Here is a 57671-nt window from a genome sequence, read left to right as displayed (position 1 = left end):
GTTAAAGACTTTATTAGTTTTCAAAACAATAAAAATGATAGTCAAGGTGACAGGTATTATGGTAACTGTAATGTAGTTGTTGATCAATACTTATATAAAGATGTTAACGTATATATATATTATCAAACAGCCTATATGGATTATAGAATCGAAATCACATGGGAAGAAGACCCAACACAACCTACATACGATAGTATTAATCTTCATGGTTATTATTCAACCAATTTTCAGACTTTTGTTTTTGATGAAGGTTCAAATAATCTGTCATTTATGGATGGAGAACACAATATTTCGATTCATCCGTTATGATTATAAAAAAAAATGGAGTGACAAATGAATATACTTATCACAGGAGCAAAGGGCTTCACTGGAAAGAATCTTGTCGAGAACCTAAAAAATATCCGTGATGGAAAGAACCGCACTCGTCCGAACATCAAGATCGACGAAATATTTGAGTTTGATATCGACACGGACAAGTCCCTGCTCGATGAATACTGCGCTAAAGCTGATCTTGTTTTCAACCTTGCCGGCGTGAATCGTCCAAAGGACAACAGCGAGTTTATGGCAGGAAATTTCGGATTTGCGAGCGAACTGCTTGATACGCTGAAAAAGCATGGCAACAAATGTCCTGTTATGATTTCTTCTTCATTGCAGGCTACACTGATCGGTCGCTATGACGGCGAGTATGGACGCAGTAAGCTGGCAGGCGAGAACCTGTTCTTTGATTACGCTAAAGAGACTGGTGCAAAGGTGTTTGTTTACCGTTTTCCGAATCTGTTCGGCAAGTGGTGCAGACCGAACTACAACAGCGCGGTTGCGACCTTCTGCAATAACATTGCAAACGACCTACCGATTCAGGTCAATGACAGAAGCACTCAACTTGAGCTATTGTACATTGATGATCTGATCGAAGAAATGCTCGACGCTATCGAGGGCAATCCGCACCGCTGCGACTATGAAGGACTTACTCCCTTAGCAGGGGAGCATGGCAAGTTCTGTTATGTGCCGACTACTCACAAAGTCACACTCGGCGAGATCGTTGATCTGCTGGAGTCTTTCAAGACTCAGCCCGAGACACTTGTAATGCCTGAAATCCCGAACAACAGCTTTGCGAAGAAGCTGTATTCGACATATCTCAGCTATCTGCCGAAGGAAAAGACTATCTTTGATTTGAAGATGAACTGTGATGATAGGGGGAGCTTCACCGAGCTTTTGAAAACTGCAAATTGCGGTCAGTTCAGCGTGAACATATCGAAGCCCGGCATTACTAAGGGGCAGCATTGGCACAATACCAAGTGGGAGTTTTTCATCGTTGTGGCGGGTCATGGACTTATTCAGGAACGCAAGATCGGCACCGATGAGGTCATTGAGTTTGAGGTGACCGGTGATAAGATCCAGGCAATTCATATGCTGCCCGGTTACACTCACAACATAATCAATCTGAGTGATACTGAAAACCTTGTGACAGTGATGTGGGCGAACGAGCAATTTGATCCTCAGCACCCTGATACATTTGGTGAAAAAATATGAAAAATACAAATCAATTTAGTGATACTGCACAAAATCGGGGGGGGGTACAGACTTACTGATTCACAGATTAGTTTAACTATCTATGCTATTCGCAGTATCGCAATTTTGTCTGTGATAACTGCCCATTTAAATGTTATTGATAATAGCAACTTATTGTCAAGTATTATTACCCATATTTGGGCAATTATAGCAAGATTTGGAGTACCGTGTTTTTTAATTACTGGAGGATATTACTACCATAGGGAGCAAAAAGATACTATATCGTTTTGGCGGAAAAAGTTTTTTTCTGTACTGCTTCCTTGGATAATTGCCTCTTTCGTCACATACACTATATCTTCTGTTTTTCATAAATCGGAATCAATTATAGGCTATCTAAAATGGTTTATTGGTTCAAATAGCTTATACTATTATATGACCGTTTATGTGATAATGCTTATATTATTTAAGTTTGTTACCAAGACTCCACATCTTATAATTATGATCTTCTTAACATTTGGCTCTTTGGTATTGGAACAAATGAAGATTTACAATGACTATGGACATACATTTATGACAAGATATCTTAATCCGTTGAATTGGGTCGGATTCTTTGCTTTTGGTATTCTTATCAGAAGATTTGGTTTAGAAAAAAAAGTGGATAAGCCTATTTTAATTATTTCCTTTATGGTGTTAATCAGTTTTTCCGCTATAGAGTTTTATCTTGATGAATTAACCTACTTCAGTATCTTTAACCCTATAACACAAATGGCATTATTAATTATATTGTTTGGCGTGTTTAATAAAATACAATTCAAAGATAACTCAATTCACAAGAAATTTATATTATTTATTGGTATCAACACATTGATTATATACTTATATCATATCCAGATAGTACAATTTAGTCTGAATCAATTACCAAATGTCTGGTTTATCTACTTGATCAGACCATTTTTAGGACTATTCATTATGGTCGTTTTGATTTATGTTGGATACACTGTTTTAAAAATACTTCCTTTTGGAAAAAGCATTATGAAATATATTGGCTTACAGAAGCCAAAATAAGGTGATAATTATGATAAAAACAGATTATTCGGATATAAAGTGGCAGGATAACGGCAAGCTGAAACTGCTGATAATCGTGGGAACGCGCCCCGAGATCATCAGACTTGCGGCTGTCATCAACAAGTGCAGGCAGTATTTTGACTGCATTCTGGCGCACACGGGTCAGAATTACGATTATAACCTCAACGGCGTGTTCTTCAAGGACTTGAAACTCGCTGATCCCGAGGTTTACATGGACGCTGTTGGCGATGACCTTGGCGCAACTGTGGGCAATATCATCAATTGTTCCTACAAGCTGATGAGCCAGATCAAGCCTGATGCTATGCTTATCCTCGGTGATACTAACTCGTGTCTGTCGGCAATTGCAGCGAAGCGTCTGCATATTCCGATATTCCACATGGAAGCCGGAAATCGCTGCAAGGACGAGTGTCTGCCCGAAGAAACTAACAGAAGGATCGTTGACATTATCAGCGACGTCAACCTCGCATACAGTGAACACGCAAGACGTTACCTTGCTGACTGCGGTCTGCCAAAGGAGCGCACCTACGTTACCGGCAGTCCTATGGCAGAAGTGCTTCATCAGAACCTTGCCGAGATCGAAGCAAGCGACATTCACAGCAGGCTCGGTCTTGAAAAGGGCAAGTACATTCTGCTTTCGGCTCACCGTGAGGAGAATATCGACACCGAAAAGAACTTCATGAGCCTGTTCACAGCGATCAACAAGATGGCTGAAAAGTACGATATGCCGATACTTTATAGCTGTCACCCGCGCTCTAAGAAGCGCCTTGAAGCGAGTGGGTTCAAGCTCGACAAGCGTGTTATTCAGCACGAGCCTCTTGGTTTTCATGACTACAACTGCCTGCAGATGAACGCTTTTGCTGTCGTTTCCGACAGCGGCACGCTTCCCGAGGAGAGCAGTTTCTTCACAAGCGTTGGGCACCCGTTCCCGGCTATCTGTATCAGAACAAGCACTGAGCGCCCTGAAGCACTGGACAAGGCTTGCTTTGTACTTGCGGGTATCGACGAGAAGTCACTGCTACAGGCGGTTGACACTGCTGTCACAATGAATCTCAACAGTGATTATGGTATCCCTGTTCCTGATTATGTGGAGGAGAATGTTTCTTCCAAGGTCGTGAAGATCATTCAGAGTTACACGGGGGTTGTGGATAAGATGGTTTGGAGAAAATTCTGATAACTCGGAGGTAAATATGTGCGGCATAGTAGGCTTCACCGGAACAAAACAAGCAGCCCCCATTCTTCTTGACGGGCTTGCAAAGCTCGAATACAGAGGCTACGACTCGGCGGGTATCGCTGTTCGTGACGGTGCGAATGAAACTGAGATCATAAAGGAAAAGGGCAAGCTGCGTGTGCTTTCGGAGATGACCGACAACGGTCACGCTGTTAAGGGCTGCTGCGGTATAGGTCACACCCGCTGGGCAACTCACGGAGAGCCATCTGCGCTCAACGCTCACCCTCACGCTTCTGATGATGAGAATGTCATTGCCGTGCATAACGGTATCATTGAGAATTTTCAGGAACTGCGTGAAAAACTCTCGAAGAAGGGTTATTCTTTTAATTCGCAGACAGATACCGAAGTCGCTGTCAAGCTGATCGACTACTATTACAAGAAGTACGACGAGGGTCCTGTGGATTCCATCGTTCGTGCTATGCTGCGTATTCGCGGTTCCTATGCGCTGTGCGTGATGTTCAAGGAGTTTCCCGACGAGATATACACCGCACGCAAGGACAGCCCGATGATTATCGGTGTTGCTGATGGCGAGACTTATGTTGCTTCGGACGTTCCCGCTATTCTGAAATACACCCGCAACGTTTACTATATCGGCAACAACGAGATTGCAAAGCTCGAAAAGGGCAAGGCAACTTTCTACAATATCGATCAGGAAGAGATCACCAAGCCGCTGACCGAGATCGAGTGGGATGCCGAGTCTGCTGAAAAGGGAGGCTACGAGCATTTTATGCTGAAAGAGATCCATGAGCAGCCGAAGGTTATTCGTGACACAATCAATTCCGTTGTCAAGGACGGCTTTATCAGCTTTGAAAGCGTTGGTCTGACCGACGAGGATATGCGTAATATCGAGCAGATTTACATTGTTGCCTGCGGTTCGGCTTATCATGTGGGCATGGCGGCGCAGTATGTTATCGAGGAACTGACAAGCCTTTCTGTTCGTGTCGAGCTTGCCAGCGAGTTCCGTTACAGAAAAATGAAGCTGAAAAAGAACAGCCTTGTTATCATCATCAGCCAATCGGGTGAAACTGCTGACAGCCTTGCGGCTCTGCGTTCTGCAAAGGAACAGGGTGTTAAAACGCTCGGTATCGTTAACGTTGTCGGCTCATCTATAGCAAGAGAAGCGGATAATGTTTTCTATACCCTCGCGGGTCCGGAAATATCCGTTGCAACAACAAAGGCGTACAGCACACAGCTTATTGCAGGTTATCTGCTCGCTCTCCAGTTTGCAAAGGCAAGAGAGGAGATCAGCGAAGATAAGTACGCAAGCCTTATCGCTGAGATAAACACTATCCCCGAAAAGATAGAGAAGATCCTTGAAGATAAAGAGCGCATACAGTGGTTCTCCACCAAGCTTGTTGGTATAAAGGATGCTTTCTTCATCGGCAGAGGTATCGACTATGCCATCAGTCTTGAAGGTAGCCTGAAAATGAAGGAGATCAGCTATATCCATTCCGAGGCGTATGCTGCGGGCGAGCTGAAACACGGTCCGATCAGCCTTATCGAGGACGGCACGGTCGTTATCAGCGTTGTGACTCAGCCAGAGCTTTATGAAAAGACCGTCAGCAATATGGTCGAGGTAAAGAGCAGAGGCGCACACGTTATGGGTCTGACCACATACGGCAATTATGCTATGGAAGACACCGCCGATTTCACGGTATATATCCCGAAGATGGATCCGCTGTTTGCAGGAAGTCTTTCGGTTATCCCGTTACAGCTTATGGGCTACTATGTTTCCGTAGGCAAGGGCTTTGATGTTGATAAGCCGAGAAATCTTGCGAAAAGCGTTACAGTTGAATAAGGAGATAACCATGTATACAATTTCTGATCTTTATGACTTAAACCACACCCTAGCTGCCGACTACTTAAAGCAGTTCACCTACCCCTGGGAAGCTCTCAAAGGAATAAAAGGCTTTATCCTCGAACTCGGCAAGACCCTCGACCCCAACGAGTACGAACAGCGCGAGGAAGGCGTTTGGGTACACAAGACCGCTAAGGTTTTCCCGACAGCATATCTTGGTGCGCCTTGCATAATCGGACCGAACACAGAAGTCCGTCATTGTGCTTTTATTCGCGGCTCTGCTCTTGTTGGTGCTGACTGCGTTGTCGGCAACAGCGTTGAGTTGAAGAACGTCATTCTATTCGACCATGTTCAGACTCCGCACTACAATTATGTGGGCGACAGCATTCTTGGCTATTTCAGCCACATGGGTGCTGGCTCGATCACATCAAATGTGAAGTCCGACAAGCAGAATGTTATCGTTCGTAACGGCACCGAGAAGATCGAGACAGGTATCAAAAAGTTTGGCGCCATGCTCGGAGACCATGTCGAGGTCGGCTGCAATGCTGTATGCAATCCTGGCACTGTTATCGGTAGAAATAGCAATGTTTATCCGACTTCCTGCGTAAGGGGAGTTGTGCCTGCTGATTCTATTTGGAAGGACAACGGGGAGATCATTCATAAGGAAGATAGAAGCTAAGAGGATTCTATGTCCAAACACGACTACAAGCAGAACGCATACTATCTGCTTTATCTTATCAGATGTGTATTGAATGATAAGATCCCTGCAAAAGAAAAGCTCGACAAGATGAATCTGTCGCAGCTTTATGAAGTTGCAAATGATCATTTCCTAACGGCAATTACTGCCTATGCTCCCGAACAGCAAAAATTGTTGACGATTATACAACAAAACTAAATGAAATATGCGGATCTGTTTCGCCGGAGAAAATGGGATTGATCGACAGCGAAAACTTGAATTTCAAGTTCGCGTTGTATTCTGATCTTATTTCTAAATATGATATTGGTGTGTGAAAACTTGATTCCGTTTACCTGCAACGCAGGATGTGTGAGTAAATAATATTAGTTTTTGCGATTAGTGCTATTGATGTTAATTTGACTTCAACCCAACATCACATACTCTAAAAAACAAAAAAAGAGCAGCCCTCCTTCAGAACTGCTCTCAACCCCCATCACGTCCTATAAAAAATCACACAAAAATCACACGATAGGTGCGGAAAGCCCGTAAATAAAGGCTTTTCGCACTTTGTTTATGGTTCGAATCCCTCCTTCTCCGCCAAAGCAAAGAGCCCGTAAATATGGCAGGAATGCCGTGTTTACGGGCTTTTTCGTTACATTTGAACTGCAATATCAGCAGTTCAAAATGCAGGTTTGCAGCCCGAAAATCACACGAAATCACACGAAAAATCACACGAGATCGTGGTACGATGAAAGGCTTTTTTCTGAAATATGGGTGAATCTGGCGCGAAAAGGCGCTATTTCAACTCGGATCTATGGATTTAAACAGGCAGATGACCGAACAAAGGTGTCTGCTTGTTTCTTTATTTTGGATTGCTTTATTGTATGTGGGCGGCAATATATAACCATTATTATTATGTTTTTAAGAGTGAAACCACCATAAGAAATGGCGAACGTTTGGTTTGATTTAGGCGTTCGTGTGATTTCGTGTGACAAAATCGGATAGATAATCTTGATTTATATAGTTTCAGACAGACTGATTTTTGAGAAGACGACAAACTATAACTAAAAACATTCGTGTGGTTTGATTACGACCGAATTGTTGAAGACACGTTTGATATGAAATAATGAATCCCGAAGTTGACTTTTGTGGTTGGCTTCGGGATTATTTTTGTAATATGCATGAAGGGTGGTATTCGGGGATATAGATCTACCTTTCGTTTCTATTTGCCTTAATCTTCCCCAGCGCATCAAACACCTTATGGAATTTTATACATCCGAATACTTGTCCGAAACCTTTTTCAGCTCCTCGGCGAACCCTTTTCTGATGTCCTTCGGCGAGACTATTTCCAGCCCGTCGCCATAGCGCATCACCCACAGATAGAATTGCCTGTTTATTCCGCAGCTTGCGCGGACTATCGCGTATTCGGGATCATCAAAATCCTCCCGGGAGCTGACGGTGTTTCCAAGCTGCTCGATCATTTTATCAAGCAGATATCGCCTTATCTTGAAGGTAACGATCTCGAATCTTTCGGGCGGGAATACATCGACTACAAAGCCCTGCGGTTTTTCGTCCGTCGGGGGCTTAACGCTGCTGACCTCGCCGCCCTTGATGTTCTTCATACGGTCTATGCGGTAGGTACGGAGCTGCCCTGTTTCCTCGTTAAAGCACCGAAGATAGAAAGGTGATATTATCTTAAAACAAAGTAAGATTAAATTATTTGAGTCAGATTATGATGATATCAAAGATGGAAAGCAATGCCCAGACTCTATGAAGATGAAACAGACCAAACACGATAAAGAACCACGGTTCCCACGCATATATTTTTTTCACTGTATCGTTGCTCCGTTCATATAGTTTTTCGTACCATACCATTATACCATAATCCTTCCATTTCATCAAGTCAAAACAGGTAAAAAATTACGGCTCACTTCAAGTGAGCCGCAGAAAGAAAGCACAAAACCGCATCGTTACGAACTAAAAGAAACATATTTCCGCGTTACACCACAACCTGATTCTTACCGTTGCTTTTACCGAAGTAAAGCTTCTCATCAGCTTTTGATATCCAGATATCATTTGTCTGGTTCTCATCATAGAGGCTGACACCGACCGTTACTGTGATCCTCATTTCGCAGCCTCCAAACCGGAACTTCTCGTCTGCGATCTTCTTTCGCAGTGTTTCAAGTATCTCTGTGCCGGAATTCTTCTGTGTGCTGAGAATAATAAATTCTTCTCCTCCCCAGCGGCATACGATGCAACCCTTACAGGTTTTCTGTGCAAGGATCGCGATCTCATGCAGGATATAGTCACCGCAGTTGTGACCATATGTGTCATTGACCTTTTTGAAATCATCTATATCGAGAAGTGCGATCCAGCGACCTTCTGTGTTTTCGGTACTCCATTCATTCTCGGTACTCTCAGAACTTTCAGTCTGCATAAGATCCAGTACAGAAAGAAGATAATGGCGGTTATACAATCCCGTGAGGTTGTCACGCAACGCCATTCGTTCCAGCTTTTCCTCGGAGCTGATCGCTATATTATGGAACAGATACACGAACATTATCACGATACTGAATGTGGCTACAGAATTGAAAATGATGTGTATATCAATGGCACTTTGCGGAACTTCATAGATCGGTTCATGAAATCTTGCATAGACGTATACGGCAATATAGCAAGCGACATGAACAGCGATCAAAGGCATAAATGTCAATTCGGTTTTCAGCATCCTCTTGTGAAGATAGCCGAAATAGCTGATACAGGGAAGCATTCCGACGGCATAAAGCTGGAACGCCGGCTTGATCCCCATGCAGACCACGCCTGTTATCATAAAACCAAGAATGACCGTGTAGATGATCATTGTCGAGATCAGATATCGCTTTTTCAGGATCAGGAAAATATTGGTGGTGTTGATGACGAGCTTTACATAGATCACATACCTGATGACAGGCATATCATAGATGATACCCATTATCAGAAAAAACACATCTGTAAAGAGTAAAAAGACGCCGAAAAACAGTGTCAGATTTCCGATCAGGGAAATATTTTTGTTTGATTCGTTCATATGTACACCTCCAGGTCTCAATACGACTGTATTGTATAAAGATATTTCCCGTTCTCCAGTTTTGAGATCCGGATATTTTTCAGCGCATAATCATCACCGATGCGGACCATGAACGGCTCCTGTATGAACTGAACAACTCTTTCCTTCAGTGTTGCAAGATCAAAGAATGTCAGGTACCTGTCACGATCATCCGGATGCACCTCATTGTCAGCAAATTCGGTAATCCCTTTGCGCAGGGAAACCTTACCGTAAACTTTGGAGAATCCGGCATTGGAGTATATCTGCATTGCATTGTCTTTATCCGGTGAGATCTCTGTTACAAGGTCATAGGTCGCATAAAGTGACTGGCTGTATTTGAGGATCAGATAATCGCTCCGCTCCGACTCGATCACATGGACCGTAGTTGCTATCAAATGCCTTTCACCGGCTGATGCCAACAGCTTTGTAGAGAACGCGTAAACGACTCCGTTCATGATGTTATCCGATCTCTGAACGCCGCTGCGATGGATAGTCGTCTTGATCTGTCGCATGAATTGATCACGGTATGCATACTGCTCGTCATTAACATCATGTTCGATCTGTTTTGCTGAATTATAGCCGATTTTTGATATCTCTTTAATATACGCCGCATTTACATACGGATAAGTTATCACGCCGTTATTATACTCAATTAATGCAAGCGGAGCTGTATTGAGCATCTCATTTGAATTTGCTGAATCGCCAGAACTCATAAGCGGATCACCGCTTAAAAAATTCACTTTTCCGGCATCGTTCCAAAAGTCACGCTCACTTGCGGATTCTGATGGATGTTGCGCAAGATAACCTAAAAAATCCGCTTCACACAACGGCTTTGAAAAATAATATCCCTGTACGATCTCACAGCCGATACTTCTCAGGTAAGTAAGCTGTTCTTTGGTCTCTACGCCTTCCGACAGCGTGTGGATCCCAAGTGCCTTAGCCATATTGATGATAGAAGATATTATTTTTCTTGAACACTCATCGAATTGCTGCAGCAGAGACATATCGATCTTCATCACATCGAACCGGTAATCCTTCAGAACGTTCAGAGATGAGTAGCCGCTTCCGAAATCATCAAGCCACACACTGAATCCGGCATCCTTGAGCTGTTTAAACAATCTGAGTGTGTTATCCCTGTTTATCAGCATCGTGCTTTCTGTAATTTCGAGGTTGATCGTATTGACGGGAACATCATACTTTGACAGTATCTTGGTGATCTCCTGTAACATATCTGCTTCAATGAAATCAATTCTTGAAAGGTTTATGGAAAACGTCATATCCTTGCAGTCGTTTTCCCGATAGAATCGACAGACATTTTCCAGCATTGCCAGATCAAGCTTGTGGATCAGCCTGTATTTCTCAAGCAGACCGATAAACTCACCTGGCGGTATCAGTCCTCGCTGCGGATCTTCCCATCTTGCTAATGCCTCAGCGCCGCAGACTTTTCCGGTGATAGTCCTTGTCAATGGCTGGAAGTATGTTTTTATATAACCTTTGTTGAGGGCGTCTTCAAATCTGTTCACAAAATCCATTCTATATCACCTCTTGATTATAAACTATATGCTATTACACCTTATATGCGCAGCACAGTGTGTGGTTATAACTCTATATCATCTTTTTCTTTTAGAAGTACTTTTGAGGGAAAAGATAATTGCCGAACTGTGTTAAATTTTTTGTCAATATGTTTACGACTCTTCTCTTATTCTTATGATTATTGATATTATATCACAAATTATCTTGTTTTTCAAGACTTTTCTGTTCGTTATCCACTTTTCCCCGGTAAATTTTTGATCCTAAACACGATCTATGTCTGCCTAATCACATCTCCACCACACGAAAAGTAAGTACACATCCCAAATCAACGACTGTGATTTATTATAGAATGCAGCTTTTGACTGCCTGTATACCGAGCATATGAGCGAGATGAAAAACGAGCAGTATAACAAAAGAGCGGCTCCGGGAAAGGATACTCTCCAAACTCGGAGCCGCTGTTTCTACGCTTGAAACTTTAGCAAATAAAGATATAATGGTGTGATCTGTAGCTGCAAAGCAGAATGTCCGAAAGAAATGCCCATTGTCGCTATCAGAACGTTTATGCTTTGTGGACATCTGTTATAATCTGTTCGATATTACCGCCAGAACGTGTCTATTATAACATGGTTGACGAAACAAGGCGCAGCAGAGATACCTTTAAGCAGTTTATAAGGCGTTTCGAGAAGATAGTATATCATTATATTTCAGACGGCGAGTATAAGAGTTACTCTATGCCTGCAAATGAGTACCGAGGTGCTGATGATATAATTGAACGTGCGGAGACCTTAGAGCGTTTACAGAAAGACTTTGGTGCGGTAGAAGTTGGACGATAGTTTTTACACTCGAGAAGCGTACAGTTATGTTTGTGAGGTGGTGTTATGACTAAAAACAAGAGTAAATCTAGTGGTTATAATACCGCTAGGCTGATTTGGGGTAATATACGAAGATTTCAGTATATCAACAGTCTGACAAATGCTCAACTCGCTGAAGCCTTAGATGTGACTGAGCGTACTTTGTATTCCTACGATAAAGACCCTTCAACACTTACTTTACAGAGAATACAGCGTTTCTTAGATTGTTCTGGGGTGTTAATGGAAGATTTGACGAAGATTTAAGATTTTAGTTATTTACAAATACTGAAAAATGGTGTATAATCATATCAGATATATGAGTATGCACCATTTTTAAGGAGTGTATACTATGTCAAAGAAAACTATGGCGAAGGCTGTTAAATTACCCTCGGGCAACTGGAACGTTAAAGTGTTTGTTGGGTATGATAAGAACGGCAAGAAGATCAGAAAGTCATTTACCGCTGCTACTCGTTGGGAGGTCGAGAGACAAGCTGCGGAATATTTGGAAAGCAGAAATGACAAGAAACTGACAATTACTGTCGGAGAAGCAATAGACAGCTACATAGCAAGCAAGGAGAATGTCTTAGCACCTTCAACTATCAGAGGATATAAAACGGTTCGCAGGAATCGTCTGCCGAGTATTATGCTGCTTGATATCACAGAGGTCAACAGTATCAATATGCAGTTCGCTATCAATGAGGACGCTCGTAATGTTGAATGGAAGTCTATCAACGAAGCAAAGAATCTCATAGTAGCCGCTTGCAGAATGTATGGTGTCAAATTGGATTTATCTGTCACGCTCCCCGCAAAGAAGCGTAAAATCAAAAAGCTGCCGACTGCTGAACAGGTCATCAAAGCTATAAAAGGTTCAGATGTCGAGTTGCCTTGTATGCTTTCAATATGGCTCTCGCTCCGTGTCAGTGAAGTCAGGGGCTTGCAGTTCAGAGATATTGACAACAATGTTGTTACCGTTTGCAGAAGCAGAATATGTCTCAACAGCAAAGACACAATCAGAGAGAATAACAAGACCTTCTATTCTACCCGACAGCTGACTATACCGTCATATATTCAAGGGCTGATAGGTAAGGTCAAGCATGATAATGACACCGATTTCATTGTAGATATGGACTATCAGACACTATGCAGACATTTTAAAAAGCAGCTTGCTCTTTATGGTTTGAGTATGAATTTTCATGACCTCAGACACTTGAACGCAAGCGTGATGTTAATGCTCGGTGTTCCCGATAAGTACGCTATGGAGCGTGGCGGTTGGGCTACAAATCATACTCTCAAATCTGTGTATCAACATACCTTCTCCGAAGAGCGAAAAGCGGTTGACACAAAAATCGATAACTATTTTAATAACTTACTTGGTTTATAAGTATTTATTCCACATATTATTCCACATGAAACTCGATTTGTGCGGAAAACAGGGCGTTTTTAAGCTGACAGAATGCTTCGAATCCCTCCTTCTCCGCCAGAAACGCCCCTCGGTTTATCGCTGAGGGGCGTCTTTTATAGCGAATAACAAACAAAGAAGAATGGATAATTATTATATGGGGGCGTTTCTGTATTATTCATTATTCATTATTCTTTATTCATTAAATAACTTTAACCGCTCCTCTTCCCGAAAAATCATAACTGTTGGCTGCATGATCTTTTTTAAGCAGTCACACACAAAAAAAGCGACTGCCGTGATGACAGTCGCTTTGTTATTGCTTATTCAGCTATTGATCTTTCGGAGATCAGCCGATGCTCCAGCTGTCGAGCTCTGCGTTGCCGCTTGCTACGAAGTAGAGATCCTTCTGACCGCTTACGGAAGAAATGGTAGCAACAGTGTTTTCGCTCATGGTACCGTTCAGCTCAACATAGCCGATCACAGTGCCCGAGGGGCTGCCTGTGCAGACCTTGATAACGGTGCCGTTGCCCTTGCCCTTGATGGTGATGTTGTTAGCGCCCTTGCTGAAGTTTACGCCGCTTACCTTGAGCCAGCTGCCCGACTTCATGGAAACTGTGGTGTTGCCAACGCCGTTTACTACAACATCGTCAGACTGGTTGGACATTGTCTCTGCCTGAACGGTGGTGTAGGGGTTAAGGCTCTCGAGCTGAGAGCAGCCCTTCATGTCGCCGTTGCAGGAGAGCTTGCCGTTGTTGAAGCTGCACTCATTGATCTGGGTCGAACGATAGTTACCGTCTGCGGAAAGCTGACCCTTATCGTCGTAGATCTTGATGCCTTCAGCCTTGATCTTGCGGATAGCGTACTGACGGCTGTGGTAAGCAACATAGTACTTGCCCTTGAAGGAGATGATAGAGTGGTGGTTGTTACCGCCGTTGTCTATCTTCTGTGTGAATGTGTTCTTGAATACGTTGCCTGCAAGAGTCCACGAGTTGGGGTCGAGAGGAGTCTTGGAGGTCATGTAGAGGATGTCAGCATTTCCGAAGTTAACGCCGTTGATCGTCTGGTTTCCTACGTTCCAGTTAGAGCAGTAAGAATAGTACCAGGTATCGCCGATCTTGATAACGCTGGAGTCTTCAAAGAGGTAAGGAGTCTTCATCGAAACGGGGGTGCCGTCAAGCGAGATCATATCCTTGCCGAGCTTTACGACACGGCCTGTGCCGGGATCGCTTGCAGGGACACCGTTCTTGCGTCCGCCGCCGAAGAAGAGGTATGCTTCGTCGGTGTTCTCATCGTAGTAAACGCCCGGGTCGAACATCCATTCAACGTTCGAGCAGTTGGGAGAGTTGTGGGAAAGAAGTGCATGACCCAGCGGATCAGTCCAGGGACCTGTGGGGCTGTCAGCGGTTACAACGCCGATTCCGCCGCCGCTGTTTGCGAAGTAGAGGAAGAACTTAGGCTTGCCGTTTATCATCTTCCAGCAGGCATCGGGAGCCCATGCAGCGCTTGCCCACGAGCAGCAGCCGTTCTGAGTTCTGCCGTTCTGCTTAGCTATCGGGATAGCACCGTGGTCTGTCCAGTTTACCATATCTGCGGTAGAGAGGCAGTTGATGGTGCCCGAGTTGTAGGTGTTTACCTGATACTGACCGTCGTTTCTGGTCTCGAAAGCGTCGTTGGTGGTGTAGATGTAGAGTCTGCCGTCGTAGACCATCCAGCCCGGGTCTGCACCGAAACGTACAGTCGAGAGAGGATTGTTCTCGCCGTCATACTTATAGGTGATGCCGTTCTTTACGTTCTTGAATTTAGCTTCCATAGCCGATACATCGATCTGCTTTGCAGCTACGGGGAATTCGGTGATCGCGTTTACGACATACTTGGTGATAAGATCAACGTCATCGTTGTCGATCTTGCCGCTTCTGTCAACGTCAGCTGCCTTCTTGGCTCTTGCGTCATCGAGGCCGCCGCTGATGCTCTTCTTAGCGAGAACAGCGTCGCTGATAGTGATCTGGCCGTCGCCGTCAACATCGCCCAGCAGAACATCGTCGCCTACGGGGATCTCAACAGGGTCAGGTCCGAGGATGCCTGTGCCTGCTACAGCGCCGATAACTTCGTCGATGTAGAACGAGGTAGTGGAGCTGTCAGTCTCAACGTAGATCTGCATATTGGTCGCACCCTCAGGGAGCTTGTAGTTCATGTTTGCAAGCTGTACCCAGGAGCCTCTCGGTACCACCTTGGTGTCGATCTTGTCGTAATAGGTCTTGCCGTCGGAACCGTCATACTGGAGAGTGAAGTGGAAGGTATCGGTCTCGGGGCCGTCGAGGTAGGATACGATAGCGCTGAAGCTGTACTCCTGTCCAGCCTTGAATGTGCTGCTAAGCTTCATCAAAGCACCGTTCCATGCGCTCTCTCTGTTGGTTACATAAAGCGAGTGGCTGCCGACGAATGCGGTATCAGTACTCGAAGAAATCTTTGCAGCACCTCTGCCGGAGAATACATCAGTACCGTTCTCAAATCCGTAGTTGAAGTACCAGCCGAAGTCGTTGGGCTCATCCTCATTTCCGCCGGGGTTGACATCCGAGCCGTTGCCCCAGAGCGTAGGATCAATGATCGAGGTTATATAGTTATATGCGGTCTTAGGCTGATTGTTTCCATCATAAAGAAGCGGATAGTTGGGCTTACCGGCACTGTTCGTGCCTACCCACGAGTTATTGTCGTTAGGACCCCATACCTGAACAAGAGTTACCTTGCCCTTGTACTTGCCGCTCTCGTTGACTTCCTTGCAGTGCTTGAATATAGCCTTATACTTCTCAGCCTGCTGCTGGTCGGTGTATTTTCCGCCGTCACGGGAGATATCAAGCTCAGTTACCTGAACGTCGATGCCGAGGCTGAGGTAATCATCCATTGCATCGAGGTAAGACTGGGTGTTGCCCCAATCCCACTGACCGGTGCTGCAGTCGATATGAGACTGCATACCCATACCATCGAGAAGTCCCTTATTATGGAGCGGGATGAGGATAGTATTCTTTATGCACTCTTTCTTATCGTATGCAAACTCGTTGTAATCGTTGTAGTAGAGCTTGCATCCCTTAGGAGCATATCTTTTTGCGTAGGTGAATGCCTTTTCAACGAAGGAGTTGTTGCCGTAAACTCTTACCCATGCGGAAGAACCGTCACGACCCTCAGTATTGTTTGTAGGTCTGAGACCGCCGGTCTTGGCTGTTCCATCGTAGATGACCTCGTTGCACACGTCATAAGCATAAAGGTTTACAGACGGATACTGAGTAGCGTAAGCATTGAACATATTCTTGATGTAGCTTTCCATACGCTGATCCATAACAGACGAATTTACATATCCGTTGTTATTGTTGAAGCCCTGCTTGAAGAACCACTCAGGGGTCTGGCTGTGCCATACGAATGTATGACCGCGGAAAGCGATATTGTTCTTTGCACAGAAGTCAAGTATAGCTGCACAGCTGTTGAGAGTTACCTTGACGTTGGTATCAGTAGAACCATTCTGAACGATGGTAGCGTAAGGCTTTGTCTCATTCTCGCACTCAACTGCGTTGTGATCCTTGAGAATGATGCCCTGGATAGCGGAGTTGTTGATGGTACCGCCGTTGAAGATGTTACCTACACGGAAGTAGTTTGCAAACTCATCCTTCAGACCTAAGTTAGTGGAAGCAGCGTCTGCAACTGCTGTAGAGCGGTCGGTAGTTACTCTGACATCATCGAAAACGAAGTCGTCGGTCAGGTCGTTGGTAAGTGTCAGCTCATACTCATAGGTACCTTCGGGTGCCTTGTAGTCTGCGGAGAGCTCTGTCCACTTTCCGCCCTTTACCTTCTTTTCGGAAAGGGTAACGATGGTCTCTTCCTTGGTCTCTTCGTCGATGTACTTCAGGGTGAGCTTGAACTTAGCGTCCTTCTCGCTGAATACCTGCATCGAGTAGTTGTACTTTACGCCGCCGAAGAGGTAAAGTCCCTTGGAAGAAGCAGCGCCGTCCTTTGTGGAAGTACGACCTGTTACCTTCATACCTCTGGTATCGCCGAAACCGCCGTTGTCATCAGCAGTAAGTTCGATAGAGGTATCCGTGCCGTGCCAGCCGTCATAGTTGAGCTCGAAGCTGTCGTAAACGACCTCCTGGGCATATACAGGTGCGGTAAACTGCGGGAATGCTGTTGCAATACTTCCGAAGCAGCTGAGCGCTACCAGAAATGCCATCAATTTCTTGTGCTTTTTCATAATAAGCCGATCATCTCCTTAAAGATCTTAAATTTTGACTGACGTTTGAAAAAATAAATAAACTATAGCAACATATAGTTATTATTTCTAACTATATTGTACAACAACACAGATGTGCATTTCAACCTACGATTTGCAGATTTGGTGAAAAAAATGCAGATTTGCTATTGAATTTTATGAATAATATGTTATAATATTAATTGGGGGATCGATTTGAAAGTGACATAACCATCGGTAATTTTGATCTCTCGTGCCTATTCGGCATTCGGAGCCGTTTTATTTGATCGCAAAGTGTACTTTCTGACGGTGTTATGCTACCACAGTGAACCGATCAGCTATTGAAGGAGTTAATCATGAATACTGACCATCGTCCGCTCATCGGAGTGATAACCGCACGAGCGTCCCAGAGTGAACAGCGGCAGCTGCTCAAAGGCATACTTTCAAAAGCCGATGAGCTGGGCATTGACATCGCTGTATTTTCAAACGTCTACAACTTCGCGGAGTATTTTGCAGACGTTGAGGTGGAGAACAAGATCTACGAGCTGGTACATTCCGAGCGTCTTGACGGGCTGATACTTGCTTACGAGTCGCTCATCTACCCCGACCTTATCGACAGCATCCACGACCATATCAGGGAGCTGAACATTCCCATCGTCGTCGCCGACGCGAAGGATGAGGGCTTCACCTGCATCAACACGGATGTGAAGAGGGATTTCAGGTGCATCGCCCGTCACCTCACCGACGTACACGGCATCAGGGATATCGACATCATAACGGGCTACGAAGCCTACGAGACTTCCCATCTGCGAGTGGACGGGGTCAGGGAGATCATGGAGGAAAGGGGGCTGCCCTTCGGGGAGAAGAACGTGATCTTCGGAAACTTCTGGAACAACTCGGGTGAGAAGCTGGCGGAGGATTACATCAGCGGAAAGCGCAGACTTCCGCAGGCTGTGATATGCGCCAACGACTACATGGCTTTCGGGCTTCTGGACAAGCTGTTCAACAACGATCTGACTCCGCCCGACGACCTCACCGTCATCGGATATGAACATATCGGCGAGAGGATATACCACTCCCCCATACTGACCACCTACCAGCGCAACCGCATGGCTATCGGGGCAAAGGCAGTGGCGCTGATCTACTCGAAGCTCACGGGGGCGCCGATGCAGGATATCGACACTTCGGGGTACATGATAACGGGCGACACCTGCTCGTGCGGGGTGGAGAAAAAATATCTCCGCGAGGAACTGCTGGAGATACAGCAGACGAAGGCGTATAACGATATGAACTTCTGCGGTAATTTTGAACAGCAGTCTGTCACCAGCCGTTCCATCTCCGACTACATACACACGTTACAGGAATTCTCATACCTGATAAGGAACGTTTCGGGGATATACCTCTGTCTGCACGAGGACTGGTGTACACGCTCACAGAAGTCTTCGGTGAACGAGTTCTCGAACAACGAGCCGATGATCTGCTACCGTGTTATCAGCCCCGAAAAGGGCTCCGACGAGCCTGCGTTCTTTACAAGGGGGAAGCTCTTCCCTGCCGAGCTTCCCGGGGCGGGGGACAAGAAGTTCCTGTTTTTCACGCCGCTGTTTTCGGAGGGCAAGGAGTTCGGGCACTTCATTTTCCAGTACACCACTCCCGACACCTACGATTCGGTCATGATAGAATGGCTGAAGATAACCGTCAACGCCTTGCAGGTGCTCCGCATGAAAAACGACATCAACACGCTCCTTGAGTGCAGCAATCTGTCGGAGTTCCACGACACGGCTACGGGGCTCTACAATAAGCAGGGCTTCACCAGCGAGCTTGTCAACGCCTGCAAAAAGCTCGGCGAGGACGGAAAGATACCTGTTATAATGATACGCACGGGCATCTACTCGGACGACAGCCGCATCGACAAGAAGAATCTCTCGGTAAGGCTGGATATGGAGATCGCGGAATGCCTGAACCAAATCGCAGGGAGCATCGGCGGTTTCTGCGGAAAGCTGTCGGACAAGCAGTACATCGTGGCGGCTTCAAGCAAGTTCACGGAGGAGAAGGTGCCGCTCATCATGGATAAGCTGGAGATCATCATCTCACATTCGCCGCTCTACATTCAGGAGAGGGGGCTCGACACGCTCTTCATGGCACGGGGCGAGGTGTCGGCGGACAGGAACATCAACGAGTGCATCGCCGCCCTGAGCGAGGACATCAACATGAAGATCAAACAGCTCTCGGAAGAGCGGCACCACGCATACTATAAGGATTATCTGCAAGTCAGGAACTCCATGTACCGCGACCCCGGGAAGGAGTGGGACGCGCAGATGACCTGCCGCGATTTCCACCTGAGCTACGGGCATTTCCGCGCCACGTACAAGGACATTTTCGGGATCAGCTTCCATCAGGATCTGATAATGAGCCGCATCGCCATGGCGAAATATCTCCTGCTGACCACCAACATCGGTATCTCGGCGGTCTCGTTCAAATGCGGCTACACGGACGAGAAATATTTCATGCGGCAGTTCCGACAGACGACGGGCGTCACCCCGAACAGCTACCGAAACAACCTGTTCTGAGGGGCGTTTGCAAGTCGGCTTGACATCTTCCGCCGTGTGTAGTATACTATATATAATTGATGCTCAGACTGCGTAGACGACGCAGACGGATACTTCGGAGGTGCATGATGCTGAGGCTGAGACCGTTCAAAACCTGCGACGCCGATACCATCGTTTCGTGGGTCGGCGACGAGACCGCGTTCAGGAAATGGTGCGCGGACAGATATGAGGACTACCCCATCACGGGCGAGGACATGGCGGCTCACTACAGGCAGTTCGATGACTGCGACACCTTCTTCCCCATGACCGCTTTCGACGAGTCGGGCGTGGTGGGTCATCTGATACTGCGGTACACCGACGAGGAGAAGACCACCGTGCGGCTCGGGTTCGTCATCGTGGATGACAGGCTTCGGGGCAGAGGGCTCGGGAAAGAGATGCTGGGGCTCGCTGTCAGGTACGCGAGAGAGTTTCTCGGGGCGCGAAGGGTGACCCTCGGCGTGTTCGAGAACAATCCTGCGGCTATGAGGTGTTACCTTGCGGCAGGTTTTCGGGAAACCGCGTCGGATGAGGAAGAGTATTTCAGTGTGATGGGAGAGAAATGGCGTTGCATAGAGATGGAGCTGTGAACCGCAACGGTTCGCGGCAGATGAACAGACCGCCGAGGAAAAGGCGCAGGATAGGGCGCTTTCGGGCGGCGGTCGGAAACTTGCTTATATTGATGACGGTGTATCTCGCGGTGTTCGTCACGGCGGATATGCTGTATAGGATAGGATGCGTCGCGGCGGCGGACGGGTATCGGACGGCGCTGGGATATATGGCGGTCATCTTCGGGATAATGATAGTGCTGGCGGCGGACGTGAGGACGGGATTTTTCACGGCGGCAAAGTTCACGCCCGTGAAGGTCTTCGGCATCGTGGTGCGGACGGCGCTGGCGCTGCTGACGGCGGCTGTGCTGACCATCGCGGGGATGACGGCTGTCAGCGGTCTTGTGGATACCGAGGGTGAGGCGGACAATATCATCGTCCTCGGGATGGCTCTCGAAAACGGGAAGCCGAACGCCGACCTCATCGCAAGGGTGGACAAGGCTGCCGAATACGCGAAAAAGCATCCATCGTGCAGGGTCATCGTGACGGGCGGCAACGCCGCCGACGGTGAGCGCACGGAAGCGGATATCATGAAACAGCTGCTGACCGAAAAGGGCATCGACGGCGACAGGGTGCTGACCGAGGACAAGGCGGCGGACACGAGGGAAAACTTCGTGAACGCGGCGGCTCTCACCGACCCTTCGCAGCCCGTGGTCATCGTGAGCAGCAGCTATCACATGAGAAGAGCCGCACGGCTCGCAGGGGAAGCAGGCTTCAGCTACGTGATGCGGCTGCCTGCGAAAGCCGAGCCGACAACTTACTGTACGAATGTAATGTGGGAAACTGTGATGGAGTTCAATCATATCATTTTCGGAAAATGAGAAAGGTCGTGTTTAACATGAGCAAGAAGTTTGATGTTGAAGCTGTAAAGACGCAGCTCATCGAGTGGGTGCGGAAGTATTTCGAGGAGACCGCTTCTCCCGATACGAAGGCGGTGCTCGGCATCTCGGGCGGCAAGGACAGCTCGGTGGCGGCGGCGGTCTGCGCTGCGGCGCTGGGCAAGGACAGGGTCATCGGCGTGCTGATGCCTCAGGGCGAACAGGCGGACATCGATTGCAGCAGGCTGCTGGTCTCGCACCTCGGTATCAAGAGCTACGAGATAAACGTGGGCAGCCCCATTTCGGCGCTGCTGGGTGAGATAGGCAAGTCGGTCGAAGTCAGCGAACAGGCGAGGGTCAACACCCCTGCAAGGATACGCATGGCGACCGTTTACGCGGTGGCGGCGTGCGTCGGCGGACGTGTCATCAACACCTGCAATATGTCTGAGGACTGGGTAGGCTATTCGACGAAGTTCGGCGACAGCGCAGGCGATGTGAGCCCCCTGTCCGACCTGACCGTTACAGAGGTCATCGCCATCGGCGACGCGCTGGGTCTGCCCTATGAGCTGACGCACAAGGTGCCTATCGACGGTCTCTGCGGAAAGACGGACGAGGAGAACCTCGGCTTCACATACGCAGAGCTCGACCGCTACATCCGCGGCGAGACAGACCTTTCGGACAAGCCCGAGACAAAGGCGAGGATAGACAGGATGCACGTTCTGAACCTGCACAAGCTGAGACTCATGCCGAAGTTCGAGTACGACCCGAACAAGTAAAAAACACATTCCGAAGGGCGGGTGACTTTATCCCGCCCTTTGCTTTTGCCCCATTTTATGTGAGCTCTATTGGGGGAAACCCTTTTAAAAAAGGGTTCTCCCCCAAACCCCTTTCCTAAAATTTTTAATACTTTTTGACTTTTGGAAGTTTCTTCCTAATTTTGCGTAGGTCGGAAATATTGCAATTCTTCTGCAATATTGTCTGTTCCTTGCCAAAAAGACGTTCGATAGTGGTTAACGCTTCATATGCGGTATTTGTCAGATGGTCTCTTATAAAATGGTGAGAGTATATCTTCCCGAACACATCCCCCTGCCAACATATTAAAAGTCTTTGGAAAGGGGGCCGCCTTAGCTTCGCACGGCAAGGGGGAGAACCTTTCTTCTAGCCGTGCGTAGCTAAGGCGGGTTTCCCCCAGTAAAACCCGCAGGTAAAAAAGAAAAACTCCGCCGTCCGAAAACAGCGGAGTTTCTTTTTTGCTTTGGTCGTTTGCCCTTAGGACAGAATTACTCAGCCTTGGGAGCGCCTACAGGACATGTGCCCTCGCAGGAACCGCAGTCGATGCAAGCGGAAGCGTCGATAACGTACTTGCCGTCACCCTCGGAAATAGCGGAAACGGGGCAAGCGTCAGCGCAAGCGCCGCAGCTGATGCAATCGTCGGAAATCTTATAAGCCATTGTGAAATACCTCCTCGGAATAGTAGAGACTTTTGTCCCTCTATAATAAATTATATCAGAAATCCGTTTTAAGTCAAGAGCAAGCGGCAAAATGTAACATTATTTTAATCTGACTGACACGAATTTTTCACAAAAGTCCATCCTATATTATTCCGATGTGAAAACGGGAGTGGGATTATTGTCTATTTCGCACAGTTTTTTCATATTTCGGCAGTTTTTTTGTAAAATACTGCTTGACAAATGAGTAAAAATATTATATAATAGATTCATACGGTTGACTGTTTTTAGGCAAAATAACTATTTACCGAAGATATATAAGGAGACTGTAAATCACATTTTTTTCAAGTAAGGAGCGAACTGTTTTGAAAAGCTACGACAACACCAAGATCAAAAATATTGCAATTGCGGGTCACGCAGGCTCGGGCAAGACCACACTCACCGAGGCTCTGCTTTACAGCGCAGGTGTGACCGACCGCTTCGGCAAGGTACTCGACGGCAATACCGTTTCGGACTACACCGCAGAAGAGATCGCGCGCAAGTGCTCGGTATATACTTCCCTTTCCTGCTACGAGAAGGACGATCTGAAAGTAAATCTGCTTGACACACCGGGTCTGATCGACTACGAACAGTCGATGGTCGAGGGTATCTCCGCCTGCGGCTGCTGCATGATAACCGTTTCGGGCAAGTCGGGCGTCAAGGTCGGCACTCACAAGGCTTACAACTACGCGAAGAAGATGGGCAAGCCCACCATGTTCGTTGTTACAAAGCTCGATGACGAGAACGCGAACTTCAACAACGTGCTGACACAGCTCAAGACCGAGTTCGGTCCTACTGTGTGCCCTGTTGTGTTCCCTGTTGTTGCGAACCACAAGATCGTTTCGTATGTGAACCTCATCGAGATGAAGGCTTACAAGTACGAGGACGGCAAGGCTGTCGAGACCGATATGCCCACAGCTGAGGTCAGCGACAAGATGGAGTACCGTATCGACGGTCTTATCGAGGCTATCTCCGAGGCTGTTGCCGAGAGCGACGAAGAGCTGATGGAGAAGTTCTTCTCGGGCGAGAGCTTCACCCAGAAGGAGCTGGTTGACGGCATCCACAAGGGTCTGAATCAGGGCGTCATCACACCTGTTACCTGCGTGGCGGCGGCTACTCTCGAAGGCATAGATATGCTCATGAAGGAGATCACTCTTCTTCTGCCTGCGCCTGCCGAGAAGGAAGACAAGCCCGCTACAGACGGCAAGGGCGAGATCGTTGAGATCGCCTGCGAACCCGACGCTCCTCTGGCGGCAAGCGTGTTCAAGACCGTTGCCGACCCCTTCGTTGGCAAGATGAGCTACATCAGGGTGCAGTCGGGCGTGCTCAAGAGCAATACCGAGGTCGTGAATGCGGCTACGGGCGCTTCCGAGAAGATCGGCAAGCTGTACTTCCTCGTGGGCAAGAAGCAGATCGAGACGAACGAAGTGGGATGCGGCGACATCTGCGCGGCTGTAAAGCTGTCGGCTAACACGGGCGACACCCTCTGCGACGCTTCGAGAGTCGTTTCCTTCGAGAGACCGACCTTCCCGAAGCCGACCTACAGAGTGGCTGTAAGAGCCGCGGCTCAGAAGGACGAGAGCAAGATCTCGGGCGCGATCGCAAGAGTGCTTGAAGAGGATATGTCGCTCAGATACGAGCAGGATCCCGGCACTCTTGAGATGATACTTTCGACGCTGGGCGGTCTGCATCTTGATTCGGTCATCGGAAAGCTGAAGAGAGACTTCGGCGTTGACGTTGTGACCAGCGTTCCGAAGATCGCATACAAGGAGACCATCCGCAAGAAGGTCAAGGTACAGGGCAAGCACAAGAAGCAGTCGGGCGGTCACGGTCAGTACGGCGACGTATGGATCGAGTTCGAGCCCTGCATCACCGACGAACTGATATTCGAGACCAGAGTTGTCGGCGGCGCTGTTCCGAAGAACTTCTTCCCTGCTGTTGAAAAGGGCTTGCAGGAGTGCGTTCAGCACGGTGTCCTGGCAGGCTATCCTGTTGTAGGCGTAAAGGCTGTGCTCGTGGACGGTTCGTATCACGATGTTGACTCGTCGGAAATGGCGTTCAAGACCGCGGCTTCCATCGCGTTCAAGGACGGTATCCCGAAGGCTGAGCCGATGCTTCTTGAGCCTGTTGGCAATCTGACTGTATCGGTTCCCGACGACAAGACGGGCGACGTTATCGGCGAGATAAACAAGCGCCGCGGCAGAGTTATGGGCATGATCCCCTCCGAGACCGAGAAGGGCATGACCGACGTTACCGCTGAGGTGCCCATCGCGGAGATGAACGACTTCACCCTCACTCTCCGTCAGATGACCCAGGGTCAGGGCAGCTTCGACCTCGAAGTGGCACGCTACGACCAGCTCCCCGCCAACCTCGTAACCGCAGTTATCGCTTCGGCTAAGACTGAATAACCCCCCACCCCCGACACGCTCGTCGGGGGTGTTTTTTTACGGGGAATGAGTGCGGGTCTTTCCGGGGGGAAACCCGCCTTTCCAAAGACTTTTGATATTGTCGTCATTTGGATTTGGTTGGGAAGACAGGCTCTCGACATTTTATGAGATGTGGTCTTTTTTTAGGGAATGTTCATGCCGCATTTTACACAAAAATGCAATATGATATTTGACATTTTACGCAGACGTTGGTTTTCTGACTGGATTTTTTCGGGGTAAGTGCGGGTTTTTGCAAGTTCGGGAGGAAAATCTTGCAAAAAAATTATTAAAATTTTGTGTACGCTATTGAAATTTTCTTTCAAAGGGTGTATAATAGACTTTAATAGCTTTACTGCTGTACTATAATGATTTCAGAAAGAAGGACTTTTGTATGTTAGACATCAGGATCGAACGTACTGCAACACCTAAGGCAAAACCCACCGACGAGACTAAACTCGGCTTTGGTCACATCTTTACCGATCATATGTTCATCATGAACTACGATACCGGTCTCGGCTGGCACGACGCACGCATCGTTCCCTACGGCGAGATCTCGCTCTCTCCTGCGGCTATGTGCCTGCACTACGGTCAGGAGATCTTTGAGGGTCTCAAGGCTTACCGTACTGCTGACGGAAGCGTTCAGCTGTTCCGTCCCGACGAGAACTTCAAGAGAATGAACGTTTCGGCTGACCGTATGGTCATCCCCGAGCTGAACATCGAGGACTGTCTCTACGCTCTCAAGACCCTCGTTAAGATGGAGGAGGAGTGGGTTCCTCATACCGAAGGTGCTTCGCTCTACATCAGACCGTTCATCATCGCTACCGACCCGTATGTAGGCGTTCGCCCTGCGGATCACTATATGTTCATCATCATCCTCTCACCCTCGGGTGCTTACTACTCCACAGGTCTCAACCCTGTTAAGATCTATGTTGAGAAGCAGTATGTAAGAGCGGTTCGCGGCGGTACAGGCTTTGCCAAGACTGCGGCTAACTACGCTATCTCTCTGAAGGGTCAGCAGGAAGCTCACGATCAGGACTACGAGCAGGTTCTCTGGCTGGACGGCGTTGAGCAGAAGTACATCGAGGAAGTCGGCTCCATGAACATCATGTTCGTTATCGACGGCGAGGTAGTAACTCCCGAGCTGACAGGTTCGGTACTGCCCGGCATCACCAGAAAGTCGGCACTTGAGATCTGCCGCAAGAAGGGCATGAAGGTCTCCGAGAGACGCATCACCATCGATGAGGTTGCTAAGGCTTACGACGAGGGCAAGCTGAACGAGGTATTCGGTACGGGTACTGCTGCTGTTATCTCGCCTGTAGGACACCTCAAGTGGGGCGACAAGATCATGACCATCAACGACAACAAGATCGGACCCGTTTCGCAGATGCTGTATGACACCATGACAGGCATCCAGTGGGGCAAGATTGCTGACGAGTACAACTGGATCGTTAAGATCTGATCTGTACAGATACAACTCCGCCGGGGGCTCAATGAGCCTTCGGCGTTTTTGCTTGCTGTAAAAAAGGATGCAGAAGTGCGGCTTTTCAGGGAGATGGGTATATTTAGTTTAAATAACAAACTATACATAATCTATTGACTTTTACTCTGTTTTTTGTTATAATGAATGTATAACACCAGCCATCGCCTATTGAAATGAGGGACTGACTATGAGCAGAATAACTGACGACCTGCGCAGAAAATACTTTGGAAAAGTATGGGAGAAGCTCTCGGACGCTTCGTTCGACATGGGCATTTTTCTCATGACACACGATACGCATGAGGTCTGCATACACAAAAATGCTATGCGCATCCTCGGTTTCAGCGATGTCCCGACCTATGACGAGCTTTCTCTGGCGCTCGAACGCACCGAGGAATACGCCGAGAGCAGATCGCCCATCATGCTCGATTACTGCGACGTGGATGAGGATGACCTCACGGCAGGCGCGGTATGGCTCAACGCTTCTCACAGCGAGCTGGATCAGGGAAATTTCCTGCTGTCCACTCAGGCGGAGATAGTGCGTGCCATCGACGCTTCAAAAGGCGGTTCGCTGGTAATGATCCTGCATCTCGACGGTGCTGACACGAACCCGAGGGAGCTTTTCTACTGCGTTTACAGCGCTCTCAACGCGCTTTTCGCCTGTCTGCCCCCGGATGCCATGATAGCTTCGCACTCGAATTACGACTACTGGGTGTACATCCCGTCCTTTGAGGGCGACCCCATCGCGGAAGCCGAAAGGCTCAGGACGGCGGTGGAAAAGTGCGCTCTTACTGACAGGACAGGCAGTGTCATAAGCGAGAACCACCACATGACTTTCAGCGCGGGTATCTGCTGCGGCGAGGGGGCTGCTGTTCACCGTATGCACAGCGCGTCCTTTGCGCTGTTCGACGCTGCGGCAAAGGGCAAGGGCAGTCTCGAACTGTTCGACCCCGAGGAGTACGAACGTCAGAAGTCGGACTACGGCGACCTGCGGCGCTTCTCACGCCTGCTGGATCAGGATCTGTTCACGTACCACTTCCAGCCGATAGTCAACGCCGTGACGGGCGAGATATTCGCTTACGAGGCGCTGATGAGGACTGACCCGACCATCGGTTTCGGGCCGCTGAGGGTGCTGGAGCTGGCTGAGCGCTACGACAGGCTCTACGACATCGAGCTGGCGACGCTGAACAACACCTTGCAGGCGCTCAGCGAGAATCAGGGCTTCTTCGAGGGGAGAAAGCTGTTCATCAATTCGGTGACTTCGCATATACTCAATGATGAGGACTACCTGAAGATAGCCGCAAAGTACGGCGAGCTGCTCGAAAAGACCGTCATCGAGCTCACCGAGCACAACGAGATAGACGACAACCAGCTGGCGACCATCCGTTCGAGGATAAAGGAACGGAATATGCAGATGGCTATCGACGACTTCGGGACGGGCTACGCGAACAGCACGAACCTTGTGCGCTACGCCCCCGAGTACGTTAAGATAGACAGGGCGCTTATCGAAAACATAGACAGAAAGCCGAGCGTTCAGACGCTCGTTAAGGGAATAATAGATTTCTGCCACTCCTGCGGATATCTGGCACTCGCCGAGGGGGTCGAGACCTTTGAGGAAGTGCGTGCCGTGATCTTCCTCGGCATCGATTTGTTGCAGGGCTACTGGGTATCGCGCCCGAAGCCCGTGTTCGTCAACGAGGTCGCGGAGAGCGTGAAGGACGACATCGTCCGCATCAATCTTGAGGCGGCAGGAAAGATACAGAAGACACGAAAGGTCGAGGACGGCGAAAAACTGTCGCTGATGGAACTGGCTCTCGGGAAATACACCGAGATATCCATCGGCAGCGGCTCGGTGACGCTCACGGGTGTGACCGACCAGCTGTTCAAGATGCCGATAACCATACGCGAGAACGCGGAGTGTACGCTCACGCTGCACGAGGTCTCAATAGAATCGGATTCGGATGTGCCTGCCATCGAACTGAGCGAGGGCAGCAGGCTCACCCTCATATGCGAGGGCAACAACCTGCTGAGGCTCGGCGGCATACTCGTTCCCGAGGGGACGGTGCTGACGCTGAGTGGTTCGGGGTCGCTGTGCATCGACCCTGAGGCGCACGACTGCTTCGGCATCGGCAACGACTCGGAAAAGAGCGCAGGCGAGATATACATCGACACCATCGACCTTACCATAAGCACAAACGGTGAGCGCTGCATCGGCATCGGCGGCGGAAAGAAAGCCTTCGTGCGGATAGGCAGCGGCTGCATAGACGTGAACTGTTCGGGCGGCATCTGCACGGGCATCGGCTCTATCGGCGGCGACGCTGACCTGTTTATCGACAGCTGTTCCTTCGGGGTGAACATCGCGGCGGCTTCAAGCACCTGCATCGGTTCCATCTCGGGAAATGCTGTCATAGGCATCGCGAACGCTTCGGTGAACTGTGAGAGCGCGGGCAGCAATCTTTGCGGCATCGGCTCGCTCAGCGGCGGAAGGGCGGACATTGATCTGCGCTCGCTGGAGATAGACACCGTGATGAGGGGCAAGGCTATACTGAACATCGGCTCGAACGGCGCCGAGGCGAATTGCAGCTTCGCACATACGAAGATCACCCTCTACTCCGAGGGCGGCGAGGTCACGGGCATCGGCGACAGGAACGGCGGCGGCGACATAAACGTGAGCGAGAGCGAGATTCATCTGGCGTTCCGCACGGGAAACGGCTTCGACATCGGCAGCGCACACGGCAACGTCAGCTTAGACCGCATTATCAAGGACATAAGGATGAACGAGTGATACAAATGATCGGGGAGCAAGACACATGACAAACAATAAAAATCCGAGGCGCAGACCCCGTGTGGGGCTGCTTATAAGCCACCTTGAGGACGAATTCGACGACGCGGTTTGCGAAGGTGCTATGATAGCTGCCGCACAGTCGGATGTTGACCTCGTTATTTTCCCGGGGCGCTATATCGACGGGGTCTACGCCGATAAGCTGCGAACCGAATTTGAATATCAGTACAACACGCTGTTCGACCTGCCCGTGCGCAACAAGTTCGACGTTCTGCTCGTCCTTATCGGCACCATCGGCAGTCACCTGAACAAGCAGCGCAGGGCGGAGTTCCTGAAACGGTACGACGGCATACCCGTCATCACCATCACTTCGCAGGTGGACGGTTATCCCTGCATAAGCGTGGACAACAAGACGGGACTCGTGCAGGTCATCGAGCATCTTATCGACGCTCACGGCTGCCGAAAACTCGGTTTCGTAAGCGGTCCCGACACCAGCGACGACGCCAACGAGCGTCTTGAAGTGTTCAAGGACACGCTGAAAAAGCACGGGGTGGAGTTCCTGCCCGAGCGGGTGGTGTTCGGCAACTTCTCGAAGTATGTGGTGCCGCAGGTGAACGAGCTGCTCGACCGCTGCCCCGACCTTGACGCTATCGTATGCGCCAACGACCAGATGGCGCTGGCGGCGTATCAGGTACTGGAAGAGAGAGGGCTGAGACCCGGCATCGACATCGCAGTGACAGGCTTCGACAACGACACCATCTGCGAAGAGATGATGCCGCATCTGACCACCGTCAAGAGCGACGCCGCAGAGCTCGGATACAACGCGGTGCTGGAAGCGCTCAACTACATCAACAACGGCAAGCTGGAGAACGACACCATACAGTCTTCGATGGTGGTGCGCAATTCCTGCGGATGCACCCGCAACGCTCGGCTCGGTTCGCTTTCTTTCCGCGACAGCAGCACGGGCAGCCGCGAGGAGTTTGCGGATGAGGTCTGCGAATTCCTGATGGACAGATACCGCTCCAGCGACGAGACCCACAGGCTAAAGGAACAGTTCCGCAAGTTCCTGTTCATGATAGACGACTACATGAACAAGACGGAGCTGAGAAGCAAGAAGTTCAGAGAGGACATCGTTTCCGACCTGTACACGCTGATGGGGGACGGGTTCTTCAAGTTCGTGTCGATAGATGACCTGTTCGCGGTGATAGAGTACATCCACGGGAAATATTCCTCGGTGAACCTCGACCGCGATGAACAGCTCGTGATAAACAGGATGTTCATCCAGATATACAAGGTCATCTCCGAGCGCAACGCCGCTTACTGCAAGAACAAGCTCGAAGACAACTACTTCATGACCTGGCTGACCAACTCGATAACGAGGGATATGCTGGTGTTCGAGGCTTACGACGACGAGGCTTACAGGAGCGTTGTGGATAAGCTGCTTAGAGTTCACATGACCTCCAGCTATCTGTTCAGCTACGAGCCCGCTATCGTCAACAGAAAGAACGACACTTTCAGGCTGCCCGAAAAGCTGTACCTGAAAAGCTACCACAATCTTGGCGACTCGGTGCTGCTGCCGCCCGAAGAACAGGCTGTCGCACCCGAGGAACTCTTCTCGAACAAGTATCTGCCCAACGACAGGCGGTATACTATGATAGTTACGCCGCTGTTCTCCAACGAGGAACACTACGGTCTGCTCATGTGCGAGATAGAGCACGAGTATTTCAACTATATCACTTCGGTGACGGTGCAGCTCTGCGCCGCGCTCAGGATAATCACCATGATGAAGGCTCAGGCTCGCACGCAGAAGATGCTCCAGCAGAGCCTTATCGAGATACGCGAGAACAATCAGCTGCTGAGCGACATCTCAAAGACCGACGAGCTGACGGGCTGCTTCAACAGACGCGGCTTCTTCGAGGAACTGAGACACAAGCTCAACGATGAATGGCTCGTGGGCGACCACCCCTACGCCGTGATGATATTCGCCGACCTCGACAGCCTGAAAATAATCAACGACAGGTTCGGTCACGAAGAAGGCGACTTCGCTATTCGCTCCGCGGCGGAGATCCTTAAAAGGTCGTTCAAGGACGAGATAGTGGGCAGGATAGGCGGCGACGAGTTCGTGGTCTGCACTTTCTTCGCTAAACCCGTGGAACTGCCTAACATCCGCGAACATATCGAGACTATCTCCGCAAGGTACAACGAGGAAATGTGCGCCGACAAACCGTACATAATCCACACCAGCGTCGGTATCTACCCCTTCAACTGCACCGACACAGTGGAAATAGGCGAACTCCTCTCCCACGCGGACTCCCTCCTGTACGAACAAAAACGCAAGAAAAAAACTATCGTAAAGGCGGAGATGTGAGCCGTGGGGAGAGTGCAGACTTTGACTGGGGGAAACCCTTTTGAAAAAGGGTTCTCCCCCAGACCCCCTTCCTAAAACTTTTATTATGTCGGAAGTTTGTTGGGGTTTGGAAGATAGACTATCACCGTTTCAAGAGATAACATCTTATTTAGGGTGGGGGATTTTTCCCCGCCTTTTATTTTTGAAATGGTGACAGTCTATCTTCCAAACCAAATCCAAATGACGACATATTAAAAGTCTTTGGAAAGGGGGGCTGGGGGGAGAACCTTTCTTCTAGCCGTGCGAAGCTAAGGCGGCAGTGCGAAGCTAAGGCGGCCGTGCGAAGCTAAGGCGGCAGTGCGAAGCTAAGGCGGCCGTGCGAAGCTAAGGCGGCCGTGCGTAGCTAAGGCGGGTTTTCCCCCGGCAAGACCCGCACTAATGTGGTTTTTGCGGTGTGGGGGAAAATGGGAAAAGTTGTGATTTTTCGGTTGCATTTCGCGGGAAGCTGTGATATAATAGAAGTGATGTGCAAAAAAGGAGGGGTAGGGATTGGATGCGCCTTTGAAGGTATGCCGCAAGTGTCTGCTGGCGGAGATGTCGGAGGACGATTATCTGCGTTCTTTGAAAGAGTACATTGAAGAATATCCGAAGGACAGGCGTGTTTCGGACGAGGAATATTCGCGCAGGCTCGGACACTGCACGGGATGCGACAACCTAAGCAGCGGGATGTGCGGCATTTGCGGATGCTATGTGGAGCTTCGGGCGCTGAAACCGAATTCGGGATGTCCCGACCCTTCGGGAGACAGATGGTCAATACAAATATGAAAAAGGAAAGCAAAATGGAAAAGAAAAAGATCGAAAGAATGAAAGAAGCGATGAACCGCCGCTGTCCGCTGCTGGTCTCGCCCGTGCTGACTATGCTGATGCTCATGTATGTTTTCCGTTCGAGGGAGTTTTATCCCTTTGGCGGCAGGACGGTGGCATGGTGCGACATGAATCAGCAGGTGGTGCCGCTGCTGTGTCAGCTGAAAGACATACTCGACGGCAAGTCGGGCTGGCTGCTCAGCTTCAAGAACGCTTCGGGAATGAATTTTGTGGGAGTGTTCTTCTTCTTCCTGTCGAGCCCGTTCTCGTTTCTCGTGAAATTCGTGGAAAAAGAGAATATGCTGTTGTTCGCGAACATTCTCGTGATGCTGAAAATGATGACAGCCGCCGTCACGGCCTCGCTGTACTTCATCAAGAGCGACGAGCACAGGGGGCTCGACCCCATATCGGTGAGTCTGCTGGGCTTCATGTATGCAACGAGCGGATATGTGATGCTATTCTATCAGAACGTGATATGGCTGGACGTTATGTACCTGTTCCCGCTTCTGATGATGTCGCTTGACAGACTGCACAAAAAGCACAAGCCGATAATGTACATACTGCTGATGGCAGGGATGATGGTCATAAACTACTACATCGGCTACATGGTGGTCGTGTTCGTGCTGCTGACGGCTGGCATCTATTCCATCATCGGCATAAGAGCGGACGACAACGGCACGGCGGAGACCTGCCTGCAATTCCTCGTGGGGTCGGCGGCGGCGGCTCTGCTGTCGGCGGCGGTGTGGCTGCCGAGTTTCATGCAGTACATGACCTCGGGGCGGAGGACTTCCCTGCTGGACAACCTGCGCACGAGCGACCTCGTGACCGACTACGACACGGTGCTGACCGTGATGTTCGGAGCGGCGGCGCTGCTGATACTGGCGGCTGAGGACTTCATCGGCTCGAAAAAGGACTGCTCGCCTACCCACAGGCTCTGGAAGATAATGGCTCTGCTGCTGATAGTGCCGCTGTTCATCGAGCCCGTAAACAAGATGTGGCACACGGGCAGCTACATGGCGTTCCCTGCGAGATACGCTTTCATGACCGTGTTCGTACTGCTGATAATGTCGGCGCACACGCTGGGAAGGAAGCACGAATTCTCGGGCGACCTGAAAAAATACGCGGCAGGCGGACTGCTGAGTGCGGCGGCTGTACTGCTTTTCGGCAAGGTGAGCAGCAGCTTCATCGACGTGGAGATGGACATCATCAGCGAGTACACCCGTTCGCTGGGCGGCAACGAGTCGGCGTTCAAGGGACTGCTGAGGATACTCATCGTGGCGCTGCTGTTCACTGGGGTGATATGGTTCTTCTATCGGAAGGGCTGGGTGCTGAAGAGCGTTTCGCTGGTGTTCCTGACGGTCATCACGGTGGTACAGTCGGCAGGGCTGAGCCGCATCTACATGACGAGCTCGGGAGAGCGCAGCGAGAACACCTACACGCTTCAAAGGCGAGTACTCGACCTTTCGGAGAGGATAAACGACGACAGTTTCTACCGCGTCAAGACCAGCGCGAAGATATTCGACTACAACATGATAGGCGCGATGGGGTACAACTCCATCGGCCACTACACCTCGCTGACGAAAGAGGACTATATGTTCACGATGAAGCGGCTGGGGTACACATCGGTATGGATGGAGATAGGCACCTGCGGCGGCACGGAGATAACCGACTCACTGCTGTCCGTCGGGTACGAGATAGGGCACGAGCACAGTGACGAGGCGGTGTACACCTTCGAGGCATACAACATCTATCCGCTGGCGGACAAGCTGCCGCTTGGAATACTGACCGACACGCTCCCCGAGGGGGAAGAGATACCCGAAAAGCTGACGAGGACGGAAGTTCAGCAGTACACTGCGGAAGCGCTCTTCGGCAGGAGCGACATGATACACACCTACGAGCCCGAGGAAGGCGAGTACAAGTTCGAGGACGGGCTGTACACCGCGTCGGCGGGGGAGACGCTCATCTACCGTGTGAGGGTCAGGGGCAGACAGTCGCTGTACTTCGACTGTTTCGACAGGCTTTCAAACGAGCTGAGCGAGCCCGACTACGACAGTTTCTCGGTATCGGTCAACGGCAAGAGCATCTGCCGAAGCTATCCTTTCGGCAAGGAGAACGGGGTGCTGTCGCTGGGGACGTTCGAGGACGAGACGGCGATAATCGAAGTCAGCACGCTGAAAGACACAGCGGTGATGAGTTTCGGTGTATTCGGCATCGACATTGACGGGCTGTCGGGGGCGGTCGCGGAGACGAAGACGATAGGGCTTTCGGAGATCAAGAACGGGCTGAGCGGTTCCTGCGACCTTGACAAGCCGTCAACCGTTCTGCTGGCGGTGCCGTATGACAGCGGTTTCACGCTGAAAGTCAACGGCAGGGAGCAGCCTGTCGAGAAGACCATGTCCTGTTTCATGAAGTTTGAACTGGACGCAGGCCACAACGACATCGAGATCAAGTTCGTACCATCGGGGCTGAAAGCAGGAATCGTCATGAGTGCGGTGGGTGCGGCGGTCATCATCGGGTACGCTGTCTATCTGAAAAAGCGCAAGCCCCTCGGCGACGAAGCGTCATCGGCGGCGCTGGTGAGCAGGTATCTTGTGGCTGGCATCGCGATACTGGTGTTCATTGCCATTTACATCATGCCGACAGTGGCGAACATTCTGTTCTGGCAGAAAGAAGTGGAGTAGCGTAACAGCTGAAAGTGCCGCTATATTTGCTTGACGAAAGAAGAAAGAACATTTTGGTGACTCGGTATCGCCCGAAAGTGTGGTGAAGGGGGGCACCTTTGTTCTTTCTTCTTTTCTTTTTGTGTGGGGTGTTTTTCTCTTTTTAAAACCGCGTTATCAGGCAGAAATTTCCCAAAAGGGGTTTACAAATACCGAATTGTGTGGTATAATAATTGAGTATAGGTGTATAACGGGGGTGCGCAGATGAGCAGAAAACGTAAGCCTGCCGACTTCTCGGCGATTTGCCGCGATGTTTCGGGGATATTCGATACTCATTGCCACTACGATGACCCCGCTTTCGATGACGACAGAAATGAGATCCTCGAACGAATGTTCTCAGATGACTCCGCCGTTAAATACCTCGTTCACGCAGGCTGCGATATCGGCTCCTCAAAGGAAGGCATCGCCCTCGCGGAACAATACCCGAACTACTACTGCACCGTCGGTATCCACCCGACTTACATCCGCCGCGCCGAACTCCCCGATGACTACATCGGTCAGCTTCGCGAGCTCGCAAAGCACCCGAAGGTCAGGGCGATAGGCGAGATAGGTCTCGACTACGCGAAAGACCCCGACCGCGATGAGCAGAAGCGCGTTTTCATCGAACAGCTTGAGCTTGCACGCGAGCTTGATCTGCCTGTGGTCATCCACTGCCGCAACGCTTACGGCGACCTGCCGGAGATACTTCGCAAACACCCCGTCAGGGGCGAGTGCCACTGTTTCAGCGGCTCGGCGGAAGTCGCAAAAGAGCTGGTGAAGATGGGTTTTTACATCGCTTTCGGCGGTGCGCTGACATGGGAAAACGCCGAAAAGCCGCGGAAAGCCCTTGCGGCTGTACCGCTCGACAGGCTGCTTTTCGAGACGGACGCGCCCTATCTTGCGCCTGCGCCCTTCAATTACAGCAGGTGTCAGAGCGAGATGATAGTCTACGTCGCAAAGACCGCCTCGGAAGTGCTGGGAGTATCGGCTCAGGAGCTGACCGACATCACCCGTGAGAACGCGAAACGGCTGTTCGGGATAGGTGACTGACATGAGAAAGACCTACGGCGTCTGCGAAAACGACAGCTTTATCGTCGGGTTCAACGGCGCGACCATATATGTTTACGACAAGGGCGGCAAGGAGCTGGCGAAGTTCAAAGACGCGCCCTACTGTTACCGCGGCTGTTTCAGGACGGGAACGAATATTCTTGCGGCGAAATCCACCGCGGGGTATCTGTGCTTTTACGATCTGGACAGGCTAACGCTGATAAAGCGCGTGACGGTCACGACTCTCGGGGCGCAGGACGAAGGGTTCGCATTTTCGCCCGACGGGGGATATTTCATCAACATCGAGAAGCCGAAGGTGTCCTATCGGACGCAGATAGGCGTTTACGAGACCGAGACTTTCACGAGGGTGAGGGACTATTTCTCGGGCGACAGGAAGATGGTGCTCGACCATATCGAATACGATAACGGCGAGTGGTATCTGCTCGGATTCATGCGCTCGGATACAGAGGGCGCGGGCTACGCTTACGGATTCGTGGGCGTGTGGGACTTCGAGTCGGGGCGGCTGACCGCTATGAAGCGGATGGACGTCAGGCGCTGTGAAGCTTTGTGTTGGCAGAAAGATTGGGAAGAACACGGTTTTTCCGAAAAGTTCCGCGAGACGCACTCAACGCTTAAATACGCCAAGCCCGAAAGGGTGTCGCTTACTGAGCTGTTTGCGATGCTGTAAGTTGTTTATGAATGTTAAAGAGCTATTCAGAAAAGAAAATAACAGCATACTATACAGATTTCTCGGCGACCCGAAAAAGGGCGACAAAGCAGTTAAACATCCGGCGCGAGAGGGTGCTTTTCAAGGAGATATATCCGCCGCTTTGATCTCAAAAAAAGATAAATAATACAGGAATGGAGATAGATACAGACAATGGAGATCCTCTACATCGTTATCCCCTGCTACAACGAGGAGGAGATGCTGCCTATCACGGCTAAGGCGCTCATACGCAAGTTAGACACGCTGATAGCAGAGGAGAAAATATCGCCGCTGAGCAAGGTGATGTTCGTTGACGACGGCTCGAAGGACAAGACCTGGGAGCTTATCGAACGTTTCCACCGCAGCTGCGACCTGTTCACGGGGGTAAAGCTCTCAAGGAACAAGGGACATCAGAACGCACTGCTCGCAGGTCTCATGACCGCGAGGAAATATGCGGACATCGTGGTTTCGATGGACGCGGACTTACAGGATGACATCAACGCCATCGACGGGTTCCTCGAAAAACGCGCCGAGGGCTGTGAGATAGTCTACGGCGTCCGCTCTTCGAGAGAGACGGACACGGGATTCAAGCGCTTCACCGCGGAGGGCTACTACAAGCTGCTCGAAGCGATGGGCGTCGAGATAACATACAATCACGCAGACTACAGGCTCATGAGCCGAAGGGCTATCGACGCCCTTGCGGAGTTCAAGGAGGTAAACCTGTTCCTGCGGGGGATAGTGCCGATGGTCGGCTTCAAGTCGGACATCGTGACCTACGAAAGAGCCGCAAGACAGGCAGGCGAATCGAAGTATCCGCTGAAAAAAATGCTGTCCTTCGCGGTGGAGGGGATAACTTCCCTCTCGGTAAAGCCCATCCGTATGATAACGGGGCTGGGCATACTCATATTCTTTGTGGCTATTATAATGCTGATATACTTCCTCATCATACACTGCATGGGAAGGACTGTTCAGGGGTGGACATCCATACTCATGTCTGTATGGGCGCTGGGCGGCTTGCAGCTGCTCGCCATCGGAGTTATCGGCGAATATATTGGCAAGATCTACCTTGAGGCTAAGGAACGCCCGAAGTTCTTTATAGACATCGACCTTGAGGAAGATAACAATTACGGATATTCTGATTCAGAAAAGGAGTAAAATATCATGGCTGAAAATACCAACACACCTGCACCTACCCGCAACGACGAACTGCTTGAAGCAGTAAAGGAAATGAGAGCGGCTTACGCAGAATTCAGAGAGAACGAGAGCGACGAGAACAGGACTAAGATCAATGATGCTAACAGCAAGATCATCAATCTTACACTGAGAGCTACTTTCATCGTTCCTGCTATCATCTCGAAGAACACCCAGCTCGTTCAGGATCAGCAGAACCACCTCAAGTTCGAGGAGAAACCCCAGGCTCGCTTCATGCTCGTTAAGCACAAGGAGAACGGCACTTTCTTCCCCGTATTCACCGATGACGAGGAGTTCGCTAAGATGCAGAACAAAGAGGGCTTCAACGGCGTCAGCATGAAGTTCGCAGACATCGCTACCCTCACCGAGCAGACCCCGAACATCGCAGGCTTCGTTGTTAACCCGATGTCTACCAACCTGCCTTACACAAAGGAAATGCTCGCTCAGATCAAGCAGACCCTTCTCAACGCCCGCGAGCGCAGACAGGTCGCTGAGGCTCAGAAGGCATCCGCCGAGGCCGCAGGCATCACCGTAAGCGAGGGCGGCGCTGACAGCGAATAAACCCACACAAAACACTAAAGACCTGCCGTTCTTGGCAGGTCTTTTTTTGCGGCTTATTTTCCTGGAGGACGCCTATTTTTCCTGGGGGGGGAAACCCGCCTTAGCTTCGCACGGCTAGAAGAAAGGTTCTCCCCTTGCCGTGCGAAGCTAAGGCGGACCCCTTTCCAAAGACTTTTAATATGTTGGCAGTTGGTTGTAGTGGGGGCGTTCGGCTCTCTCCAATTCATGTGAGATCATCTGAATGAGTGGGCGTTTGCAAAAAAATGCACAAAAAAGAAAGGTAGCCTTGGAGAGACTACCTTCTGACTTGTGTAAAAAATTTTGGAGAGGATGAAACGAGCTAAGAGTATAAATCACTTAGTTTTTCATTCTTTTTCTTTCCTCTGTTCTACAATATAATTATACAATATATTGTGGTCTTTTACAACAACAATACCATTACAGAGGATTACAAAATTATTACAAAGCATATGTGATTTGTTACCACCGTGCAACATTTACCCCTTGCCAAAGAGTATTAAAAGTCTTTGGAATGGTGGCCGCCTTAGCTTCGCACGGCAAGGGGTAAACGCACTTAGTACTTCACGCCGTACTGCTCACGGTATGCGAGCATTGCGTCGAGGTATTCTTTGCCCTCGACCACGCCGTTTCTGATCGCCTCGATAATGTCGTCGATGGTAACGATGGAGTAGACCTTCACGCCGAAGGTCTTGTAGGCGTCCTGAACTGCGGAGAGGTCGCTGTCGAGCGCCTTCTCCATGCGGTCAACGGTGATGACCATGCCTGTAACGTTCACCTTTGCGGCTTCGGTCAGCTTGGGCATAACTTCGCGCAGAGCCTTGCCCGAGGTCATAACGTCCTCGATGATGACTACCTTATCGCCGTCCGCGAGCTTTCTGCCGACGAACATTCCGCCCTCGCCGTGATCCTTGACCTCCTTGCGGTCGAAACAGTAAGCCGCGTCCTTGCCGAACTTATTGTAGTACGCAACTGCCGCCGACACCGACAGGGGGATACCCTTGTACGCAGGGCCGAAGAATACGTCCGCGTCAACTCCGTTCTCCTCGATGCACTGAGCATAGAACTCGCCCAGACGCGCCAGCTGTGCGCCTGTCTTGTAGTTGCCCGTGTTGATGAAGTACGGCGCCTTTCTTCCGCTCTTCAGCGTGAACTCGCCGAAAGTCAGCACTCCGCTGTCTGCCATGAACTTTATGAACTCTTCCTTGTAGGTCATTTAGAACACTCCCGTCAAAGTTTATTGTCCTTCTATTATACCACACCATGCCCCAAAATTCAATAGATAAAATCTGAACATAGGAGAGTGATTTACGCGTCTTTCTGCGGTACGGGTTTAGCAGCGGGAGCAAGTTAGACCTTATCTATTTAAACGGTGAGAGTCTATCTCCCAAACCACAACCAACAAACGACATATCAAAAATTTTAGCTAAGGCGAGGGTTCTCCCCCAATAAGCCCCGCACTCCCCCCACGCAGAAAGGCACCCCGCTCGTGGGACGGAGTGCCTTTGTGAGTCACATATATTTTTTGTCGAATTCTTCAACGGGGATGGCTTTGTCGAAGAGCCAGCCCTGTGCCATTGTGTGGCCGCCCGATGCGAGTATCCGCGCCTGTTCTTCGGTCTCGACGCCTTCAAAGATTATGTCCTTGCGTGTGGACTGGATGAGGCGGCAGATGTGGGAAACGTAGTCGCGGGAGAGTTCGCTGGTGCCGATGTTGTCGATGAACACCTTATCCACCTTAACGATATCGACAGGCGCGTCGATGAGGACGCTCAGGGACGAGTAGCCCGTGCCGAAATCGTCGATATCTATGCGGAAGCCCTGTTCTCTGAGGCGGCGCATATTTGTGTAGAGGTTCTTCACGTCCTGAGTGAAGCAGCTTTCGGTTATCTCAAGCTCGATAAGGCGCTTGTCAACGCCGTATATCTCGGCAAGTTCCGTCACCTTCGTCACGAAGGCAGGGTCGCTGTTATGGCGGCGCGAGAAGTTGACCGAGATGGGGATGAGCTGTTTTCCTTCGAGTTTCCAGCGTTTCAGGCATTTGAGCACCTGTTCGTAGATATACATATCCACATGGGTGATATAGCCGACCTCCTCGAGGACCTCGATGAACTCGTAGGGCAGTTTGTAGCTGCCGTCGGGGTTTCTCCAGCGGGTGAGGGCTTCGGCGCCTATCATCTTCCTCGTCACGAGGTCGAACTTCGGCTGTAGGAACAGCTCGATAGCGCCCGTCTTGATAGCCGTCCATATCTCGCTCGCGATAGTCTGGTCGTGGCTGCGCTTCTTGCGCATACGCTCGGTGTAGACACCGCAGGGGATGTCGGAGGCGCCCTTGATGCTTCGGCGTGCAAGGTTCGCGTTGTCGATGGCGACAGCAACGTCGTCGTCAGCCGAGTGGAAGAAGTAGACGCCCGTGGATATCTGGAAATCGCTGTGGGGGTATCTGAGCTTCTGCGCTGCCGAGAACTCGTTGTTGTGCATGGAAATTTCCTGTATCAGCTGTTCGCGGTCATGTGCCTTGAACAGCGACACGAAGTAATCGGAGTAGATACGGCAGGCCGCAAGGCTGGCGCTGCATCCGCAGACTATCATGGCGAAGCTGCGCAGCATCCTGTCTCCTGCTTCGTAGCCATAGTTTTCGTTGACGTAGGAGAAGTCGTTGATGTCCGAGTAGACGAGGGCGAAGCACTCATTCGGGTCGAAGCTCTCGCGGAGTATCTCGGCAACAACGCTCTTAAAAGCAGTCCTGTTGTAAAGTTCGGTGACGCGGTCGCGGTTGGTAAGGCGTTCTATCTCGCGGCGGTCGTTGGCTATCTTGTTCTTCATGGTCTTGAGGTGGTCGATGGAGTAGACCATGCCGTAGACGTTTGCGACCTTTCCGTCGTCGCCGCAGACGCTGACGTAGACCATCTTGTGCCAGCGGTACTCGTCATCGTAGGCGCGGGTGCGGAATTCGAGGGTGCCCTTGCCTTCGGTGCGGACAGCCTTGTCCCATGTGGAGTAGTAAAGCTCCACGTCATCGGGGTGGAGGTACTTCTCCACGAGGCGGTCGCGCAGCATACCGTTGAAAACGCCGTCGCGGCTGATAAGGCGCAGCTTTTTCGAGGTGGTGACGACCCTGTCGTTCTCGGTATCGTAATCGAAGAAGGTCTCTTCGGTGTTTTCGCTTATCATCTTGAAGCAGAGGTTCTGCTTGACCAGCAGCTTTTCCTTTACGACCTTATCGGTGATGTCGGCGAGGGAGCAGTGGAGCAGCACGCTGCCGTCGGGTTCGGTGGCGAAGTATCTGCCCGTGATGCGCACCCAGCGGCCGTCGGGCTTGAAGCGCAGATCGAGGGTGAAGGGCTGTTTATCCTCGGCGCAGCAGAAGAACGCCTGCTTGAAGCGTTCGGCTTCCTGATCGGTGACGAGGGCGCAGTGATCCGACCGTTCGGAAACGGCGGTAAGCCCCGTGAGCCTGTAGTACTCGGTATTGGTGCTGATGAGGTCGATAGTCCCGTGACTGACGCTGTATACGGCGAGTCCGCCGGGGAAGTTGTCGGAGATGGCAACCATCTCTGCCTTTGTGCGTTCGTACTGTTTTGAGATAGTCCTGTATGCGGAGATATCGGAAATGGTGATATCTGCGCACTTATGTCCGTTTTCGGAGATGTTGTTCCTGCCGATGCAGATTACGCCGAGCCTGCCGCCGTCTGCGGTCACGATGTTATGTTCCAGCGTGCCGCCGTCGATCTGTCTCAGGGCATCAAGGGTGGAGAAGTAATCTTCTTTTATTTCGGGCGGGATAAGCGAAAAGAACGTCACCTCGCCGCTGTCGAGCTGAGAGCGCTCGTACCCTGTCATTTTCAGGAAACCATCATCATATTCGATAATGCGTCCGTCAAGGTCAAAGTCCGTCTTGTACGTTCCGCAAACTACGCTTTTAATGTTTTCGCGATCTGTTTTTTCCATAACGGCGAACCTCCTTTCCCCGTTTTTCTCCCCTTATCAAACCTATCTGTATGCAGACACGGCAGAAAACCGTGCATTTTAAAGCGGGCACATTTATTAATATATTATAACATAATCTTCAAAAAAATGCAATAGTAGAATAATATTTTCGTCATTGTCCACAATGCTTTTTATATAAAATGATGATTTTACGAAACCGCTGTCGGAAGGGCTGTATTTTAGGGCTTTATCATAGTCGCAAAAAGCCACTTTAACGCGATATTACATTACTTTTACCCTCTCTGATACAAATACAACAAAAATCCCGACTTGTTTTGTCAGTATTTGACAACATTTCATTTTACCCCTTGACTTTACGAAAAACGGGTGATATAATGTCTGTTATGGTCTAAACAAATAATATATGATGCAGAAACTTTCACAATCTGATTATTTCAGTACTATATTACTTCTACACTTTAACAAAGTGCAGTGGTATCGCATCTTATCGCAGAGGTATTTTAAATGTAAACAGAGCTTTAAGCAAATTTTGCTTAATTGAGCTGACTATAAAATGTAAAGGAACAGGATCGAAATGAGCACGAAAACCTTAGTGTACATCCTCAAAAGGCTGCTGCTGGCGGTGATAACGGTATGGCTCGTAATCACAGTCACCTTCTTCGTCATGCACGCTGTGCCCGGCGGACCCTTCGTGGGAGAAAAGGCAGTATCGGAAGCTGTCAGAAAGGCTATGGAAGCCAAGTACGGACTTGACAAGCCGCTGATAGAGCAGTACGTCACCTACCTCTCGGACGTTGTGACGAAGTTCGACTTCGGACCGTCGCTCAAGCAGCGCGGCAGAATGGTCATCGACATCATCACCGACGGCATGAGGACATCCGCTTACATCGGTATCATCGCGGCCTTCATCGCGCTCATCATCGGTGTTGTGCTGGGTGCGGCTGCGGCTCTGAACAGAAACAAGTTCGCGGACAGATGCATCATGGTCATCACGACGGCGTTCGTTTCGATGCCCTCGTTCATCATGGGCTCTCTGCTGCTGACGGTGTTCGCGGTAAAGCTGGAATGGTTCCCCGCTAACGGCAACGCCGACAACGGACTTATCCTGCCGATAATCACCCTGTCGCTCTACCCGATGGCTTACATAACGCGTCTTACACGTTCCTCGATGCTGGACGTTCTCGGACAGGACTACATCAGGACCGCTAAGGCAAAGGGCGTTTCAAAGTGGAAGATAATCTTCGGACACGCCATGAAGAACTCACTCATACCCGTTATCACCTACTTCGGACCGATGCTCGCATACATCGTTACGGGCTCGCTGGTAGTTGAGCAGATCTTCGCAGTGCCCGGCATAGGCAGAGCTTTCGTCAACTCCATCACAGGACGCGACTACACGCTTCTGATGGGTACCACCATCATCCTCGCCGTGCTGATAATCATCATGAATCTCGTGAGCGACATCGCATACAAGATCGTCGATCCGAGGATCACACTTGAATAAGGGAGAGCAGATATGAGTAACAAACCTTTCAGCGTTCAGGTGAACGTGGACGACCTTATCCCCGCTACCGACAAGGAAAAAGAATACATGGTGCGTATGCGCCCCGCCTCGACCTTCTTCAAAGACGGCTGCAAGCGTCTGGTGAAGAACAAGGTCGCACTGGTGAGCTTCATCATCATAATCATCGTAACGCTTTCGGCGATAATCGTGCCGATGTTCTGGCCGTATTCCTACGAACAGCAGCTCGGTATCGTGCCCGGACAGCCTATCGACAGCTCCTTCCTGAACCTGGCGCCGTTCGAGTACGGCAAGAGCGAGCAGGCTAAGATAGACGCAGGCGAGCACGTTGTGCCCCACATCTTCGGCACCGACTCCCAGGGACGCGACTACTTCATAAGAGTCGTGTACGGCACCCGCATTTCGCTGGCAGTAGGATTTTTCGCGAGCATCATCGTGCTCATCATCGGTCTTGCGGTGGGCTCCATCTCGGGCTACGCAGGCGGCAAGGTGGACATGGTCATCATGCGAATAGTAGATATGATCTACTCCCTGCCCGATATGCTCATGGTGATCCTTCTCGCATCGGTCCTCAAGCAGTCTCTCGAAGGCTCACTCGAAGGCACCGTACTTGCAAAGATAGGCTCCAACATCATCAGCCTTTTCATCGTATTCGGCGTACTTTACTGGGTATCCATGGCAAGACTTATCAGAGGTCAGATACTCTCGCTCAAGGAGCAGGAGTACGTTCTGGCGGCTCAGGCGGCAGGCGCTAAGGGAAGCTGGATAATCATCAAGCACCTTATCCCCAACTGCTTCTCGGTCATCATCATCTCGACCGCTTTGCAGATACCTTCCGCTATCTTCACCGAGAGCTACCTTTCCTTCCTCGGTCTCGGCGTAAACGCTCCGATGCCTTCGCTGGGTTCGCTGGCTTCCGAGGCTCTCAACGGTCTCTCGGCTTACCCCTACAGACTTGTTATCCCCGCTATCGTTATCTCGCTGATCGTGCTTTCGCTGAACCTCTTCGGCGACGGTCTGCGCGACGCATTCGACCCCAAGCTCAACGTATAAGAAAGGACGGCGCAGAAACATGAGATTACTTGAAGTAAACGACCTGCACACCTCCTTCTTCACCGACGCGGGCGAGGTCAAGGCGGTAAACGGCGTGTCTTTCAACCTCGACAAGGGCAAGGTGCTCGACATCGTGGGCGAGAGCGGCTCGGGCAAGTCGGTAACGGCTTACTCAATCATGCAAATACTTGCGAGCGCAGGCAAGATAGTCGGCGGCTCGATAAAATTCAACGGTCAGGAGCTTGTGGGCGCAGGCGAGAAGGTCATGAAGACCATCCGCGGCAACCGCATCTCCATCATATTCCAGGACCCTATGACCAGCCTGAACCCCACTTACACCATCGGCAAGCAGCTGATGGAAGCGATACTTCTCCACACCGACCGCAACAAGCAGCAGGCTCGGGAACGCGCTGTCGAGATGCTCAAACTCGTTAACGTGAACGAGCCCGAAAAGCGCATGAAACAGCACCCCTTCGAGCTGTCGGGCGGTATGAGACAGAGAGTCATGATAGCGATGGCACTTGCCTGCGAGCCCGATATACTCATCGCGGACGAGCCGACTACCGCTCTTGACGTTACCATTCAGGCACAGATACTTGAGCTCATGAAGAACCTTCAGGAAGAGCTTGGTATGGCGATAATCATGATAACCCACGACCTCGGTGTTGTGGCACAGATGTGCGACGAGGTCATCGTAATGTACGCGGGCTCGATATGCGAGCAGGGCACGGCGGATGAGATATTCTACAACCCCTGCCACGAGTACACGAAGGGTCTGCTGCGTTCGATACCGACCACTTCAAACGACGACGAACAGCTCAGACCTATCACAGGTACCCCCATCGACCTGCTGAATATGCCGAAGGGATGTCCCTTCGCTCCGAGATGCGACAACGCTATGCGCATCTGTCTGAGAGAACGCGCCGAGCGTCTTCAGATAAACGAAGACCACCAGGCGGAATGCTGGATGAACGTGAAAAAACTGATGGAAGAGGGAAAGGACGGTGAACAGGCTTGAGCGGCAGCGAGAACCTTATCGAGATACGCCACTTAAAGGAATACTTCAACATTAACGTGGGCTTGTTCAAGTCGAAGCCGCTGAAGGCTGTTGACGACGTTTCCTTCGACATAAAGAAGGGCGAGACACTCGGTCTCGTGGGAGAGAGCGGATGCGGAAAGACCACCGTCGGACGCACCATCCTCAATCTCTACAAGCCTACCTCGGGCGAGATAATCTACGACGGCAAGCCTATCAAGACAAGCGCCGACATAAAGGAGTTCAGAAAGAAAGCCACTATGGTCTTTCAGGATCCCTACTCCTCGCTCGACCCGCGAATGACCGTTTCGGACATCATCGCGGAACCGCTTGACATCCACAAGATGTACTCTTCAAAGGCGGAACGCCGTGACCGCGTGCTTGAACTGATGAGCTACGTGGGACTCAACTCGGAGCACGCTTCGAGATACGCGCACGAGTTCTCGGGCGGTCAGAGACAGCGTATCGGCATCGCAAGATCGCTTGCGATAAAGCCCGAATTCATCGTCTGCGACGAGCCTGTATCGGCGCTGGACGTTTCCATTCAGGCACAGGTCATCAATATGTTCGACGAATTGCAGGACAGACTGGGTCTGACCTACCTGTTCATCGCTCACGACCTGCTGGTTGTCCGCCACATCAGCGACCGCATCGCGGTAATGTACCTCGGCAAGATGGTGGAGCTTGCGGACGCTAAGGAGATCTACGACCACCCCCAGCACCCCTACAGCAAGTCCCTGCTGTCGGCTGTGCCCGTTCCCGACCCGAAAACGGCAAGGGAGAACAAACGAATCGTGCTGTCGGGAGACATCCCCAGCCCGCTGAACGCTCCTTCGGGATGTCCGTTCAGAACAAGATGCCAGTACGCTATCGACAAGTGCGCGGAGAAGATGCCCGAGCTCAAGGAGATATCGAGCGGTCACTACTGCGCCTGCCATGTGATACAGGGCGACTGAAGGTTCCCATAGTTCAAGTTGATGATCCGTGCAAAACGGTACGGTCAGAATACATATCTAAATTTGGAGGAAGACTATGAAAACAAAGGTATTTGCAGCCGCACTTGCGGCAATCATGCTCACCGCTTCCCTGACAAGCTGCGGTTCTAAGGGCGGCAATAACGGCGCTAACGGCGCTGCTGACGGACAGGAGATCAATGTTTGCCTCGCTTCCGAGCCCGGCACTCTTGACCCCGCGCTCAACTCTTCGGTTGACGGCGCTACACTCTGCGCACATATGTTCTCGGGTCTCGCTAAGTGGGAGAAGAACGAGCAGGGCATGCTGGAGATCGTTCCCGATCTGGCTACCGAGCTGTCCGAAGGCGTACAGAACGCTGACGGCACTGTTACCTACACCTACACTCTCCGCGACGGCGCTAAGTGGTCTGACGGCAAGGACGTTACCGCTCACGACTTCGAGTTCGCATGGAACAGAGCCTGCTCCACCGCTCTCGCTGCCGACTACGGCTATATGTTCGAGGTGGTAAAGGGCTATGAGGATATCTGGGCTACCGACGACGCAGGCAACTATGTCAACGCTGACGCCAAGCTCGCAGTTACCGCAAAGGACGACAAGACCCTTGAAGTCACCCTCAATAACGAAGTAAGCTACTGGAACGAGCTGCTTGCATTCCCGAGCTACTTCCCTGTTCGTGAGGACGTTGTTTCCAACGAGAGCTGGGCTACCGATCCTTCCACCTATGTATGCAACGGTCCGTACACTATGGACTCCTGGGAGCACAACAGCGTTATCACCCTCGTAAAGAACGACAACTACATCGACGCTGACAAGATCACCATGGGCGCTATCAACTTCTACCTCTCCGATGACGCCAACAATATGCTCACCAACTTCAGAAACCACGACTGGCAGCTCATCGACGACGTTCCGACCAATGAGATCGCAAGCCTCAAGTCCCAGTATCCCGACAACTTCGTTGTAACGGGTCAGCTCGGTACCTACTACATCTCCTGGAACATCAACTACGACCTGCTCCCCGCTTCCTGCACCCTCACAGGCGCTGAGAAGGAAGCTGCCGAAGCTGAGGTAAGAAACGCTCTCAGCCTTATCATCGACAGAAACTACCTCGTTGACAACGTTTCTCAGGGAGGACAGGTTCCTGCTTCTTCCTTCGTTGCTATGGGTCTTACCGAGCCTGACGGTTCGCAGTTCTATCAGAACGCAGGCGGCAACAGCTTCCCCGGCTACTACGACGTATCCGCTGACGCTTACCAGAACAACTGGAACACCGCTATCGAGACTCTGAAGAAGTACTACACCTACGATGAGGCTTCGGGCAAGTTCACCGACTTCCCGTCCATGACATACCTTTACAACACCAGTGAAGGTCACAAGGCTATCGCTGAGAATATCCAGGGCATCTTCGCTTCCATCGGTCTCGACATGAGCCTTGAGAACCAGGAATGGGCTACCTTCCTTGAGACCAGAAAGTCGGGCGACTTCACCGTTGCAAGAAACGGCTGGCTGGCTGACTACAACGATCCTATCAGCTTCCTCGATATGTGGACTACCGCTTCGGGCAACAACGACGTTCAGTACGGCAAGGGCGCAAACGCTGATCTGAAGGCTTACAGCATCGACTGCACCGACTGCGGCGTTGACCTCAAGGTGGAGAACGGCACATGGGCTGAGACCTACGACGCTCTGATGGGCATCATCAAGACCACTACCGACAACACCACCCGCTACAAGCTGATGCACAAGGCTGAGGATATACTCATGCAGACAGGCTGCCTTACCCCGATCTACTACTACACCGACCTGTACATGATCGACAGCAGCGTTAAGGGCTTCTTCAGCAATCCTCTCGGCTACAAGTACTTCATGTACTGCACCATTGAGGATTGATCTCAAACAATCGTATAATACCTCTCCCATAATATGAAAAAGATCTCCTGCGCTGAGCTCACGCCCGTATGCGCAGGAGATTTTTTCACTAATTACAGGAGTATTTTTCACCGAAAATGGGGCTTGATTTTTCGACAGAAATGTGTTATTATATATAGTATAACATTTGGGTAATACGTTTTGAGCCGCTCTGTCGGGCGGCGGTATAACTAAAAGGAGATCGTATGAGAAAAAGAAAAGATCCTGATATCATAGACGAGCTGTTCACCGAATACAACGAAGCCCTCGACGAAAGAGTGCCCGCTGATACCGTGACGCTCCCCTGCATACCTGCAAGAGGGTTCGTTCTGTTCCCCACCATGCAGCACACCTTTGAGATAATCCGCAGAAAGAGCGTTTTTGCGGCGAAAAAGGCTGTCGCAGGTGACAGGCTCGTATTCATAACCACACAGACCGACACCGACCTTGAAGACCCCGAGAAGAAGGATGTTTACAGCATCGGCACCATCGCTTACGTAAAGCAGGTGGTCAACGCGGCAGGCGGAGTTTTCCGCTGTACCGTGCAGGGTCTCGCAAGGGCTGAGGTCGTCAGCTTCTCGGCGGAAGGAAGAGGATACTCTGCCGCCGTCGCAAGAGTGCTCCCCTGCCCCGCAGGCAAGTACTCCGAAAAAGAGCTTGAGGCTATGGCAAGAGAGATCAAGAAGCTGTACGCAGAGTTCGTTATGACTTCCCGCGACAGCGAAACTCCCGCCGCACTTCCGAATGACGATGACGCAGAGGAACTGTTCGACGTCATCACCGCGAGAGTTCCCTTCGGTATCGAGAAGGACTACAGACTGCTCAGCGCAGACACCCTCAGCGAAAGGCTGGATCTGCTCTCGGAATACCTCATGTACGAGATAAGCGTCAACGAGCTGGAGTACAAGATACACGAGCGCGTGCAGGACGCTATCAACCGCAATCAGCGCGACTTCTACATACGCGAGCAGATAGCCGCTTTGCAGGACGAGTTGGGCGAGAACGGCAGCGGCGGCGATTCCTCGGAAGCGATCGCTTTCAAGGAAAAGCTCGACTCCTTCTCCGACATCCCCGAGGATGCCTACAAGAAGATAAACGAGGAGATCGACCGCTACGAAAAGACCCCTGCATATTCGCAGGAAGCGGCAACCATCCGCACCTACCTCGAAACGGTGCTCTCGCTCCCCTGGGACGAAAAGACCGAGGAGACCGCGGACGTTGAATTCGCGGAGAAGGTTCTGGACGAGGATCACTACGGACTCGCAAAGGTCAAGGAACGCATCATCGAGAACATCGCAGTCAGAGCGCTGACCCCCGACGTGAAGGGTCAGATAATCTGCCTGTACGGCCCTCCCGGAGTCGGAAAGACCAGCGTCGCAAAGTCGGTGGCAAGGGCTCTCGGAAGAAAGTATGTGCGCGTTTCGCTTGGCGGCGTGCGCGACGAGAGCGACATCCGCGGCCACAGAAAGACCTACGTCGGCGCTATGCCCGGACGAATCGTTCAGGCTCTGCGCGAGGTGGGCGTAAAGAACCCCGTAATGCTGCTGGATGAGATAGACAAGATGTCCAACGACTACCGCGGCGACCCCTCGTCGGCGATGCTTGAAGTGCTCGACTCGGAACAGCACGTAAGGTTCAGAGATCACTACACGGAGGTTCCCTTCGACCTGTCGGACGTTCTGTTCATCACCACCGCGAACTCTATCTCCACCGTGCAGCCCCCGCTGCTGGACAGAATGGAAGTCATCGAGCTCAACAGCTACACCCGTGAGGAGAAATTCCACATCGCGAAGGAACACCTTGTGCCGAAACAGCTGAACAAGTACGGCATCAAGGCTTCACAGCTGAGGATAAACGACTCGGCTATATATTCGCTCATCGACGACTACACCCGCGAAGCAGGCGTGAGAAAGCTCGAAAGAGCCATCGCGTCCCTTTGCAGAAAGAGCGCGAAAAAGCTCGTTTCGGGCGAGAAGAAGGTGAGCGTCAAGGCATCGAACATCAATGAGTTCCTCGGCAGCAGGAAAAACAGCGAGGACATCTTCATCAAGAAGCCGACTATCGGCTGCGTGAACGGTCTTGCATGGACTTCGGTGGGCGGCGTTATCATGCCTATCGAGTGCGCCGTGCTCGAAGGCAAGGGCAGGAGCGTGTTCACGGGCTCGCTGGGCGATGTGATGAAGGAGAGCCTGAAAATAGCCGTGACACTCGCAAGAGAACTGGCGAAGAAGTACGGCATCGACCCCGAATTCTTCGACAAGACCGACCTGCACATCCACGCTCCCGAGGGGGCTGTGCCGAAGGACGGCCCGTCGGCAGGCATCACCATGACTACCGCGCTCATCTCGGCGCTGTCGGGCTGCAAGGTGCGCTCGGACGTTGCGATGACGGGCGAGATCTCCCTGATGGGCTGGGTACTGCCCATAGGCGGCCTCAAGGAGAAGTCGATGGCGGCTTACAAGGCTGGCATCAAGACCCTCATCATCCCGAAGGGCAACCTGCCCGACCTGGACGAGATAGACGACGTTGTCAAGGACGCGCTGGAGATAATCCCCGTTTCGGAGATAGGCGAGGTGCTCGACATCGCGCTCATCACCGATAAGAGGGTAAAGACCGCCGCTACGCCGAAGAAGACCGCCCGCCGCGGCAGAAAGCCGAAGCAGGTTCAGCCTGCCGAAGCTCCGCAGATGTAAGGCGGTGGGGCATGAACTGGAACAACGCTAAATTCGTGACTTCTTTCGGGAAGCTCTCGCAAATGCCCGAATCCGACCGCCCCGAGGTCTGCTTCTCGGGACGCTCGAACGTCGGAAAATCGACCCTCATAAACAAACTGCTCAACCGCAAGGCGCTCGCAAGAGTCAGCTCCGTTCCCGGTAAAACGGTGACTATCAACTTCTTCTCGGTGGGCGAGATATACCTCGCCGACCTGCCCGGATACGGCTACGCAAAGGTCTCGAAGGGAGAGAAAAGCGGCTGGAGCGACCTTATCGGCGGCTACCTCGCAGACGGCAGACGACAGCTTGAACTCGTCATCCAGCTCGTGGATATGCGCCACGCCCCCAGCAAGGACGACTTGCAGATGATAAACTACCTCATCGACAACGAACTGCCCTTCATCGTCGTGCTGACTAAGGCTGACAAGCTCAACAAGCGCGAACGAGAAGAACGCATGGCAGCTTTCACTCAGGAAATACCCTGCTTTGAAGACATCACCGTTGTCCCCTTCTCGTCCGTGACAGGCGAGGGCGTAGACACCCTCCGCGAAATAATCGAAGACGCAACTTCCTTTGAAGAAGAATAACAACAAAGCCGCAGAGTCTGCTCTCTGCGGCTTTGTTGCGCTTTTAACGGGGTGGTCTGACCGGGGGAAACCCTTTTGAAAAAGGGTTATCCCCCGGACCCCCTTCCTAAAACTTTTAATATGTTGTTCGTTTGTTGTGGTCGGAAAGATTGTCCCCTTGACATTTCAAGAGACGGCATCTGATGAATACCTCAAATGGTGCGTAACGCTTCATTCGACGGGAGCAAGTTAGACCTTATCTCTTGAAGCCAAGGCGGGTTTCCCACAGTAAATCCCACACTCTCCCCCGTACTCGCACCGTCAAGCCCAGGGGTCGGAGGAGTCGGGCTGGCGGATGTCGGGGAGGAGGAACTGTTCCCAGAGGTACCATTTGCCGTCTTTGGCGAGGCGGAGGGTCACGGGACGGGGGCTGTCGGCGCCGCCCGACTGTAGGTAGAGCTTGGCGTAGCCCTCGTCCTGATAGGAGTAGGGGTTGGAGCTCACCGAGATGGTGTAGGGCTGCTGAGGCGCGTAGTTGTTCGCGGGAGTCGAGCCTTTGAAATACGAGCGCGGAACGTAGTCCTTATCCATGAAGCGGTCGCGAATGAACTGTTTCTCGAAGGGGCTGAGCGGCTGAGGACCTTTGAGGAAGTCGAGCATCGAGAGGCTGAGTTCTCTGTCCTGAGGATAGAAGCAGAGGGCGAGGACTGTGAGCGCCGCCGTGCCGAACGGGTCGGTGAGTGACGACTGAGGAAGCGCCCGAAACTGTTCGAGGGTTTCGGGAAGCGATGCGAAGACCACGTCCACGGTGCGGACGCTTTTGTCGAAAGCCTGCGGTGCGGCGGCAGGTGCGCCGATGTTGTCAAATAATCCCATAATAGTCTCCTTTCGGGTATGTTGCTATTATTATACAATATTGCGCGGTTTTTCGCAAGGGATACGGGGCGTTCGCAGGTAGAATTTTCGGCGCGGGATTTGTGCTTTTTACACAAAGATGCGCAGCGCGGCATCCGATGTCGGGCATCAGATCCGTGAGGCAGAGTAAATAATTGTTTTTTTTGCCAAATAATCGTTTTTTTACGTCTTTCCCTTGAAATCAGCGTCGGATTCTGTTATAATAGAGTTGATACCTTCCGAAAGGACTGATTTTATGTACAAGCAAGGCAAATATATCATCGCCGAAAAAAAGGCGATAGCCAAAGGCGTGTTTGACCTGACTGTCAGCTGTCCCGAGATAGCGGCGCTCGCTGAGGCAGGTCAGTTCGCACAGGTCGCGGCTGACGGATTTTTCCTGCGCAGACCCATCTCGATATGCGACATCGACAAGGAGCGCGGCACCATCCGACTCGTGTTCGAGGTCAGGGGCAAGGGCACAGAGAAGCTCTCCGACCTGCAAAAGGGCGGACTTATCGACATTATCGCACCCCTCGGCAACGGCTTCACCGTCGTTGAGGGCGGAAAGGCAGTCTGCGTCGGCGGCGGAATAGGCACTCCCCCGATGCTCGGCATCGCGAAGAAGTACGGCGAGAATGCGCAGGTCATCAGCGGTTTCCGCACGGCAGGCATCGCGATCTTGCAGGATGACTTCGCGGCGGCAGGATGTCAGACGACCCTCTGCACCGACGACGGCACGGCAGGAGTTCACGGCTTCGTGACCGCGCCCCTCGAAGAGCGCCTGAAGTCGGACAAGCCCGATATCGTCTACGCCTGCGGCCCGATGCCGATGCTCAAAGGCATCGCGAACCTCTGCAAGCAATACGGCGTGAAGTGCGAGGTGTCGCTGGAACAGCGCATGGCCTGCGGCGTGGGCGCTTGTCTGGTGTGCGTGTGCAGGACGGTCAGGGACGGCGAGCAGATACTCAGCCACGTCTGCAAGGACGGCCCTGTGTTTGACGGAGAGGAGGTAGACTTCACATGAGCGAAAGACTGAAAGTGAACATATGCGGCGTGGAGTTCAAGAACCCCGTCATCCCTGCAAGCGGTACTTACGGCTACGGGCGCGAGTACGAGAGCCTTTATCCGCTGTCGAAGCTGGGCGGTATCTCCGTCAAGGGCACCACGCTGAACCCCCGTCAGGGCAATCAGGGACCGAGAGTCGCGGAGACTCCCGCAGGAATGCTCAACTCGGTGGGTCTGCAAAACGGCGGCGTGAAGAAGTTCCTTGAATACGAGATGCCGAACCTGCTGACCAAGGACATCCGCATCATCGCAAACATCGCGGGCGCTTCTGTCGAGGAGTGCGCGGAGCTTGCGTCCCTCATCGACCCGTCCGAGGTGGACATGGTGGAGCTGAACATCAGCTGCCCGAACGTGAAGCAGGGCGGCGCGGCATTCGGCACCGACTGCGCAGTTGCGGCGGCGGTCACCGCGGCGGTGCGCAAGGAACTGCCCCACAAGCCGCTGATGGTGAAGCTCTCCCCTAACGTGACAAGCATCACCGACATCGCAAAGTCGGTGGAGGCGGCAGGCGCGGACGCTCTGTCGCTGATAAACACACTGCTCGGTATGCGTATCGACATCAGGACCCGCAGACCGATCCTCAAGAACAATGTGGGCGGACTTTCGGGGCCTGCGGTGTTCCCTGTGGCTGTCCGCATGGTATGGCAGGTGGCGAACGCGGTCAAGGTGCCGATTGTCGGCATGGGCGGTATCGCGACCTGGGAGGACGCGGTCGAGATGATGATGGCAGGCGCTTCGGCGGTTCAGGTCGGCGCGGCTATCTTTGCTGACCCGTATGCGCCCGTGAAGATCGTGGACGGACTGGAGCAGTACTGCATCGACAACAGCATCGCAAACATCTCGGAGATAGTCGGCACGGTTCAGCCCTGGTGAACACAGTACGCGTATTGTTCACTGAGGCTAGGCGTGATCACGGTCCCGAAGGCGAGGTCGGCAGAAGGACAGCGGTAAGGAGCATCATACTGAAGAACGGCAGGCTCGCGCTGATACACAGTCTCGCTTACGGATATTACTGCTTTCCCGACGGCGGTGCCGCACGCGGCGGGTCATGCAGATGCTTATCCCGGAAACAGGAGAACTTCATGAGGGTATTTTAGAGCCGGACTTCAAGAGCGTAAAAAACGTCGGCGGAAAGAAATAACAGATCAGGAGGTAATGACATGGATAACGGGTATCTCTGCTTCGGGGACTTCGAGTTCACCTGCGGCGGTAACATCACACGGGATACCTGCGAACTGCTGTCGGTGGGCATCGTCATCTGCGACAGCTCGTACAAGATAGTCAAGACCTTCTACTGCACTGCTCGCCCTGCCGTTCAGCCGAAGATGACCAAACAGTGCGTGAAGCTCACAAAGCTCGTTCAGCAGGACATTTACAACTCGCCCGACAGCAACGACGTCATGAAGATCGTCTGCGACCTGATGAAGAATTACGGGTGCGAGGACATATGCGTCTGGGGTAATTTCGACATACACGGGCTGTATGCCGACTGCAAGATGCACCGCAAGCGGCACAAGGACAACACCTACGTGAGGTTCGCCGCCGACAGCATCGTGGACATTCAGCAGCAGCTGACCAAACGGTTGGGACTGCCTGAAGCGGTGAACATCGCGGAGCTTTCGGGGGTGTTCGGGTTCGTACCGCGAAACGGCACCTATCACAACGCTTTCAACGACGCCATGGGGCTTTACGAGATACACCGCGGCGCGTACATGACCGATTTCAGGAACAACGCGAAGCTTGCGGAGCTGACAAACGTGAGGATAGCGCGGCGTGAAGCGCAGAAACAGCGTGCTGCCGAGCGCAGGCGCGAGATAGCGCTGAGTGTTTCGCTGTTCGAGGTCGAGCAGGAGTACCTTGGCAGTTTTGCCGAGAACGAGCGCGAGGCGGAGAGGGACAGGCTGCTGGCGCACCGCTACACGATACTCAACTACCTGAAAAACCATCCCGACGAGAAAGACTATGTGCTGGTGGCGTACAAGCAGCCGCTGAGGTTCAAGATAGTCGCAGGGTCGGTCTATTCGGAGGACAAGAGTCAGGGCTGTATCTACAAATCGCGGCTCACGAAGGAGACTTTTGCGCCTGTGCTGATAGATTTTCTGCGGCTGAAGGAAGAAGAAGCGGTCACATTGTGACGAAATTGATAATTTTCTATCAAAAGGCTTGATTATCTGCAAAAAATGGGTTATAATACTTATAAGGTATGAATTGAAAGGAGTGAATTTCCAATGGCATATAAAGTTGACAAGGACACCATCATCGGTGACATTCTTGACATGGATTTCGATGCTGCACCTTATTTTATGGAGATCGGAATGCACTGTCTGGGCTGCCCTGCATCGAGAGGCGAGACCATCGAGCAGGCTTGCGAGGTACACGGTGTTGACCCGCAGCAGCTGATCGACAAGCTGAATGCGCACTTTGGTGAGTAATAAACAGGTTTATTCGTTATCGAAAAAGCTGTGCAGACTCGTTCTGCACAGCTTTTTTTGCTGTGTTCGGACAAAAAAGACCAACAGCCCCCGAAGGGGCTGCCGATCTTTAAGGTTCTTATGACTACTTGGATGAGGTGAAGTCTTACTTGATAGTAACTGTAACAGCTCTCTGGTTGAGATTAGAGATATCCCATTCGCCGTTAATCTTAGCGCCTACGACTACCTTATAGGAGCCTGCGGGTACCTTGGTCTTGGTGAATGTGGTCTCTTTTGCTGTGGTCTGAGCGAGGAGCTTCCACTTGCCTGCGGAGTAGTATGCCACGCAATACTTCTCTGCGCCCTTTACAGCGTCCCAGGTAAGTCTGAATGCGTTGCCTTCAACGTCTACGCTCTTGACTACGGGATACTTAGGAGTTACAGCTTCCTTCGGGGTCACTACGATCGCGTTGGAAACGTCGGTGAACCACTTGCCGTTCAGCTTGGTGATGACTGCGACCTTATACTGCTTGCCTGCGGTGAGGTTCTTGATGGTATAAGTATCGG

General features: G+C 51.1%; 43 protein-coding genes and 1 pseudogene (1 of these 44 running past the window's edge). 35 read left to right on the top strand and 9 right to left on the bottom strand.

What is annotated here, in order from left to right:
• The 6 genes in view from BT142_RS02000 to BT142_RS01975 are tightly spaced (at most 24 nt apart) and all read left to right on the top strand, a layout consistent with a single transcriptional unit that may run on beyond the window.
• Positions 1 to 309, top strand: the 3' portion of a protein-coding gene (locus BT142_RS02000; protein WP_072416533.1) for a hypothetical protein. The gene continues 24 nt to the left of window position 1, outside the view; 309 of the gene's 333 nt are visible here — the last part of the coding sequence; its start codon lies off the left edge, out of view; its stop codon occupies positions 307 to 309.
• 24 nt (positions 310 to 333) lie between these two features.
• The gene (locus BT142_RS01995) at positions 334 to 1530 is read left to right on the top strand and encodes a capsular polysaccharide biosynthesis protein CapF (RefSeq protein WP_072416532.1); all 1197 of its coding nucleotides are present in this window, start codon (positions 334 to 336) and stop codon (positions 1528 to 1530) included.
• An 18-nt stretch (positions 1531 to 1548) separates the two neighbouring features.
• Positions 1549 to 2574: an acyltransferase family protein gene (locus BT142_RS01990; RefSeq protein WP_072416531.1), complete on the top strand. Its 1026-nt coding sequence runs from the start codon at positions 1549 to 1551 to the stop codon at positions 2572 to 2574.
• A gap of 7 nt (positions 2575 to 2581) precedes the next feature.
• Positions 2582 to 3766: a non-hydrolyzing UDP-N-acetylglucosamine 2-epimerase gene (wecB, locus tag BT142_RS01985; RefSeq protein WP_072416748.1), complete on the top strand. Its 1185-nt coding sequence runs from the start codon at positions 2582 to 2584 to the stop codon at positions 3764 to 3766.
• Between the two features lie 16 nt (positions 3767 to 3782).
• On the top strand, positions 3783 to 5621 hold the full coding sequence (gene glmS, locus BT142_RS01980) for a glutamine--fructose-6-phosphate transaminase (isomerizing) (protein WP_072416530.1): 1839 nt from the start codon (positions 3783 to 3785) through the stop codon (positions 5619 to 5621).
• Positions 5622 to 5631: 10 nt separating this feature from the next.
• Positions 5632 to 6300: an acyltransferase gene (locus BT142_RS01975; protein ID WP_092983050.1), complete on the top strand. Its 669-nt coding sequence runs from the start codon at positions 5632 to 5634 to the stop codon at positions 6298 to 6300.
• 1265 nt (positions 6301 to 7565) lie between these two features.
• Here the strand turns inward: BT142_RS01975 and BT142_RS01965 are convergent.
• The 3 genes from BT142_RS01965 to BT142_RS01955 form a co-directional block, all read right to left on the bottom strand.
• Positions 7566 to 7988, bottom strand: coding sequence for a WYL domain-containing protein (locus tag BT142_RS01965; RefSeq protein WP_278277290.1), 423 nt, complete (start codon positions 7986 to 7988; stop codon positions 7566 to 7568).
• A 308-nt stretch (positions 7989 to 8296) separates the two neighbouring features.
• Positions 8297 to 9361 (bottom strand): GGDEF domain-containing protein, encoded by a 1065-nt coding sequence (locus BT142_RS01960; protein WP_072416528.1) that lies wholly within the window; start codon positions 9359 to 9361, stop codon positions 8297 to 8299.
• A 17-nt stretch (positions 9362 to 9378) separates the two neighbouring features.
• Entirely contained in the window at positions 9379 to 10911 is a 1533-nt protein-coding gene (locus BT142_RS01955) for an EAL domain-containing protein (protein ID WP_072416527.1), read from the bottom strand.
• A gap of 879 nt (positions 10912 to 11790) precedes the next feature.
• On the opposite strand from BT142_RS01955, the gene BT142_RS19370 reads away from it, so the two are divergent.
• Together BT142_RS19370 and BT142_RS01945 are read left to right on the top strand one after the other, a co-directional pair.
• Positions 11791 to 12027, top strand: coding sequence for a hypothetical protein (locus tag BT142_RS19370; RefSeq protein ID WP_072416526.1), 237 nt, complete (start codon positions 11791 to 11793; stop codon positions 12025 to 12027).
• A gap of 85 nt (positions 12028 to 12112) precedes the next feature.
• The gene (locus BT142_RS01945; RefSeq protein ID WP_084659278.1) at positions 12113 to 13144 is read left to right on the top strand and encodes a tyrosine-type recombinase/integrase; all 1032 of its coding nucleotides are present in this window, start codon (positions 12113 to 12115) and stop codon (positions 13142 to 13144) included.
• A 364-nt stretch (positions 13145 to 13508) separates the two neighbouring features.
• Here BT142_RS01945 and BT142_RS01940 read toward each other — a convergent pair whose 3' ends face one another.
• Entirely contained in the window at positions 13509 to 17378 is a 3870-nt protein-coding gene (locus tag BT142_RS01940) for an endo-1,4-beta-xylanase (RefSeq protein ID WP_242940021.1), read from the bottom strand.
• Between the two features lie 374 nt (positions 17379 to 17752).
• Here BT142_RS01940 and BT142_RS01935 point away from each other — a divergent pair, with 374 nt between their 5' ends.
• From BT142_RS01935 to nadE, 4 genes are all read left to right on the top strand, one after another.
• Positions 17753 to 19963 carry a substrate-binding domain-containing protein gene (locus tag BT142_RS01935; RefSeq protein WP_072416524.1) on the top strand — a complete coding sequence of 737 codons (2211 nt, stop codon included), beginning with the start codon at positions 17753 to 17755 and terminating at the stop codon, positions 19961 to 19963.
• 104 nt (positions 19964 to 20067) lie between these two features.
• Positions 20068 to 20568 carry a GNAT family N-acetyltransferase gene (locus BT142_RS01930; protein ID WP_072416523.1) on the top strand — a complete coding sequence of 167 codons (501 nt, stop codon included), beginning with the start codon at positions 20068 to 20070 and terminating at the stop codon, positions 20566 to 20568.
• Positions 20547 to 21407: a YdcF family protein gene (locus BT142_RS01925; RefSeq protein ID WP_175444871.1), complete on the top strand. Its 861-nt coding sequence runs from the start codon at positions 20547 to 20549 to the stop codon at positions 21405 to 21407. Before BT142_RS01930 ends, BT142_RS01925 begins: the two co-directional genes overlap by 22 nt.
• Positions 21408 to 21424: 17 nt before the next feature.
• Entirely contained in the window at positions 21425 to 22180 is a 756-nt protein-coding gene (nadE, locus tag BT142_RS01920) for an NAD(+) synthase (RefSeq protein WP_072416745.1), read from the top strand.
• A gap of 504 nt (positions 22181 to 22684) precedes the next feature.
• Here the strand turns inward: nadE and BT142_RS01915 are convergent.
• Positions 22685 to 22855, bottom strand: a complete 171-nt coding sequence (locus BT142_RS01915) for a DUF362 domain-containing protein (RefSeq protein ID WP_072416521.1) — start codon at positions 22853 to 22855, stop codon at positions 22685 to 22687.
• A gap of 362 nt (positions 22856 to 23217) precedes the next feature.
• Between BT142_RS01915 and BT142_RS01910 the strand changes: the two genes are divergently transcribed.
• The 11 genes from BT142_RS01910 (at position 23218) to BT142_RS01865 (ending at position 38991) form a co-directional block, all read left to right on the top strand.
• A complete protein-coding gene (locus BT142_RS01910; protein WP_072416520.1) occupies positions 23218 to 25299 on the top strand; it encodes an elongation factor G in 2082 nt (693 codons plus the stop codon).
• A gap of 409 nt (positions 25300 to 25708) precedes the next feature.
• On the top strand, positions 25709 to 26776 hold the full coding sequence (locus tag BT142_RS01905; RefSeq protein ID WP_072416519.1) for a branched-chain amino acid aminotransferase: 1068 nt from the start codon (positions 25709 to 25711) through the stop codon (positions 26774 to 26776).
• Between the two features lie 208 nt (positions 26777 to 26984).
• Positions 26985 to 29579 (top strand): EAL domain-containing protein, encoded by a 2595-nt coding sequence (locus BT142_RS01900; protein ID WP_072416518.1) that lies wholly within the window; start codon positions 26985 to 26987, stop codon positions 29577 to 29579.
• A gap of 25 nt (positions 29580 to 29604) precedes the next feature.
• A complete protein-coding gene (locus BT142_RS01895; RefSeq protein ID WP_072416517.1) occupies positions 29605 to 31944 on the top strand; it encodes a diguanylate cyclase in 2340 nt (779 codons plus the stop codon).
• Positions 31945 to 32472: 528 nt separating this feature from the next.
• On the top strand, positions 32473 to 32748 hold the full coding sequence (locus BT142_RS01890; RefSeq protein ID WP_242871898.1) for a DUF6171 family protein: 276 nt from the start codon (positions 32473 to 32475) through the stop codon (positions 32746 to 32748).
• 14 nt (positions 32749 to 32762) lie between these two features.
• A complete protein-coding gene (locus BT142_RS01885; RefSeq protein WP_175444870.1) occupies positions 32763 to 35468 on the top strand; it encodes a YfhO family protein in 2706 nt (901 codons plus the stop codon).
• Between the two features lie 243 nt (positions 35469 to 35711).
• On the top strand, positions 35712 to 36536 hold the full coding sequence (locus tag BT142_RS01880) for a TatD family hydrolase (protein WP_072416515.1): 825 nt from the start codon (positions 35712 to 35714) through the stop codon (positions 36534 to 36536).
• Positions 36529 to 37221 (top strand): YncE family protein, encoded by a 693-nt coding sequence (locus tag BT142_RS01875; protein ID WP_139182162.1) that lies wholly within the window; start codon positions 36529 to 36531, stop codon positions 37219 to 37221. Before BT142_RS01880 ends, BT142_RS01875 begins: the two co-directional genes overlap by 8 nt.
• A 7-nt stretch (positions 37222 to 37228) precedes the next feature.
• A complete protein-coding gene (locus BT142_RS18940; RefSeq protein ID WP_175545476.1) occupies positions 37229 to 37387 on the top strand; it encodes a hypothetical protein in 159 nt (52 codons plus the stop codon).
• A gap of 26 nt (positions 37388 to 37413) precedes the next feature.
• Positions 37414 to 38394, top strand: a complete 981-nt coding sequence (locus tag BT142_RS01870) for a glycosyltransferase family 2 protein (RefSeq protein ID WP_072416513.1) — start codon at positions 37414 to 37416, stop codon at positions 38392 to 38394.
• Between the two features lie 6 nt (positions 38395 to 38400).
• Complete coding sequence (locus BT142_RS01865; RefSeq protein ID WP_072416512.1) at positions 38401 to 38991, top strand: SseB family protein; 591 nt, start codon at positions 38401 to 38403, stop codon at positions 38989 to 38991.
• A 574-nt stretch (positions 38992 to 39565) separates the two neighbouring features.
• Here the strand turns inward: BT142_RS01865 and pyrE are convergent.
• On the bottom strand, positions 39566 to 40225 hold the full coding sequence (gene pyrE, locus BT142_RS01860; protein ID WP_072416511.1) for an orotate phosphoribosyltransferase: 660 nt from the start codon (positions 40223 to 40225) through the stop codon (positions 39566 to 39568).
• A gap of 296 nt (positions 40226 to 40521) precedes the next feature.
• Entirely contained in the window at positions 40522 to 42960 is a 2439-nt protein-coding gene (locus BT142_RS01855; protein ID WP_072416510.1) for a sensor domain-containing protein, read from the bottom strand.
• A gap of 574 nt (positions 42961 to 43534) precedes the next feature.
• Here BT142_RS01855 and BT142_RS01850 point away from each other — a divergent pair.
• The 7 genes from BT142_RS01850 (at position 43535) to yihA (ending at position 52755) form a co-directional block, all read left to right on the top strand.
• Positions 43535 to 44464, top strand: a complete 930-nt coding sequence (locus tag BT142_RS01850; RefSeq protein WP_072416509.1) for an ABC transporter permease — start codon at positions 43535 to 43537, stop codon at positions 44462 to 44464.
• A 12-nt stretch (positions 44465 to 44476) separates the two neighbouring features.
• Complete coding sequence (locus tag BT142_RS01845) at positions 44477 to 45535, top strand: ABC transporter permease (protein ID WP_072416508.1); 1059 nt, start codon at positions 44477 to 44479, stop codon at positions 45533 to 45535.
• Between the two features lie 19 nt (positions 45536 to 45554).
• Complete coding sequence (locus tag BT142_RS01840) at positions 45555 to 46553, top strand: ABC transporter ATP-binding protein (RefSeq protein ID WP_072416507.1); 999 nt, start codon at positions 45555 to 45557, stop codon at positions 46551 to 46553.
• Positions 46550 to 47527, top strand: coding sequence for an ABC transporter ATP-binding protein (locus BT142_RS01835; RefSeq protein WP_072416506.1), 978 nt, complete (start codon positions 46550 to 46552; stop codon positions 47525 to 47527). The genes BT142_RS01840 and BT142_RS01835 overlap by 4 nt, the downstream gene beginning before the upstream one ends.
• Before the next feature lie 76 nt (positions 47528 to 47603).
• Entirely contained in the window at positions 47604 to 49436 is a 1833-nt protein-coding gene (locus tag BT142_RS01830; RefSeq protein WP_072416505.1) for a peptide ABC transporter substrate-binding protein, read from the top strand.
• Between the two features lie 224 nt (positions 49437 to 49660).
• Positions 49661 to 52147 carry an endopeptidase La gene (gene lon / locus BT142_RS01825; protein ID WP_072416504.1) on the top strand — a complete coding sequence of 829 codons (2487 nt, stop codon included), beginning with the start codon at positions 49661 to 49663 and terminating at the stop codon, positions 52145 to 52147.
• A gap of 11 nt (positions 52148 to 52158) precedes the next feature.
• On the top strand, positions 52159 to 52755 hold the full coding sequence (yihA, locus tag BT142_RS01820) for a ribosome biogenesis GTP-binding protein YihA/YsxC (protein ID WP_072416503.1): 597 nt from the start codon (positions 52159 to 52161) through the stop codon (positions 52753 to 52755).
• A 300-nt stretch (positions 52756 to 53055) separates the two neighbouring features.
• Here yihA and BT142_RS01815 read toward each other — a convergent pair whose 3' ends face one another.
• Positions 53056 to 53610 (bottom strand): DUF6935 domain-containing protein, encoded by a 555-nt coding sequence (locus BT142_RS01815; RefSeq protein WP_072416502.1) that lies wholly within the window; start codon positions 53608 to 53610, stop codon positions 53056 to 53058.
• 274 nt (positions 53611 to 53884) lie between these two features.
• On the opposite strand from BT142_RS01815, the gene BT142_RS01810 reads away from it, so the two are divergent.
• The 5 genes from BT142_RS01810 (at position 53885) to BT142_RS01790 (ending at position 57125) form a co-directional block, all read left to right on the top strand.
• Positions 53885 to 54652, top strand: coding sequence for a dihydroorotate dehydrogenase electron transfer subunit (locus tag BT142_RS01810; protein WP_072416501.1), 768 nt, complete (start codon positions 53885 to 53887; stop codon positions 54650 to 54652).
• Complete coding sequence (locus BT142_RS01805; RefSeq protein WP_072416500.1) at positions 54649 to 55566, top strand: dihydroorotate dehydrogenase; 918 nt, start codon at positions 54649 to 54651, stop codon at positions 55564 to 55566. Before BT142_RS01810 ends, BT142_RS01805 begins: the two co-directional genes overlap by 4 nt.
• Positions 55563 to 55790, top strand: coding sequence for an NUDIX hydrolase (locus BT142_RS01800; RefSeq protein WP_072416499.1), 228 nt, complete (start codon positions 55563 to 55565; stop codon positions 55788 to 55790). Before BT142_RS01805 ends, BT142_RS01800 begins: the two co-directional genes overlap by 4 nt.
• A 63-nt stretch (positions 55791 to 55853) precedes the next feature.
• Positions 55854 to 56828, top strand: a complete 975-nt coding sequence (locus BT142_RS01795) for an exonuclease domain-containing protein (RefSeq protein WP_072416498.1) — start codon at positions 55854 to 55856, stop codon at positions 56826 to 56828.
• Between the two features lie 93 nt (positions 56829 to 56921).
• Positions 56922 to 57125 (top strand): DUF1858 domain-containing protein, encoded by a 204-nt coding sequence (locus BT142_RS01790; RefSeq protein WP_072416497.1) that lies wholly within the window; start codon positions 56922 to 56924, stop codon positions 57123 to 57125.
• 145 nt (positions 57126 to 57270) lie between these two features.
• Here BT142_RS01790 and BT142_RS18935 read toward each other — a convergent pair.
• Positions 57271 to 57671, bottom strand: a pseudogene (locus BT142_RS18935) (Ricin B lectin); the annotation flags it as partial.

This window comes from Ruminococcus sp. YE71 (genome assembly GCF_900119155.1).
Classification (GTDB): domain Bacteria; phylum Bacillota; class Clostridia; order Oscillospirales; family Ruminococcaceae; genus YE71.
Note: the sequence above shows the minus strand (reverse complement) of the source record. Positions and strands in the feature narration are given on the sequence as shown.

Excerpts from the sequence above, each read along its gene's own strand:
- BT142_RS01945 (WP_084659278.1), top strand. The coding sequence starts at position 12,113 with ATGTCAAAGAAAACTATGGCGAAGGCTGTTAAATTACCCTCGGGCAAC.
- BT142_RS01865 (WP_072416512.1), top strand. The coding sequence starts at position 38,401 with ATGGCTGAAAATACCAACACACCTGCACCTACCCGCAACGACGAACTG.
- BT142_RS01895 (WP_072416517.1), top strand. The coding sequence starts at position 29,605 with ATGACAAACAATAAAAATCCGAGGCGCAGACCCCGTGTGGGGCTGCTT.
- BT142_RS01940 (WP_242940021.1), bottom strand. The coding sequence starts at position 17,378 with ATGGCATTTCTGGTAGCGCTCAGCTGCTTCGGAAGTATTGCAACAGCA.
- BT142_RS01915 (WP_072416521.1), bottom strand. The coding sequence starts at position 22,855 with ATGGCTTATAAGATTTCCGACGATTGCATCAGCTGCGGCGCTTGCGCT.
- BT142_RS01810 (WP_072416501.1), top strand. The coding sequence starts at position 53,885 with ATGTACAAGCAAGGCAAATATATCATCGCCGAAAAAAAGGCGATAGCC.
- BT142_RS01900 (WP_072416518.1), top strand. The coding sequence starts at position 26,985 with ATGAGCAGAATAACTGACGACCTGCGCAGAAAATACTTTGGAAAAGTA.
- BT142_RS01850 (WP_072416509.1), top strand. The coding sequence starts at position 43,535 with ATGAGCACGAAAACCTTAGTGTACATCCTCAAAAGGCTGCTGCTGGCG.
- BT142_RS01995 (WP_072416532.1), top strand. The coding sequence starts at position 334 with ATGAATATACTTATCACAGGAGCAAAGGGCTTCACTGGAAAGAATCTT.
- pyrE (WP_072416511.1), bottom strand. The coding sequence starts at position 40,225 with ATGACCTACAAGGAAGAGTTCATAAAGTTCATGGCAGACAGCGGAGTG.
- BT142_RS01885 (WP_175444870.1), top strand. The coding sequence starts at position 32,763 with ATGGAAAAGAAAAAGATCGAAAGAATGAAAGAAGCGATGAACCGCCGC.
- BT142_RS01870 (WP_072416513.1), top strand. The coding sequence starts at position 37,414 with ATGGAGATCCTCTACATCGTTATCCCCTGCTACAACGAGGAGGAGATG.
- glmS (WP_072416530.1), top strand. The coding sequence starts at position 3,783 with ATGTGCGGCATAGTAGGCTTCACCGGAACAAAACAAGCAGCCCCCATT.
- BT142_RS01880 (WP_072416515.1), top strand. The coding sequence starts at position 35,712 with ATGAGCAGAAAACGTAAGCCTGCCGACTTCTCGGCGATTTGCCGCGAT.
- BT142_RS19370 (WP_072416526.1), top strand. The coding sequence starts at position 11,791 with ATGACTAAAAACAAGAGTAAATCTAGTGGTTATAATACCGCTAGGCTG.
- BT142_RS01845 (WP_072416508.1), top strand. The coding sequence starts at position 44,477 with ATGAGTAACAAACCTTTCAGCGTTCAGGTGAACGTGGACGACCTTATC.
- BT142_RS01905 (WP_072416519.1), top strand. The coding sequence starts at position 25,709 with ATGTTAGACATCAGGATCGAACGTACTGCAACACCTAAGGCAAAACCC.
- lon (WP_072416504.1), top strand. The coding sequence starts at position 49,661 with ATGAGAAAAAGAAAAGATCCTGATATCATAGACGAGCTGTTCACCGAA.
- nadE (WP_072416745.1), top strand. The coding sequence starts at position 21,425 with ATGAGCAAGAAGTTTGATGTTGAAGCTGTAAAGACGCAGCTCATCGAG.
- BT142_RS01935 (WP_072416524.1), top strand. The coding sequence starts at position 17,753 with ATGAATACTGACCATCGTCCGCTCATCGGAGTGATAACCGCACGAGCG.
- BT142_RS01960 (WP_072416528.1), bottom strand. The coding sequence starts at position 9,361 with ATGAACGAATCAAACAAAAATATTTCCCTGATCGGAAATCTGACACTG.
- BT142_RS01805 (WP_072416500.1), top strand. The coding sequence starts at position 54,649 with ATGAGCGAAAGACTGAAAGTGAACATATGCGGCGTGGAGTTCAAGAAC.
- BT142_RS01815 (WP_072416502.1), bottom strand. The coding sequence starts at position 53,610 with ATGGGATTATTTGACAACATCGGCGCACCTGCCGCCGCACCGCAGGCT.
- BT142_RS01795 (WP_072416498.1), top strand. The coding sequence starts at position 55,854 with ATGGATAACGGGTATCTCTGCTTCGGGGACTTCGAGTTCACCTGCGGC.
- BT142_RS01975 (WP_092983050.1), top strand. The coding sequence starts at position 5,632 with ATGTATACAATTTCTGATCTTTATGACTTAAACCACACCCTAGCTGCC.
- BT142_RS01830 (WP_072416505.1), top strand. The coding sequence starts at position 47,604 with ATGAAAACAAAGGTATTTGCAGCCGCACTTGCGGCAATCATGCTCACC.
- BT142_RS01855 (WP_072416510.1), bottom strand. The coding sequence starts at position 42,960 with ATGGAAAAAACAGATCGCGAAAACATTAAAAGCGTAGTTTGCGGAACG.
- BT142_RS01840 (WP_072416507.1), top strand. The coding sequence starts at position 45,555 with ATGAGATTACTTGAAGTAAACGACCTGCACACCTCCTTCTTCACCGAC.
- BT142_RS01930 (WP_072416523.1), top strand. The coding sequence starts at position 20,068 with ATGATGCTGAGGCTGAGACCGTTCAAAACCTGCGACGCCGATACCATC.
- yihA (WP_072416503.1), top strand. The coding sequence starts at position 52,159 with ATGAACTGGAACAACGCTAAATTCGTGACTTCTTTCGGGAAGCTCTCG.
- BT142_RS18940 (WP_175545476.1), top strand. The coding sequence starts at position 37,229 with ATGAATGTTAAAGAGCTATTCAGAAAAGAAAATAACAGCATACTATAC.
- BT142_RS01790 (WP_072416497.1), top strand. The coding sequence starts at position 56,922 with ATGGCATATAAAGTTGACAAGGACACCATCATCGGTGACATTCTTGAC.
- BT142_RS01955 (WP_072416527.1), bottom strand. The coding sequence starts at position 10,911 with ATGGATTTTGTGAACAGATTTGAAGACGCCCTCAACAAAGGTTATATA.